The sequence below is a fragment of the Pseudomonas sp. BF-B-30 genome (genome assembly GCF_019956305.1).
In the GTDB taxonomy this organism is placed as follows: Bacteria; Pseudomonadota; Gammaproteobacteria; order Pseudomonadales; family Pseudomonadaceae; genus Aquipseudomonas; species Aquipseudomonas jessenii.
The window spans coordinates 1-50,745 of sequence record NZ_JAHBDG010000040.1 but is presented as its reverse complement, the minus strand read 5'-3'; the positions used below and the strand labels follow the sequence as shown (position 1 = coordinate 50,745).

46 protein-coding genes are annotated in these 50,745 nt (G+C 59.0%); 21 read left to right on the top strand and 25 right to left on the bottom strand.

Translation table 11 applies throughout. The features are described 5' to 3' along the window. The 3 genes from KGB29_RS20095 to KGB29_RS20085 all read left to right on the top strand — a co-directional run. Nucleotides 1-753 (top strand): tripartite tricarboxylate transporter substrate binding protein (locus tag KGB29_RS20095; RefSeq protein WP_223544026.1); only part of this gene is annotated, 753 nt, incomplete at its 5' end. 1 nt (nt 754) lies between these two features. Continuing rightward, nucleotides 755-1,237 carry a tripartite tricarboxylate transporter TctB family protein gene (locus KGB29_RS20090; RefSeq protein WP_150815328.1) on the top strand — a complete coding sequence of 161 codons (483 nt, stop codon included), beginning with the start codon at nt 755-757 and terminating at the stop codon, nt 1,235-1,237. 15 nt (nt 1,238-1,252) lie between these two features. Next, the gene (locus KGB29_RS20085; RefSeq protein ID WP_150815329.1) at nt 1,253-2,761 is read left to right on the top strand and encodes a tripartite tricarboxylate transporter permease; all 1,509 of its coding nucleotides are present in this window, start codon (nt 1,253-1,255) and stop codon (nt 2,759-2,761) included. Between the two features lie 101 nt (nt 2,762-2,862). Here KGB29_RS20085 and KGB29_RS20080 read toward each other — a convergent pair whose 3' ends face one another. Next, nucleotides 2,863-3,750 (bottom strand): LysR substrate-binding domain-containing protein, encoded by an 888-nt coding sequence (locus KGB29_RS20080; protein WP_150815330.1) that lies wholly within the window; start codon nt 3,748-3,750, stop codon nt 2,863-2,865. A gap of 163 nt (nt 3,751-3,913) precedes the next feature. Between KGB29_RS20080 and KGB29_RS20075 the strand changes: the two genes are divergently transcribed. Beyond that, the gene (locus tag KGB29_RS20075; RefSeq protein WP_150815331.1) at nt 3,914-5,215 is read left to right on the top strand and encodes an NAD(P)/FAD-dependent oxidoreductase; all 1,302 of its coding nucleotides are present in this window, start codon (nt 3,914-3,916) and stop codon (nt 5,213-5,215) included. Nucleotides 5,216-5,269: 54 nt separating this feature from the next. Next, nucleotides 5,270-6,358: a polyamine ABC transporter substrate-binding protein gene (locus KGB29_RS20070; RefSeq protein ID WP_150815332.1), complete on the top strand. Its 1,089-nt coding sequence runs from the start codon at nt 5,270-5,272 to the stop codon at nt 6,356-6,358. Between the two features lie 164 nt (nt 6,359-6,522). Here KGB29_RS20070 and KGB29_RS20065 read toward each other — a convergent pair whose 3' ends face one another. Beyond that, nucleotides 6,523-7,041, bottom strand: coding sequence for a carboxymuconolactone decarboxylase family protein (locus tag KGB29_RS20065; protein ID WP_150815333.1), 519 nt, complete (start codon nt 7,039-7,041; stop codon nt 6,523-6,525). Nucleotides 7,042-7,175: 134 nt separating this feature from the next. Between KGB29_RS20065 and KGB29_RS20060 the strand changes: the two genes are divergently transcribed. After that, nucleotides 7,176-7,991 carry an AraC family transcriptional regulator gene (locus KGB29_RS20060; protein WP_090454826.1) on the top strand — a complete coding sequence of 272 codons (816 nt, stop codon included), beginning with the start codon at nt 7,176-7,178 and terminating at the stop codon, nt 7,989-7,991. Nucleotides 7,992-8,260: 269 nt separating this feature from the next. Here the strand turns inward: KGB29_RS20060 and KGB29_RS20055 are convergent, their stop codons facing one another. Next, entirely contained in the window at nt 8,261-8,692 is a 432-nt protein-coding gene (locus tag KGB29_RS20055) for a nuclear transport factor 2 family protein (protein WP_150815243.1), read from the bottom strand. Between the two features lie 157 nt (nt 8,693-8,849). Between KGB29_RS20055 and KGB29_RS20050 the strand changes: the two genes are divergently transcribed. Next, the gene (locus tag KGB29_RS20050; RefSeq protein ID WP_150815242.1) at nt 8,850-9,500 is read left to right on the top strand and encodes a DUF2238 domain-containing protein; all 651 of its coding nucleotides are present in this window, start codon (nt 8,850-8,852) and stop codon (nt 9,498-9,500) included. 190 nt (nt 9,501-9,690) lie between these two features. On the opposite strand, the gene ilvD is transcribed toward KGB29_RS20050, so the two are convergent. After that, a complete protein-coding gene (gene ilvD / locus KGB29_RS20045) occupies nt 9,691-11,373 on the bottom strand; it encodes a dihydroxy-acid dehydratase (RefSeq protein WP_218544062.1) in 1,683 nt (560 codons plus the stop codon). Between the two features lie 391 nt (nt 11,374-11,764). Between ilvD and mqo the strand changes: the two genes are divergently transcribed. Continuing rightward, nucleotides 11,765-13,411, top strand: coding sequence for a malate dehydrogenase (quinone) (gene mqo / locus KGB29_RS20040; protein WP_150815240.1), 1,647 nt, complete (start codon nt 11,765-11,767; stop codon nt 13,409-13,411). Nucleotides 13,412-13,518: 107 nt separating this feature from the next. Here the strand turns inward: mqo and KGB29_RS20035 are convergent, their stop codons facing one another. Continuing rightward, entirely contained in the window at nt 13,519-14,292 is a 774-nt protein-coding gene (locus tag KGB29_RS20035) for an abortive infection system antitoxin AbiGi family protein (RefSeq protein WP_150815239.1), read from the bottom strand. Nucleotides 14,293-14,781: 489 nt separating this feature from the next. On the opposite strand from KGB29_RS20035, the gene KGB29_RS20030 reads away from it, so the two are divergent. The 3 genes from KGB29_RS20030 (at nt 14,782) to KGB29_RS20020 (ending at nt 17,690) form a co-directional block, all read left to right on the top strand. Beyond that, nucleotides 14,782-15,090, top strand: coding sequence for a DUF6124 family protein (locus tag KGB29_RS20030; protein WP_150815238.1), 309 nt, complete (start codon nt 14,782-14,784; stop codon nt 15,088-15,090). Between the two features lie 676 nt (nt 15,091-15,766). Next, the gene (locus KGB29_RS20025) at nt 15,767-17,026 is read left to right on the top strand and encodes a molybdopterin-dependent oxidoreductase (RefSeq protein WP_150815235.1); all 1,260 of its coding nucleotides are present in this window, start codon (nt 15,767-15,769) and stop codon (nt 17,024-17,026) included. Between the two features lie 10 nt (nt 17,027-17,036). Then, nucleotides 17,037-17,690, top strand: coding sequence for a c-type cytochrome (locus KGB29_RS20020; RefSeq protein ID WP_150815234.1), 654 nt, complete (start codon nt 17,037-17,039; stop codon nt 17,688-17,690). A 75-nt stretch (nt 17,691-17,765) separates the two neighbouring features. Here the strand turns inward: KGB29_RS20020 and KGB29_RS20015 are convergent, their stop codons facing one another. Further along, nucleotides 17,766-18,572: a glycosyltransferase family 2 protein gene (locus KGB29_RS20015; protein WP_150815233.1), complete on the bottom strand. Its 807-nt coding sequence runs from the start codon at nt 18,570-18,572 to the stop codon at nt 17,766-17,768. A gap of 95 nt (nt 18,573-18,667) precedes the next feature. Then, entirely contained in the window at nt 18,668-19,294 is a 627-nt protein-coding gene (locus tag KGB29_RS20010) for a dihydrofolate reductase family protein (RefSeq protein ID WP_150815232.1), read from the bottom strand. A 267-nt stretch (nt 19,295-19,561) separates the two neighbouring features. On the opposite strand from KGB29_RS20010, the gene KGB29_RS20005 reads away from it, so the two are divergent. From KGB29_RS20005 to KGB29_RS19990, 4 genes are all read left to right on the top strand, one after another. After that, on the top strand, nt 19,562-20,134 hold the full coding sequence (locus tag KGB29_RS20005) for a DUF2214 family protein (protein WP_150815231.1): 573 nt from the start codon (nt 19,562-19,564) through the stop codon (nt 20,132-20,134). Nucleotides 20,135-20,339: 205 nt separating this feature from the next. Further along, nucleotides 20,340-21,182 carry a DUF6502 family protein gene (locus KGB29_RS20000; protein ID WP_150815230.1) on the top strand — a complete coding sequence of 281 codons (843 nt, stop codon included), beginning with the start codon at nt 20,340-20,342 and terminating at the stop codon, nt 21,180-21,182. After that, a complete protein-coding gene (locus tag KGB29_RS19995) occupies nt 21,179-22,771 on the top strand; it encodes a DUF5666 domain-containing protein (protein WP_223544014.1) in 1,593 nt (530 codons plus the stop codon). The genes KGB29_RS20000 and KGB29_RS19995 overlap by 4 nt, the downstream gene beginning before the upstream one ends. A 102-nt stretch (nt 22,772-22,873) precedes the next feature. Then, nucleotides 22,874-23,623 (top strand): hypothetical protein, encoded by a 750-nt coding sequence (locus KGB29_RS19990; protein ID WP_150815228.1) that lies wholly within the window; start codon nt 22,874-22,876, stop codon nt 23,621-23,623. A 93-nt stretch (nt 23,624-23,716) separates the two neighbouring features. On the opposite strand, the gene KGB29_RS19985 is transcribed toward KGB29_RS19990, so the two are convergent. The 3 genes from KGB29_RS19985 to KGB29_RS19975 form a co-directional block, all read right to left on the bottom strand. Next, the gene (locus tag KGB29_RS19985) at nt 23,717-24,520 is read right to left on the bottom strand and encodes a 2OG-Fe(II) oxygenase (RefSeq protein WP_057715371.1); all 804 of its coding nucleotides are present in this window, start codon (nt 24,518-24,520) and stop codon (nt 23,717-23,719) included. An 83-nt stretch (nt 24,521-24,603) separates the two neighbouring features. After that, the gene (locus KGB29_RS19980) at nt 24,604-25,413 is read right to left on the bottom strand and encodes a glycosyltransferase (RefSeq protein ID WP_150815227.1); all 810 of its coding nucleotides are present in this window, start codon (nt 25,411-25,413) and stop codon (nt 24,604-24,606) included. Nucleotides 25,414-25,745: 332 nt separating this feature from the next. Beyond that, the gene (locus KGB29_RS19975; protein ID WP_057715369.1) at nt 25,746-26,231 is read right to left on the bottom strand and encodes an adenosine-specific kinase; all 486 of its coding nucleotides are present in this window, start codon (nt 26,229-26,231) and stop codon (nt 25,746-25,748) included. A gap of 360 nt (nt 26,232-26,591) precedes the next feature. Between KGB29_RS19975 and KGB29_RS19970 the strand changes: the two genes are divergently transcribed. After that, entirely contained in the window at nt 26,592-27,509 is a 918-nt protein-coding gene (locus KGB29_RS19970; RefSeq protein WP_223616477.1) for a hypothetical protein, read from the top strand. Between the two features lie 298 nt (nt 27,510-27,807). Here KGB29_RS19970 and KGB29_RS19965 read toward each other — a convergent pair whose 3' ends face one another. The 5 genes from KGB29_RS19965 to KGB29_RS19945 all read right to left on the bottom strand — a co-directional run bounded on the left by KGB29_RS19965 (nt 27,808) and on the right by KGB29_RS19945 (nt 34,489). Continuing rightward, nucleotides 27,808-28,158, bottom strand: coding sequence for a copper-binding protein (locus KGB29_RS19965; RefSeq protein ID WP_150814857.1), 351 nt, complete (start codon nt 28,156-28,158; stop codon nt 27,808-27,810). Continuing rightward, a complete protein-coding gene (locus tag KGB29_RS19960) occupies nt 28,155-31,313 on the bottom strand; it encodes an efflux RND transporter permease subunit (protein ID WP_150814856.1) in 3,159 nt (1,052 codons plus the stop codon). The genes KGB29_RS19965 and KGB29_RS19960 overlap by 4 nt, the downstream gene beginning before the upstream one ends. Continuing rightward, nucleotides 31,310-32,794 carry an efflux RND transporter periplasmic adaptor subunit gene (locus tag KGB29_RS19955; RefSeq protein ID WP_150814855.1) on the bottom strand — a complete coding sequence of 495 codons (1,485 nt, stop codon included), beginning with the start codon at nt 32,792-32,794 and terminating at the stop codon, nt 31,310-31,312. Before KGB29_RS19955 ends, KGB29_RS19960 begins: the two co-directional genes overlap by 4 nt. Then, nucleotides 32,791-34,047: a TolC family protein gene (locus KGB29_RS19950; RefSeq protein ID WP_150814854.1), complete on the bottom strand. Its 1,257-nt coding sequence runs from the start codon at nt 34,045-34,047 to the stop codon at nt 32,791-32,793. Before KGB29_RS19950 ends, KGB29_RS19955 begins: the two co-directional genes overlap by 4 nt. A gap of 100 nt (nt 34,048-34,147) precedes the next feature. Next, nucleotides 34,148-34,489 carry a hypothetical protein gene (locus KGB29_RS19945; RefSeq protein ID WP_150814853.1) on the bottom strand — a complete coding sequence of 114 codons (342 nt, stop codon included), beginning with the start codon at nt 34,487-34,489 and terminating at the stop codon, nt 34,148-34,150. 299 nt (nt 34,490-34,788) lie between these two features. Here KGB29_RS19945 and kynB point away from each other — a divergent pair, with 299 nt between their 5' ends. Then, nucleotides 34,789-35,442, top strand: coding sequence for an arylformamidase (kynB, locus tag KGB29_RS19940; RefSeq protein WP_150814852.1), 654 nt, complete (start codon nt 34,789-34,791; stop codon nt 35,440-35,442). A gap of 83 nt (nt 35,443-35,525) precedes the next feature. Here the strand turns inward: kynB and antC are convergent, their stop codons facing one another. Genes antC through antA form a run of 3 tightly spaced genes read right to left on the bottom strand, consistent with a single transcriptional unit; the run spans nt 35,526 to nt 38,449 of the window. Beyond that, on the bottom strand, nt 35,526-36,548 hold the full coding sequence (gene antC / locus KGB29_RS19935) for an anthranilate 1,2-dioxygenase electron transfer component AntC (protein WP_150814851.1): 1,023 nt from the start codon (nt 36,546-36,548) through the stop codon (nt 35,526-35,528). A gap of 18 nt (nt 36,549-36,566) precedes the next feature. Next, complete coding sequence (gene antB, locus KGB29_RS19930; RefSeq protein ID WP_150814850.1) at nt 36,567-37,058, bottom strand: anthranilate 1,2-dioxygenase small subunit; 492 nt, start codon at nt 37,056-37,058, stop codon at nt 36,567-36,569. Next, the gene (gene antA / locus KGB29_RS19925) at nt 37,058-38,449 is read right to left on the bottom strand and encodes an anthranilate 1,2-dioxygenase large subunit (protein ID WP_150814849.1); all 1,392 of its coding nucleotides are present in this window, start codon (nt 38,447-38,449) and stop codon (nt 37,058-37,060) included. Before antA ends, antB begins: the two co-directional genes overlap by 1 nt. 379 nt (nt 38,450-38,828) lie before the next feature. Here antA and KGB29_RS19920 point away from each other — a divergent pair, with 379 nt between their 5' ends. Further along, a complete protein-coding gene (locus KGB29_RS19920; RefSeq protein ID WP_150814848.1) occupies nt 38,829-39,842 on the top strand; it encodes an AraC family transcriptional regulator in 1,014 nt (337 codons plus the stop codon). 15 nt (nt 39,843-39,857) lie between these two features. Here the strand turns inward: KGB29_RS19920 and KGB29_RS19915 are convergent, their stop codons facing one another. After that, nucleotides 39,858-40,331 carry an Lrp/AsnC family transcriptional regulator gene (locus tag KGB29_RS19915; protein WP_007971266.1) on the bottom strand — a complete coding sequence of 158 codons (474 nt, stop codon included), beginning with the start codon at nt 40,329-40,331 and terminating at the stop codon, nt 39,858-39,860. A gap of 390 nt (nt 40,332-40,721) precedes the next feature. On the opposite strand from KGB29_RS19915, the gene kynU reads away from it, so the two are divergent. The 3 genes from kynU (at nt 40,722) to KGB29_RS19900 (ending at nt 44,880) form a co-directional block, all read left to right on the top strand. Next, entirely contained in the window at nt 40,722-41,972 is a 1,251-nt protein-coding gene (kynU, locus tag KGB29_RS19910; RefSeq protein ID WP_150814847.1) for a kynureninase, read from the top strand. Between the two features lie 99 nt (nt 41,973-42,071). Then, nucleotides 42,072-43,385: an OprD family porin gene (locus KGB29_RS19905; RefSeq protein WP_150814846.1), complete on the top strand. Its 1,314-nt coding sequence runs from the start codon at nt 42,072-42,074 to the stop codon at nt 43,383-43,385. Nucleotides 43,386-43,470: 85 nt separating this feature from the next. Continuing rightward, entirely contained in the window at nt 43,471-44,880 is a 1,410-nt protein-coding gene (locus KGB29_RS19900) for an amino acid permease (RefSeq protein ID WP_150814845.1), read from the top strand. Between the two features lie 57 nt (nt 44,881-44,937). Here the strand turns inward: KGB29_RS19900 and KGB29_RS19895 are convergent, their stop codons facing one another. The 6 genes from KGB29_RS19895 to KGB29_RS19870 all read right to left on the bottom strand — a co-directional run bounded on the left by KGB29_RS19895 (nt 44,938) and on the right by KGB29_RS19870 (nt 50,147). Then, nucleotides 44,938-45,846, bottom strand: coding sequence for a MurR/RpiR family transcriptional regulator (locus KGB29_RS19895; protein WP_150814844.1), 909 nt, complete (start codon nt 45,844-45,846; stop codon nt 44,938-44,940). 127 nt (nt 45,847-45,973) lie between these two features. After that, nucleotides 45,974-46,738: an ABC transporter ATP-binding protein gene (locus KGB29_RS19890; protein WP_057715360.1), complete on the bottom strand. Its 765-nt coding sequence runs from the start codon at nt 46,736-46,738 to the stop codon at nt 45,974-45,976. Between the two features lie 18 nt (nt 46,739-46,756). After that, on the bottom strand, nt 46,757-47,869 hold the full coding sequence (locus tag KGB29_RS19885; protein ID WP_150814843.1) for a succinylglutamate desuccinylase/aspartoacylase family protein: 1,113 nt from the start codon (nt 47,867-47,869) through the stop codon (nt 46,757-46,759). Between the two features lie 9 nt (nt 47,870-47,878). Then, a complete protein-coding gene (locus KGB29_RS19880; protein WP_090454843.1) occupies nt 47,879-48,577 on the bottom strand; it encodes an ABC transporter permease in 699 nt (232 codons plus the stop codon). Nucleotides 48,578-48,589: 12 nt separating this feature from the next. Next, nucleotides 48,590-49,279: an ABC transporter permease gene (locus KGB29_RS19875; protein ID WP_150814842.1), complete on the bottom strand. Its 690-nt coding sequence runs from the start codon at nt 49,277-49,279 to the stop codon at nt 48,590-48,592. A 91-nt stretch (nt 49,280-49,370) separates the two neighbouring features. Then, nucleotides 49,371-50,147: an ABC transporter substrate-binding protein gene (locus KGB29_RS19870; protein WP_150814841.1), complete on the bottom strand. Its 777-nt coding sequence runs from the start codon at nt 50,145-50,147 to the stop codon at nt 49,371-49,373. Between the last annotated feature and the right edge of the window lie 598 nt (nt 50,148-50,745).

Here is a 50,745-nt window from a genome sequence, read left to right as displayed (position 1 = left end):
GGCGGGACCCTGGGGCTGGCGCAATTTGCCAACAGCACCAAGGGTGACCCGAACGCATTGCTGGTGGTCGGCGCGATCATGGTCGCGGGGATCGAACAGAACAAACCGCAGATCAGCCTTAAGGATGTGACGCCCATTGCCCGGCTGTTCACCGAGTACAACGTGATTGCCGTGCGCAAGGATTCGCCCTACAAGACCCTCGATGACCTGATCAAGGACTTCAAGGCAAAGCCCACCGGCGTCACCTTTGGCGGTGGTTCCAAGGGGTCGATCGACCACATCGGCATCGCCGAGCTGGCTGGCAAACTGGATGTCCCGGTCAACAAGGTCAATTACATCGCCACCGGCGGCGGGGGTGAAATCGTGGCCCAGACCCTGGGCGGCCAGATCAAGGTGCTCACCGGGGGCTACGCCGAACTGGGTCAATACATCAAGAACGGCCAGATCCGGGTGCTGGCCATCGGTGCGCCCGAGCGTGTCCCGGGGATCGATGCGCCGACCCTCAAGGAAAGCGGCTACGACGTGATCATCGGCAATTGGCGCGGTGTCTACGGCGCTGCGAACCTCACAGCCGAGCAGCGTAAAGAAGTGACCGACGCGGTCGTGACCGCCAGCAAAAGCAAAGTCTGGCAAGACAACATTGAAACCAATGCCTGGACCGAGAGCGTGTTGACCGGTGATGACTTCGGCAAATTCGTCGACGAAGAGCACGTGCGTCTGCGGGCGATGCTGGTCAAGGTCGGGCTGCTTTGAGATGGCCGGGTCACGCGCAATCGTACCGACGCAATTGGCGATCGGCCTTGGACTGATCGCCCTTAGCGCCTTGCTGGCCGTGGGGGCCAACCGCTTTCCAGCCGAGATGGGCTTCGTGATTCTGCCGGCTTACGTCTACCCCTGGATCGTCGCCGGCTTTCTCGGTGTGGTGGGCCTGTTGCTGAGTTATCAGGCGCTCACCGGCGGTTTTCGCGAACTGGACAGCGGCAATGGTGCGATCCCTGGCGGTAAATTCGGAGCCGCCTGGGTTACTGGAGGGTTGGTGGGGGTGGCCCTGCTGATCAACCTGATCGGTTTCGTGCTGGCCGCCGGGTTGCTGTTCGCCTGTTCGGCGCGGGGGTTTGGCAGCCGTCATCCCGTGCGGGACCTGGCCATCGGCATTGCCTTGACCTTGCCGATCTATTGGCTGTTCAACGCCGGGCTGGGGGTTTCCCTGCCGTCGCTGATCAACATTTGGCTTTGAAAGGAGATCGACACCGTGGACATTCTTTCAAGCCTGGCGATGGGGTTTTCCTCGGCACTGACGCCGATCAATCTGATGTGGGGGTTCATCGGCTGCCTGCTCGGCACCGCCATCGGCGTATTGCCGGGGATCGGTCCGGCGCTGACGGTGGCCCTGCTGTTGCCGATCACCGCCAAGGTCGACCCCACCGGCGCCTTGATCATGTTCGCCGGTATCTATTACGGCGCACAGTTCGGTGGCTCGACCACCTCGATCCTGCTCAACACACCCGGTGAATCGTCCTCCATGGTCACGGCCCTGGAAGGCAACCTGATGGCGCGCAACGGCCGGGCGGGACCTGCGCTGGCAACGGCGGCGATAGGCTCGTTCGTCGCCGGCACCATCGCCACGATTTTGCTGACACTGTTTGCACCCGTCGTGGCCAGGCTGGCCCTGAATTTTGGGCCGACCGAATATTTCGCGATCCTGGTGCTGTCGTTCACCACCGTGTCGGCAGTGCTCGGCGCTTCGATGCTGCGCGGGTTCGCTTCGCTCGGCGTCGGGCTGACCATCGGTTTGATCGGGCTGGACTCGACCTCGGGCATTGCCCGCTACACCCTCGGCGTGCCCGAACTGGTGGACGGCATCGAAGTGGTGCTGGTGGCGGTCGGTTTGTTCGCGGTGGGCGAGGCGTTGTACAGCCTGCTCTATCAAGGGGAATCAAACGAAGGACGGCATCGCCTGACTTCGATGTGGATGACCCGCGCGGACTGGAAACGCTCGGTGCCCGCGTGGCTTCGGGGCACGCTGATCGGTTTCCCGTTTGGTTCGATTCCGGCCGGTGGCGCCGAGATTCCAACCTTTTTGTCCTATTCCGCCGAGCGCAAGCTCAGCAAGTACCCCAAGGAGTTTTCCGCCAACAAGGGCGAGGGCGCCATCGAAGGCGTCGCCGGCCCGGAAGCGGCCAACAACGCCAGCGCGACCGGGTCTTTGGTGCCGTTGCTGACCCTGGGCATCCCGACGTCCGCTACCGCGGCGATCCTGCTGGCGGCGTTTCAGAACTACAACCTGCAACCGGGGCCGATGCTATTCGAAACCTCCGCCGACCTGGTCTGGACATTGGTGGCGTCGCTGTATATCGGCAACGTCATCCTGCTGGTGTTGAACCTGCCGCTGGTGGGGCTGTGGGTCAAACTGCTGCAAATCCCCCGGCCATACCTGAATGCCGGCATCCTGGTATTCGCTACCATCGGCGTGTACGGCATGCGCCACTCATCCTTCGACCTGCTACTGATGTTGGCGATTGGCTGGGGCGGGGTGTTGATGCGGCGTTTCGACTTCCCCGTCGCCCCCGTGATCGTCGGCATGCTGCTGGGGCCGATGGCCGAGAAACAACTGCGTAACGCCTTGTCCATCAGCCAGGGCGACTGGACGGTGTTCGTCACGCAACCGATCTCGGCATTCTTCCTCGCCCTGACGCTGCTGGTGCTGATGGTGCCCTATGTGTTGCATAAACGCGGCATCAAGTTGCATGAGGATGATTGAGCAACCCCTGTGGGAGCGGGCTTGCCCGCGAAGGCGGTGTGTCAGTTGAGATTGATTTTGAATGTGAAGGCCTCTTCGCGAGCAGGCTCGCTCCTACAGGGTCATGCAGTGGCTTGCGCGGTGAACCACTGCATCACCGCCCCACAGGCGGGATGCGCGTTGGCCGAGGGTTGCAGGCACAGCGAGTAGATCCCCCGGGTCTTCAACGGCTCCCCGAACGGAATCACCAGTTCGCCCCGTTGAATCGACTCACCCGCCAGGGTCATGTCGGTCATCGCCACGCCCAGGCCCCGGGCGGCGGCATCGAGTGCCAGTTCGTCGAGGTTGAAAGGGATGTGCCGGTAGTCATGCAGCGACATGCCACCATGGGCTGACAGCCAGACCTTCCAGTCATGTTGATCAGAGGAGCGGTGCAGCAACGCGAAACCCGACAGATCTTCTTGCGAAGCCAACGGCCGGTCGTTGGTGCCGAGCCCTGGCGCGCACACGGGCACCAATGCCTCTTCGAACAGGGTCAGGCAATCGGGCGCTGTGGACGGCTCAGGCAGATAGAGAATGTAGGCGTCACTGTCGCTGGCCGGCTCAACCACTTCGGTGGCTACGGTTTCGATTGCCAGGGATACGTCCGGGTGATGCCGGTAGAAATCGCTCAGTTTGGGCAGCAGCCAGCGCACCGCCAGTGACACGTGCATGCGAATGCGGAACGGGCGTTTTTGCGGCGCGAGCCGGTCTTCGAGGGTGCGCAACTGTTCAAGGATGCTGCGGGCGCTGGCCAGTACCTGTTCGCCCTCGGCGGTCAGTTGAAGGCTGCGGCTGCTCCTGACAAACAGCGGCAGGCCAAAGTGGCTCTCCAGTTGCTGAATCTGTCGGCTCACCGCGCTCTGGGTCAGGCAGAGCTTTTGCGCCGCTTGGGTGAAGCTGCCTGACCCGGCAACCTCGAGCAAAGCCTGCAAGCCCTGCAGCGAAGGCACGTGGCGAATCTTGTCCATGCGTTTTCAGAATGCCTCGATGATTTAATAACGTTGGTTGCCTGCGTTTTGAGCCTTTAGATTCTAGTCATCGCCACCGTCCTCGAAAACAGCTTATGCAAATTCTGCATGCAGTGCTGTTTTGGATCGAGACGGTTCGCAGAACAAGAACCTGAGGTGACACATGGAAAATATCTGTGGCTGGATTGCGCAAGCGGGGAGTTCCCCCTTGCGCGAGCCGCTCAAAGGCGCGCAGCAAGCCGATTGGCTGGTGATCGGTGCTGGCATCACTGGCCTCAGTGCGGCGCACGCTCTGGCGCAAATGCACCCCCAGGCACGTATCGTGGTTGTTGACCGCCAGCGTGCCGCGCAAGGCGCTTCGGCGCGCAACTCCGGTTTTGTGGTGGCTCATGAGCATCCCGCTGCCGGGGAGCTACTGGGGAGCGACGGGTTCGCCGGGTATCAAGCGGATACGGCAATCGGCCGCGCAGCCGCCGACGAAGTCCGCAAGCAGATTAGCCGCCATGGCATCGAATGCGACTTCAGGGAGTCGGGTTATTTCTTCGCCGTCAGCGACCCACGCAAGCTGACTCACGTCGAAGCCAAGCTGCAGACCCTGCGTGCCGTTGGCGCCAGCGCGCAATTTCTGCAAGGCGAGTCATTGATCGAAAAACTCGGCAGCCGGCACTACCGCGCCGCGATCTGGTGCGGCAACGGCAATGCACTGCTGCAACCGGCGAAGTACGTTCGGGGCCTGCTCGATGCCTTGCCGCCGACAGTGACGGTCTACGAGAACACCGATATCGCAGGTCTTGAGCGCCTGGGCGACGGCCGGATTCGCGCCCGGGGCCAAAACGGCAGTGTCGAAGCCAAACAGGTTTTGGTCTGCCTGAACGCCTTTATCCCTCGCGCGGGCATCGATGACAGCGGCACCTTCGCAATGGAGCTCAGCGCCAGCCTTACGCGGCCGCTCAGCGATCAAGAGTTTCAAGCCCTTGGTGCGCCGGCGTCTTGGGGCGTGCTGTCGACCCGCCCGTTGGGCGCCACGGTGCGCCTGACCCCGGATCGCCGGGTGATGATCCGCAACACCGCGGAATACCGCTCGCGGGATCTTTCATTGAGCGAATTGTCGATCCGCCGCCAGCACCATGTGCTGGGGTTGCAACGACGTTTCCCGATGCTCGGCGAGCAGGACATCGAATACACCTGGACCGGTCATCTCAGCGCTTCGCGTTCCGGGCAGCCGTATTTCGGCAAAGTCGAGGAGGGCGTTTTCGCCGTGGCCGGGTGCAATGGTTCCGGCGTGGCACGGGGCACGCTGTGGGGCCGCTTGCTGGCGGAACTGGCCTCGGGTCGTGATTCGCTGTTGCTGCACTCGGTCATTCAACGGGCGCAGCCAGGCTGGCTACCGCCCAAGCCGTTGCTCGATATCGGTGCCATGCTGCGTATGCGCGTGGAAGCGGTCCGGGCCAGAAGCGAAATCTGAAAACACCCGTTTCACAACAAGAACAAAAGCACTTCCCATCGAAGGTGATTCAACATGCGCGTCAATACGCTTTCCCTTGTGGCCCTGATCTCGACCTTTTCCGCCGTGACTCATGCCGACGAAACCGTCAATATTTCCAACTGGAACGGCTACATCGCCGACGACACCCTGGTCAACTTCAACAAGGAAACCGGGATCAAGGCGACCTACGACATCCACGACAGCAACGAAGTGCTGGAGTCGAAGCTGATGACCGGCAACACCGGGTATGACGTGGTCAGCCCGTCGAACCACTTCCTGTCGCGCCTGATCAAGGCCGGCGCCATCCAGAAACTCGACCGGAGCCAGTTGCCCAACTGGAAAAACCTCGATCCGGCGTTGATGAAAAAACTTGAGGTCAACGATCCGGGCAACCAGTACGGCTACCCCTACATGTGGGGCACGGCGGGCATCGGTTACAACGTCGAGAAGATCAAGGCGATCTTCGGCAATACCGACGTCACCCGGTCCTGGAGCCTGTTTTTCGACGAGAACAACATCAAGAAGCTCAGCGAATGTGGGGTGGCGATCATCGACAACCCGACGCAGATCCTGCCGATCACGCTTAACTATCTGGGCCTGCCGCCCCACAGCCATGAGCCTGCCGACTACAAGAAAGCCGAGCAGGCGCTGCTGAAGATCCGGCCTTACGTCCAGTATTTCCATGCGTCCAAGTACATCAGCGACCTGGCCAACGGTAACGTCTGCGCGGTGATCGGTTTCAACGGCGATATCGTGCAGGCCGCCGCCAGTGCCAGGGAGGCGAAAAACGGGATCGATATTGCCTACTCGATCCCGGACGAGGGTTCCACCTTGTGGCTGGACATGGTCGTCATGCCCAAGAACGCGCCCCATGAGCGCAACGGCTACGCCTACATGAACTACCTGCTGCAGCCGAAGGTGATTGCCAACATCAGCAACAGCATCCATTACGCCAACCCCAACAGTGCGGCGGATGCCTTCGTTGACCCGGCGGTGAAGCAGGACCTGGCGATCTACCCGCCGAAAAGCGTGATGGACAAGCTGTTCACCGTCGAGGACTTGCCCGCGGCCATCGCACGGTTGAGCACGAGGCTGTGGACCAAGCTGAAAACCAATACCTGATCGTGACGTCATGCGCATCTCTGTCGCTTGAATAAAGTCAGTGTGGGAGCGGGCTTGCTCGCGAAAGCGGCGTATCAGACACCAATGCTGTCGACTGACACACCGCCTTCGCGAGCAAGCCCGCTCCCACAGGTTTTTTCAGACAGGATTTACGCTAGATGGGCTCAGGCATCGATGGCCGGGAAGTCTATGTCGGTCAGCACTGCGTTGTTCAGGTAGTTGGTCAATGTCTGCGAAGCTACATGGGCGATCACTTCGATGATCTTGCCGTCGTCGATACCGGCGGCACGCGCAGCGGCGATCTGTTCGACGGTCAGGTGGCCACGGCTTTCGGTGATCTGGCGGGCGAGGGTGGCTATGGCGTTTAGTTCACCGTGTCGTGCGCTGAGGATGTCCTGCTTCGACAGCCCGGCCTTGCCGGCGAACAGCGTGTGAGCGGCCAGGCAGTAGTCGCAGCCGTTGACCTGCGAAGTAGCCAGGGACACCGCTTCTTTTTCCGTGGCGCTCAGGGACGTCTTGCCCAGTGCGGCCGAGTTTTGCAGGTACGAGGCCAACACCGCCGGGGCGTGGGCCAATACTTTGAAGACGTTGGGCAAAAAGCCGATTTTCTTCTGCACGCCTTCCAGCAGCGGGCGGGTGGCGTCGGTGGCGTGTTCCAGGCTGATCGGGGTAATGCGGGTCATGGTGATACTCCGTGGTGTGAAGCGCGGAATGCGCTGGGTACGGAGCTGATGTTAGGGAGAACGCCTGGCTTGTTGGGTGCAAATAGTCGAGGATATGCGACAGATCGTCCAGAACTGCCTTCGGGAGCCTTGTCATGGATCGCTTGTCTACGTTGCTCACACACTTTGGCGTCAATGCCGGCACGTTCCATAGCGGCACGTTTTGCGGTACCACCGCCTTCGACGGACAACAGGTCAGCGGTCATTTGCACCTGCTTCAGGCGGGTGAGTTGCTGCTCAGGTTGGGGGATCAGCCGGATCTGCAACTGACCGAACCGACCCTGATATTTTTCCCCCGACCCTATCGGCATCGCCTGTTCGCTTCAGAAGCGTCCGGCACGCAACTGGTCTGCGCGACCCTGGATTTCGACGGCGGCGCGGGCAATGCCCTGGCGGCGGCACTGCCTGATTACCTGGTGCTTAAGCTCGATGAAATCCCGGCACTGGCCGGGACTCTGGAATGGCTGTTCAACGAGGCGTTTGACGGCACATGCGGACGTGAAGCCGTCATGGACCGGTTGTTTGAACTGCTGGTGATTCTGTTGCTGCGACACATTCTGAGTACGGGTGGCCAGCAACCGGGCATGATGGCCGGCCTCGCCGATGCGCGCCTGGCGCGGCCCCTGAGCCTGATGCATGAAACCCCGGCCAAGGCCTGGAGCGTGGCCGAACTCTCGGTCGCCGCCAACATGTCGCGGGCCAGTTTCGCCGAACATTTTCGTCGGGTGGTCGGGCAAACGCCGGTGGATTACCTGGTGAGCTGGCGCATCAGCCTGGCGCAGAAACGCTTGCGCGAGGGCCGGCCGATTGCGCTGATTGCCGAGGAAGTCGGTTACGAAAGCCCCTCGGCGCTGGCCCGGGCGTTTCGTCGCAAGACCGGGCTCAGCCCGCGGGAATGGAGGGGCAACTGACCACCGTCTATCCCTTTTGTGGGAGCGGGCTTGCCCGCGAAGAGGCCGGCACATCCAACAGGGAGGTTGACTGACATTGCGCCTTCGCGAGCAAGCCCGCTCCCACAGTTCTGATCTTCAGTGAATGCCAATTCTGTGGCCGGCCAACATTCCTGTGGGAGCGGGCTTGCCCGCGAAGAGGTCGGCACATCCAACAGGGAGGTTGACTGACACTGCGCCTTCGCGAGCAAGCTCGCTCCCACAGGTTATGGGGTGGTTTTAGCTGTGCATCAGAACTTGTACGCCTGCCGTCCTACCAGCAGCCATTTGCCGTTCTGCTTTTGCCAGATCTGGAAGTTTTCGATTTCGGTGGGCACCACTTCGGTGCCTTTGAGCGCTTGCGCCGAGAAGTGGTGACGGACCAGCGCGACATCGCCCGAGACGGTAATGGTCTGGTTTTGCATCTCAAGGGTCTTGAAGGCGCTTTTGCCGGTTTCGATGTCGGCGATGAAGGCCTGCTTGTCCTGGATCTTGCCGCTGGAATGCCCGTAGGTCAGGTTCTCGGCGGTCAAGGCGTTCAGCTCCGGGATGTCTTTTTGCAGCATGGCCTGGGTCAGGTGGTCGACCGCCTGGGCCACGTCTTTGTCCGCGGCGGCCGGGGTGGCGGCGACGTAGCCGGTGAACAGGCACAGAAAACCGATCAGCACTTTTGCTTTTTTCATGGGTGTTTCCTTGTTGTTGTAGGGATAGCGCGATGACTGTTCGAACATTCGTCAGTCATCGTACAACGTAGCATGCGATGGAGGAAAAAAGCGAACTTGCCCGGTGACCGTACCTCGAAGTTAAAAGGGCGATGCCCTGACTTCGAGGTATTGCGCCATGCAGCCTGACCCGCGTTTACGGCACGACCTGACGTTGCTCATGGTGTTTCTGGTGATTGTCGTGGTGTCGGGTTTTGCTCCCCGCAGCCGGGTGGACTGGGCGCTGGAAAACCTGCTGGTGCTGTTGCTGGTGGGGACGTTGGTAGCGGTTTCTCGCCGGTTTCGCTTGTCTGCGGTGTCCATCACGCTGGTGTTTGCGTTTCTGTGCGTGCATGAACTGGGCGCCCACTACACCTATTCCCTGGTGCCTTACGAACAATGGTCTTCGGCGTGGTTGGGCTTCAGTTTCGACCGGGCGACAGGTGCTCATCGCAATCACTACGACCGCCTGGTACATCTGAGCTATGGGCTGCTGCTGGTTTATCCGGTGCGCGAAGTGCTGTGGCGCCTGACGCCGCTGCGCGGGTTCTGGCTGTTTTTCGTGACCCTGAACATCATGCTGTCGACATCCGCCTTGTACGAACTGGTGGAATGGATCGGCGGTGCTTTCCTGGGCAAAGACACGGCGAAGGCCTTCGTCGGTGCGCAAAACGATCCCTGGGATTCGCAAAAGGACATGGCCATCGCGGTCGCCGGTGCGTTTGTCAGCCTGTTGCTGGTGTCGTTGCGCGGCATGGCGCAAAAGCAACCGGTGACGACTGCAAGGTGATCGGGTGGACGGCTTCGGCGGGGCAGTTGTTGCGGTCGGTTGATCGGTTCAGGTTTTGAGGTAGAGGTTGCCTGACAGGACGCCTTCGCGAGCAAGCCCGCTCCCACAGGTGATCTTCGGCAAATGGAGATCCTCTGTGGGAGCGGGCTTGCTCGCGAAGGCGGCAGACCATACAACGCAAAACTACGGGCTACAGGTATTTGTCCGTCACAGCCCCCTCCGAAGCACTGGACACCGTCTTCGCATACTTGGCCAACACCCCGCGTGTGTACTTGGATGGCGGCCGCACCCAGCGGCTCTTGCGCTCGGCCAGCACAGCCTCGGAGACGTCCACGGTAATCAGCCGGGTTTCAGCATCGATGATGATCCTGTCGCCATTCTCGACCAGCGCAATCGGCCCGCCCTCAAAGGCCTCCGGCGTGATATGCCCGACCACAAACCCGTGGGAACCGCCGGAAAAACGCCCGTCGGTGATCAGCGCCACCTCCTTGCCCAGGCCCTTGCCCATGACCGCCGACGTCGGCGAGAGCATTTCGCGCATGCCCGGACCGCCCTTTGGCCCTTCGTAACGGATCACGATCACTTCGCCGGGTTGGACTTCGCCATTGAGAATGCCGGCCAGCGCACCTTCTTCGCCGTGATAGACCCGGGCCGTGCCTTCGAAGCGCAGGCCTTCCTTGCCGGTGATCTTGGCCACGGCGCCGGTGGGCGAGAGGTTGCCGCGCAGAATGACCAGGTGGGAGTCCTTTTTGATCGGCTGGTCGAAAGGCCGGATCACGTCCTGGCCGGCCGGGTAGTCGGGCACGCTGGCCAGGTTTTCCGCCAGGGTCTGGCCGGTGACGGTCAGCACATCGCCGTGCAGCATGCCGGCATCGAGCATACGCTTCATCAGCGGTTGAATGCCGCCGATGGCCACCAGCTCGCTCATCATGTATTTACCGCTGGGGCGCAGGTCGGCGACCACCGGGGAAACCTTGCCCAGCTCGACGAAGTCATCCAGGGTCAGTTCGACATCCACCGCATTGGCCATGGCCAGCAGATGCAGCACGGCGTTGGTCGAGCCGGCGAGGGCGATCACCACGCGGATGGCGTTCTCGAAGGCTTTGCGGGTCATGATGTCGCGAGGTTTGAGGTCGAGTTTGAGCAACTCCATGACCTGCTGGCCGGCCCGGAAACTGTCCGACGCCTTGTCGGTGCCGATGGCGTCCTGGGAGCTGGACCCAGGCAGGCTCATGCCCAATGCTTCAATGGCCGAGGCCATGGTGTTGGCGGTGTACATGCCGCCACAGGAACCGGGACCGGGAATCGCCACTTCCTCGATCTGCTTGACCTGAATCTCGCTGATGTCGCCCCGCGCGTGTTGGCCCACGGCCTCGAACACGGAAATGATGTCGGTGTGGCCAGCCCCCGGCTGGATGGTGCCGCCGTAGACAAAGATCGACGGGCGATTCAGCCGCGCCATGCCGATCAGGCACCCCGGCATGTTCTTGTCGCAACCGCCGATGGTCACCAGGCCGTCGAAGCCTTCGCAACCGGTGACCACTTCAATGGAGTCGGCGATCACCTCGCGGGACACCAGCGAATACTTCATGCCTTCGGTGCCGTTGGCGATGCCGTCGGAAATGGTGATGGTGTTGAAGATCACGCCCTTGGCACCGGCGGCATTCGCGCCTTTTTCGGCTTCGAGCGCCAGCTTGTCGATGTGCATGTTGCAGGGCGTGACCATGGCCCAGGTCGAGGCGATGCCTACCTGCGGCTTGGTGAAGTCTGCATCGGTAAAGCCCACGGCCCGCAGCATGGCGCGTGCCGGTGCGGCCTCTACGCCGTCGATTACCTGAGAGGAGTACTTGCGCAGATCGTCTTTGTCGCTCATGACTGCTCCTATCGCTGATGGCTGTTGCTCACACACTCGTTGAGAAAAACAGGATGAGTATAGAAGGCCGGGCGCCCGGGCCCGGGCTAACCGGTCGGGAACAGACGCGCGGGTAAGCCTTGTCGTGATATTCTTCGCGACAACTTGGTTTGATCTATTCAGTTTTCCTGTCCTTGAGACGGGCGAGCAGAATCACTGTCGCTCAAGTAGCTGAAGCCAATAAAGATAAAAAGTCAGTTCAGAAGGGACATTAAAGTGGGGTCGATGCGGTTCGTCGGCCTTGTGTGCCCACCCTGCAATCCTTGAGTGCCGCACCCGTGACTGCCGTGAAACACGGGGTTGTGCGCATGAGGACGGAAGGGCGGATGGCGTTTTATCATAGGTGCTACAGATGTTTAAGAAAGTGAACACAGCCCTGCTGGGGCTGGCCTTGTCGTTGGGGATGACGACAGCCCAGGCCGAAGAAGCCAAGAAAGTCGACGTACTGCTGATCGGCGGCGGCATCATGAGCGCGACCCTGGGTGTGTGGCTCAATGAGCTGGAACCCGGCACTTCGATGGAAATGATCGAGCGCCTCGACGGCGTCGCCCAGGAAAGCTCCAACGGCTGGAACAACGCCGGTACCGGTCACTCCGCCCTGGCCGAGCTGAACTACACCCCTGAAGACGAGAACGGCAAGGTTTCGATCCCGAAGGCCGTTGAAATCAACGAAGCGTTCCAGATCTCCCGTCAGTTCTGGGCCTGGCAGGTTCAGCAAGGCGTGCTGAAGAACCCGCGTTCGTTCATCAACTCCACACCGCACATGAGCTTCGTGTGGGGCGATGACAACATCAAGTTCCTGAAAAAACGCTACGAAGCCCTGCAAGCGAGCCCGCTGTTCGCCGGCATGCAGTACTCCGAAGACCCGGCTGTGATCAAAAAGTGGGTGCCGCTGATGATGGAAGGGCGTGACCCGAGCCAGAAGATCGCGGCCACCTGGAGCCCGCTGGGTACCGACGTGAACTTCGGCGAAATCACCCGCCAGTTCGTTGCGCACCTGCAAACCACGCCGAAGTTCGACTTGAAGCTGTCCAGCGAAGTACAGGACATCACCCGGAACGAAGACGGCAGCTGGCGTGTCAGCTACAAAAACCTGAAAGACGGCAGCAAGACCGAAACCGACGCCAAGTTCGTGTTCATCGGCGCCGGCGGCGGTGCCCTGCACCTGCTGCAGAAGTCCGGCATTCCTGAAGCCAAGGAATACGCAGGCTTCCCGGTAGGCGGCTCGTTCCTGGTGACCGAGAACCCGACCATCGCCGAGCAACATCTGGCCAAGGCCTACGGCAAAGCCTCCGTTGGTGCACCGCCGATGTCGGTTCCGCACCTGGACACCCGCGTGCTGGACGGCAAGCGCGTGATCCTGTTTGGCCCGTTCGCGACCTTCAGCACCAAGTTCCTGAAAGAAGGTTCGTACCTGGACCTGCTGACCACCACGACCACCCACAACGTGTGGCCAATGACCAAGGTCGGCATCAAGGAATACCCGCTGGTCGAGTACCTGGCAGGCCAGTTGATGCTGTCTGACGAAGACCGCCTCAACGCCCTGAAGGAATACTTCCCGAACGCCAAGGCTGAAGACTGGCGCCTGTGGCAGGCCGGCCAGCGCGTGCAGATCATCAAGCGTGACGAAGCCGCCGGTGGCGTGCTGAAACTGGGCACCGAAATCGTCGCTTCGCAAGACGGCAGCATCGCCGGCCTGCTGGGCGCCTCCCCAGGCGCTTCGACCGCCGCGCCGATCATGCTGACCGTGCTGCAGAAAGTGTTCAAGGACAAGGTCGCGACCCCTGAGTGGCAGGCAAAACTGCACCAGATCGTACCGAGCTACGGCACCCAGCTGAACGCCAGCCCTGAGAAGGTTGCTGAAGAATGGGCCTACACTGCCAAGGTGCTGGAACTGACTCCGCCACCAGCGGTGATTGCGCCGGCTGTGAAGCCAGTGACTGTCGATACGGATGCGAAAGCGCCGAAGGCTAATGCTGCGAGTGATATGGCTCTCTAATTAGACTGCCGGATCAAAAAAGCCCACTGAACCGGCGACGGTCAGTGGGTTTTTTTTGACAGACTGATGGTAATGCTGAGCTTGTATGATTCGGTGGTATTGTTAAATCAAAAGTCTGTTTTGATTTGCTCTGATGTAAGTATGCGAGTTGTTAGCTTTTCTACAGTGTGCATGCTGAAATTTGCTCCTTTCGAAGCGCGAAGATGATTTACGAATTCGGTGATTTCGCTTTCGTCTTTTATGATTATATATTTTATATCGTCAGGCTCGAATTTAAGCCGTAAGTCAGCAACGCTTTTTGCGGCTTCTTCTTTTGCGCCGGGTTCCGCAAAATCATACTTGTTATAGTACATTTTGCATGTGTGATCTATGTCAGGAACATATCGCCATTCTCGTTCATCTGAAAATCTATACTTCTTTGCTGTCTCGCCATTTCTCTCAAGCATTCCTTCGTAGTTTTTTGTATATCTGGCAATATCGACTAATTGTTTGTGTGCTCTTTCGGTTGCTTCATCTTTATCTTCATTTTCGTCTTCACCCTCGTCCTCGTCCTCATTTTTGCTAAAGTGTGTAATTGCCTGTTCGTAGCTATGTGCAAGATGGGAATATTGTTCTACATATAGTACAGGGTTTAGTCGGTTGCGAACCGCCCACTCTCGTGTGAGACCAATGCCGTAGAATCCATAACTAGATATATGGTCTTTTATCTGCGATAGGGGGATGTCGCAAAAGCTAACCATCGGAACATGAATGGTAGAGGTTTTTTTATTCCACTTTATTTGTTCTTTGCAGTATTTTACACGAAAACTATTTTCTAGGATTCCTTCGAGGGCTTTACGAGTACTTGTTAAGTGAATTAATGAGTTTGAACTAAGAGGCATATCATTGGCTCGTGATCTTGTTTGGCTTGCAAAAAAAATATAAAAAGCTGAACTTGATTTGTGCGTTATTCATGGCTTTGTGCGGGTAATGTACATCGTCAAAAAACAAAATGCCATCACGGCTTCTCTCTTTGGCATTTATGAGTTAGTGGTTTTTGCATTTAAGTAGAAAGCGGGCCTCATTAGGACAGCGGACTTACATCCATCTCCTTGGGTTTTTTGATGCTTTACCGGGCTTGCGCTTCGGAAGTCCTGTCGTTAACCTTCCCCCCGTCGCTGCCAATTCAGCGAACGGGTGTGGTAGCCCGGTTTCTTCATAGACCCAGAACGCCTCAGGGCGTTTTTTTGTGCTGGCTGCTTTGTGGCGGCTGTGCATGGGAGGCTTCGGCCTGCCGGGTTTCTATGACCGGTCTACCACCCTGTGTACAGCCGTCTCCCTATCTTGCGTGGTAGCGAATGGGGAGATGCTCACTTCATAGGAGCTTCACAATGATAAAACCAACTCCGAATCCCCCTGATACGGCCGCGCAGATAGACGTCGATTCCGAGTCCTCATCTTGTAAGCCTAAATTGGCCGAGCGCCGCCCCAACCCCATCTTCACCATCGCCCCCAACGTCAACAACGAAACCCTCCTGGTTCACGCCTGTGAAACCCTTGCGTCGGCCAGTGTCATGGCCAGTGAACTGGCGTTTATCCTCTCCGGCCCAAAATGCAATTTGGCGCTGGGCATTCAACAGATGATTGCCTTGGCAGAGCTATCGGTGAACCGCGTGCTGGATCAGGTCGATCCGCAGTAGCAGGCTAGGGCCGATTTTAGGTAGATGTGAGAAAGCCCGCTGAACCGGTGACGGTTGGCGGGCTTTTTTTGTAGCGATTTTTCCGTTTATCGCGAACCCAACTGATTTTGCGGATGTATGAAGTCCCTTTGTAGGAGCGAGCCTGCTCGCGAAAAACGCCAGGACAACGCGGGCACTCAGGCAGCGCGCGTTATCGTTGACTTCCATCGCGGGCAAGCTCGCTCCTACAAGCTGGCGTTTATGCAATTTGGACAGACCATTGCCTTGGCGGCAGCAGGCGAGTGCAGTTTTTAGACTGATGTGAAAAAGCCCACTGAACCGGCGACGGTCAGTGGGTTTTTTTGTGGGCGATGGCACAGGCAACGCTTTGAGCTCGGAGCGTCTACGCCGGCCGTAACGGGGGTTCCTGTCATCAATTGTCAAGTCACTGACGCTCAATGAGAAGCAGGCACTTTGGCCCTGACGATACTGGTTTGTTTTCCGACCTCGGTAAGGCGAAACCGTAAGCCTGATACCTCTCCGCCCTGGCGGGAATTTGTAGGAGCGAGCTGGCTCGCGATGGACTCAAGTGCGCTGCGTTTAGTCAGTAAGCACGCGTTTTCGTTAACGACCATCGCGAGCAAGCTCGCTCCCACAGTCAGTTGCATCTCAATAAAACAATCATAGAGAGCGCAGAATGAAGTTCAGTTTTGTAGACAGCAGCCAGCCGAGCCGCCGGCGGGTTTTACGCGATGCTTTCACTTTGGCTTTGGTGGCGTCGCCGCTGGCAAGCCTGGCCAGGGCAGCCCATGAATCCGCAGCGGCCAGCGAATCCGTCGAAGACGTGACCTTTGCCGCAGGCCCACGACCGCTGGTGCAATACCCGCAAAAACGCCCGTTGACCCTGGTGACCACTCGGCCGCCGCATCTGGAAACGCCGTTCCCGGTCTTCAACGAAGGACCGATCACGCCCAATGACGCCTTTTTCGTGCGCTACCACCTGGCCAATTTCCCGACCAGCATCGATCCGGACAGCTACAGCCTGACGATCAAGGGCTCGGTCGAGACGCCGCTGTCGCTTTCCCTTGCCGAGCTCAAGGCCCTTGCCGCACCGGTAGAAGTGGTGGCCGTCAATCAGTGTTCGGGTAACAGCCGTGGCTTCTCGATGCCTCGAGTGTTCGGCGCGCAGTTGGGCAATGGCTCCATGGGCAATGCGCGCTGGGTGGGCGTGCCGCTCAAGGCTGTGCTGGAAAAGGCCGGTGTGAAAGCCGAGGCCCGGCAAGTGACCTTCCGTGGGCTCGATAAACCGGTGTTGCCAAGCACGCCGGAGTTCATCAAGGCGCTGGACATCAGCCATGCCATGGACGGCGAGCCCATGATCGCGTGGTCGATGAATGGCACCGACCTGCCATTTCTCAACGGATACCCGATTCGTCTGGTGGTGCCAGGCTACTTCGGCACCTACTGGGTCAAGCACCTGAGTGAGATCGAAGTCGTCGACCACACCTACGACGGTTTCTTCATGGCCAAGGGTTACCGGGTTCCGGATAACGATTGCTTCTGCATTGCCCCAGGCACCACGGCGGCGAAAACCCAGCCGATTTCCAGATTGCCGGTCCGCAGTTTCATCACCAGCGTTAAACACGGCGATGTATTGCCGCTGAACAAAAGCGTGGTGCTCAAGGGCATCGCGTTCGACGGTGGCGTTGGGGTCAACAAGGTGGAGGTGTCGATCGACGGCGGAAAAACCTGGCGTGAATCCACGCTCGGGCAGGACCTTGGCCGTTACTCCTTCCGTGAGTGGACACTGCCGATCACCTTTACCGGCAAGGGCGCCACACCGTTGATGGTGCGGGCCAGCAACAGTGCTGGCGAGACGCAACCGCTGCAGGCTGACTGGAACCCAGCGGGCTACCGCCGCCACGTCGTCGAAACCACCCATGTGACCGTCGCCTGAGGAGAGCCGCATGAAACTTGTGAAATGCATGACCGCCTTGCTCTGCGCGGCTCAGGTTTGTCTGGCGACCCTGGCTGGTGCCGCGCCGCTGTCCATCACGCTGCCGCCTGAAACCGCTGCGTTCAAGCCCAGCACGATGCCTGGCTACGCTTTGGCGCAGCAGAAGTGTTCCGTCTGCCATTCGGCCGACTACATCAACTTCCAGCCGCCAGGCCTGAGCATGGCGCAGTGGACCGCCGAAGCGGGCAAGATGCAGCACGTGTACGGAGCCCCGATCAGCGACCGGGATGTGAGTGTTATCGGCGCTTACCTGGCGGTGACCTACGGCAGTGCGAAGGCCAATGATGCCGATGTTCTGGCGGCCTCGAACGCCCCGGTGGCCCAGCTCCCGCCGGTGGCTGGGGCTGGGGCAAATGTCGACGCCAAGGCTTTGCTGCAGAACAACGCCTGTCTGTCCTGCCACGCGATCGATCACAAAGTGGTAGGCCCGGCCTACCGCGACGTGGCGGCCAAATATGCCAAGGACCCGCAGGCAATGGACAGGCTTATGTCCAGCATCCAGCACGGTGGCAGCGGGAAGTGGGGGGATGTGCCCATGCCGCCTTTCGCGCAGTTGAGCCCGGACGACCTGAAAAGCCTGGCGACCTTTATCCTGCAACAGTGAGCCAGTATTAGCCTGATGCGAAAAGCCCGCTGAACCGGCGACGGTCAGCGGGCTTTCTTGTGGGCGCTGGTTTATTCAAGACATCGAGGAGTGGGTTGCACTGAAGCGCTTGAGAATATCCTGGTACATTTTCGTCCGTCGATGACCTTGGCCATATCCGCCCGCAGCAGCGACGGTGCCAGACTGGACGTGGTCCAGGTACTTGAAGATTTTGCCGGGCGAAAGGAACACGACTTTGTAGCCAAGCCTGATCACGCGGTCTTGCAGCTCATAACCGGGCACACGGTCATCAATCTGAAAATGCAAACCCTGCTGCTTCATCAGCCTGCCATTCCATAGCGTGCAAAAGCTTTTCAAGTGGGTTTCCCGGTAGGGTTTCGGCTCCTTCGAGCGCAGGCCGAGCGATTGCTTCAGGCGTCGGTAGTGGTGCTTGATCAGGCGTGAAGTGAAGCGCCAAACGGTCCTTGGCAGTCCGCGGTTGAGTTGCTCCGTGCAACCGACCGCGATGACGTTTTGATCCTTGGTGCAGTGGTCCATCATCATCGCAAAGACGTTTGCATCGAAGACGAACGTGTCGGTGTGCATCAGGAACAGGTAGTCGGTATTGACCCTGGCCAGCGCCATGTCCAGCGCTTTGCCATGGGCGATGTGCCCCGGTTCTTTGGTGGGGGCATCGCGTTCGATCAGGTTGATCCAGTCGAGCGAGCGCAAATACTCGACGCTGGCGTCCGCCGAACCGTTATCGACCACCCAGACCGCAATGCCTGATTTTTGGACATGCTCCTGCAACAGTTCCAGGCAGATCCTGGTGAGCTCCGGGGTTTTGTAATTAACCAGAACGATGCTGAATGGTGGCTTGGCGTTTGTATCGACACTACCCATCTTCGAAATGCTCGACGACTCAAAAGAGTCGAAGACTAAAGGGGCAACCTTAGTTCAAGCTTAATTTCACCTGGGCGACACGACGCTGGCTATCGCTACCTGACGCCTTCGAATGAACCTGTACGCACTTCGCCACTGCGGATGTAGCGGGCGATCAGTACACCCCCGGGTGAGCTGATCGAATTCACCAGGGTGAAGGCAGACGCTTGTGCGTTGTCGTCGAACAGGCGCTTGCCGCGCCCCAGCAGGATGGGATGAATCATCAGCCGCAGCTCGTCCACCAGGCCGGCGGCAAGCAGTTGGCGCACCAGATCGCCGCTGCCTTGGGTCAGTAGCTGAGGACCGTCCTGGTGTTTAAGCGCGTTGATCGCGTCGACCAGGTTGCCCTTCAGCGCATGACTGTTGTGCCAGGCCAGCGAGTCGGCGTGATGAGTGGCCACATGCTTGGGAACGGCGTTGAACAGGTCAGCGATGGTGTGATGGGTTGAATCGGCCTGAATGTTCGGCCAATAGGCGGCGAAGATGTCGTAGGTGCGACGCCCCAGCAGCAACTCGAATGGCTGTGAAAACAGGTCCATTACGGCCTGGCCGGTGGTTTTGTCGGCGTAGGGCACGATCCAGCCACCGAAGCGGAATCCGCTACTGCAATCCTCCTCAGGCCCGCCGGGCGCTTGCATGACGCCGTCCAGACTCACGAACGCGGCAACGGTCAGTGTGCGCATGCTCTTCTCCTGATTCATTCCGGTTTAAGCGTTTAGACAGGGAAGTCTGCAATTCCTTGAGACCGTTCCCTGAAAGGTAGTCGAACCAGACGCTGTGAAATCGACAACAAAGTGCGCGGCCCATATACGACGAAAGTCTTATGGTGGTCTGTGCAGGTGCGTGTTAGCGAGGATTTGTCTTGAAGATGCAATTGCAAATTTGTATCATTCGGTTTCAATTCAGCGAAGCAGGGAACGCAGCGCCAAAACAATAATAAGGTCAAGGCAATGCTCAAAATGCTTCTCGTGTACGGTCATCTGCTCGCTACGTGTATTGCCCTGGGGAGGGTGTTGCAGGCGGATCACAAGCTTTGGAGTTGGCGCAAGGAAATACTGGACCAGGCGAGGCTTGAATACCTCGATGAAACTCAGAAGATCGTCAGCCTTGCACTGCTGGCCCTTTGGGCAAGTGGACTGTTGCTGGTGCTTCAGGGTTACCTCAATGAAGGCGACGCGTATCTGCTCAATCAGAAACTATGGGCCAAGGTGACGGTCGTCGCGCTGCTGAGCCTCAACGGTGCACTCTTGCATCGAGTCGGCTTCCCGCTGCTGCAGAAGGCTCCATTCGTCGCGCTGCGCAGTGCAGGCCGCACGCGGCTCGCCTTGTTGGGTGCGCTTTCCATGAGCGGTTGGCTATTCGCCGCTTTCCTGGGCGTGGCTCGAGCCTGGAATCACGTGTTGCCTTACCTGCATGTGATGGGCGCATTCGTCGCATTCTCGTTTCTGGCCTGTTGCGTGGCACTGGCAGTTGCCGGCAGGGCGGGCAGTGTCGGTGCGCAAAAAAACTCGGTACCGGGGTAGCGATCCATTCCTGTAAATTCGCGCCAGCTTCATTGCGCGGGAAAAGTTCCCGCGCATGAAATTCAGGCGAAGCTGTAAGTCTGACGAATTGCTCCCAAGCTGCTCCCGGATAGCAACGGGTATTGCGTTGGCACGGCTCTCGGTAAATTCATGGGATTATTTCCCACGCGGCTATACTGGGGTTATCTACCCAGGAATTCGCTGAATGCAATCGTCAACGCTGCCCACCTCGCTCCTCAAAGCCTTGCGGCATGTCATGCAGCCGCTGGTGCGCCTGATGCTGCGCAAAGGCGTCACCTACCTGGTGTTTGCCGACCTGCTCAAGGAGGTTTTCGTCGAAGTGGCGGACCGTGAGTTCCGCCTGGGCGAGAAGGCACCGACCGACAGCCGCATCAGCCTGCTCACCGGTGTGCACCGCAAGGATGTACGGCGCTTGCGCAATACCGCTGATCCGGCTGCTTCCACGCTTCCGGAAAACATCACGTTCGGTGCGCAATTGGTCAACGCCTGGGCCAGCGCGCCCTTCTGCAACGACGCCGGCCAGCCACTGCCGTTGCCTCGATTGGCCAGTGTCGGCGGCGACCGCTCCTTTGACGCCTTGGTGGCGAAGGTCAGTACCGATATCAGGGCACGGGTGGTGTTGGACGAGTGGTTGCGCCTGGGGGTCGTGCGCCTTGACGAACAAGAGCGCGTGCACCTTGAAGCCCAGGCCTTCGTGCCACAAAAGGGCTTCGATGAGAAAGCGGCTTACCTGGGGCACAATCTGCACGATCATGCCTGCGCTGCGGTTCACAACCTGAGCAGCGAAGCCCCGGCCTTTTTTGAACGCAGCGTCCACTATGACGCACTGGCCCCGATGAGCGTCGAGGCGTTACGCGAGGCCGTGGCCAGCGAGGGAATGCAGGCCCTGTTGAGCTTCAACCGACTCGCCGCCGAACTGGAGTCCCGGGACCTGCCCAGCCTTCAACCGCGCCAGCGCATCACAGTCGGCTTGTACTTCTACACTGAAGCTTCCGATCCCAATTCGCCAACAGCCCCTGAACCATGACCGTCAAATTGCGCCTGATTCGTGCAATCGCCCTCGTTCTGGGCCTCGGGCTTGCAAGTGTGTTGCAAGCCGCCCCAGCCTGTGTCAGCCAGAATGATGCGGGCACCAGCGAAGTGCCGGTCATCCAGGCACCTGGTGGCACCGGCGGCACGGGCGCAACACCTGGCGGCATGGGCGGTACCGGCATCGACACCGACAACGGCGGGATCGGTGGTACCGGCGCACCACTGAAAAAGAGCCCTGGCGGCATTGGCGGCACCGGTGCCGTTGCAGGCGGAGTGGGTGGCACGGGCATCAGCAACGATAACGGAGGAATCGGTGGTACCGGCATTGTCGGCACCATCACCGGGTTCGCCTCGATCTGCGTCAATGGCGTGGAAGTGCACTTCAACAAAAACGTTCCTGTCAGCGAGAACGGCATCGCCAGCTCCAGTGCCCGCCTGGCGGTAGGCCAAGTGGTTGCCGTGGAAGCGTTCAGTTCCCGGCGTGGTCTGGAGGCCGGGCGCATTTCTATCCTGCACGCCTACGAAGGCCCTTTGACAGCCCTGCCGCGCGACTCCATGCCGATGCGCGTCATGGGGCAACCGGTACGCCTGGCCAACGGTGCCCAGGTCGCTGCCGGCCTGCGTCCGGGGGATCCCGTGCGGGTCAGCGGGCTACGCGATGCTCGTGGCGAAGTGGTGGCCAGCCGCATCGACCGGGCGCCCGGCCTCAAGGAGGCCAGTGCCATCGGCCCGGTGGATCGCAGTGGCTATCTCCAGGGGCTCAAGCTCAGCAATCACCCGGGCCCGGCGCAGGAAATGCTGGTGCGCGGCCATTGGTCCGGCCGCGAGCTGGACGTGAACCAAAGCCGCCCCGATCCGAGCCTGCCTTTCATTGGCCGGGCACACAATGCGGTGATCGAGGGTCTGGTACAGGGTCGGCAGGACCGCCATTTGGTGGTGGGCGGCATTAATGTGACGCTGGCGCACGACACCGTGTTTGTCGGTGTGCAGGCTTCGGAGCTGGCGCTGGATCGACGGGTGCGGATCAACGGCGTGTTCACCGGCGCGCGGGAGGTGCAGGCAACGCGTATTGAATTGCCCCGCGATCGCTCCGATTCGCCAGCGAGCAACCGGCACGGACGACACGGCACCAACGAGCAAGACACCGACGACTCAAGTGGCTCGGGCAACTCGATCGACTCAAGCGGCTCCGGCAACTTTGACAGCTCGGGGAGTTCAGGGAGCTCGGGCGGTGACAGGAGCGGCCGCTCCGAGAGCGAAGGCCGCGTTGTCGACGATACTCGCCACGGGGGGAGTGACAGTCATGGCGGTGGCGACAAGATTGAACGCGTGGGCGTGGACGTGGACAAGTCCGGCAAGTCAGAGCGAGTCGAGAGGGTCGAGCAATCCGGCAAAGTCGAGAAAGTGGAGAGGGTGGAGAAGGTAGAGAAGGTGGAGAAAGTCGAACGTCCGGAGAAAGTCGAGAAAGTTGATCGGCCAGAAAAGGTTGAGAAGATAGACAAAGTTGATCGGCCAGAAAAAGTTGAGAAGGTCGAAAAAGTCGAGCCGGTTGAAAAAGTCGATCGCTCTGGCAAGTCGGGTTAAGCAGTGCAGTCATGATGCACTTTCGTCATAAGTAACTAGGCTGGGTAAGTCACGCAACAAAACATGCGTGTGAACTTCGATGACGTCAGACACGAGGTGAACATGGACCCCAAGCGCATCCTGCTCGTCGGTTGGCTTGCCAGCCTGGCCTTGCCGACCTTGGCCGATACCTTTACGACCTCGATCGGAACCGACTACTCCCGGGGCGACTATGGCACCGGTACGACTTCCGAAACATGGTACGTCCCGCTGGTGGGCAGATACGAAACCGGCCCCATGACCTACAAGCTCACCGTGCCCTGGCTACGCATCACCAATCCTTCGGTCGGCCCTGACGGCGAACCGCTGCCCGGCGGTTGCGGCAAGGTGGAAAGCGGTCTGGGCGACACCGTTGCCGGTGCCGGCTATGCCGTGCTGGACGGAAGCGTTGGCGGGCTGTTCGTGGACCTGATCGGCAAGGTCAAGTTGCCCACCGCCGACGAAGACGAGTGCCTGGGCACCGGCAAAACCGACTATTCCGCCCAGGTCGATGTCGCCAAAGCCTTCGGTCCTGTGACCGGGTTCGCGACCCTGGGCTGGAAAAAGTTCGGCGACCCGTCGGGCTCCGACTTCGACAACCCGATATTCGCCGGCCTGGGCTTTGCCATGCCCGTGTTCGTGCGCACCACGGCGGGCGTGTCCTACGACTGGCGGCAGAAGGTCGTTTCCACGGGTGACGAAATCAAGGAGCTGACGCTCTTCCTCACGCACAAGCTCAATCAGGAATGGAAGTTTCAGTTGTATGCCGTCAAGGGCTTTTCCGACGCCAGCCCGGACGGCGAGGCCGGGCTGTTGCTCAGCCATGCTTTCTGATTCCTGGCCATTGCCTGTCAGATTACTTCCAGCGTTGATGCCGTTTCACCGTCTCGACTCAGGCCCTTGCCTCACTCCCGGGCGTTTTGCAGTTCAGTTTTTCTTCTTGATCAGTTTATTGATGTAGTACTTCAGGCTCAAACGATCCTTGGGCCTTGGTTTGTAGTGGGTTTTGTTTCTTTGTGCCGGATCGATCGCCATGGTTCCCGCAGTGTAGTAGTAAAGCGCGATAGACCTGCGGGTGATGTGTTCCGGAGTCGTTAAAGGCTCCGGGTGCCCATGATTACTGTCCTTGTCTGTGTTGAAAATGACACAGCGATTGTAAATGGGCAGGACTTTTTTAAGGCAGGTCTTCATGCCGACATCCCACAGTTCCAGGTTGCCGCCGTATTCCTCTTGCCAGTCTTCATTCAGATAAATGATGATGTTCAGTCTGCGTTCAACATTAAGTTTTTTGTTGAGCCGGAAGTCCGAGTGCACCCCCAGGAAACCACCGCTTTTCGTTTCGTGCAGGCCGCCACCGGTAAAGTAGGGGTCGGGTATCAAACCTTCGATGCCTGTGAGCTTTTCAAGAAACTGCAACATGGGGGCCGAGTTAAAGGCGTTGAAAACAGTCTTCAAATAGGGGTCGCATTCGTTGGGACTGATTTGACGTTTGCGTTGACCTTTATAGCCGCGCTCGTAGAGCATTTCGTTGTTGGTTGGCTCGACCGGGAAATGCGAGCAGATGCTCGCAATCAGGTCTTCGTGCAAGAAGTTGTCGATGACTATGTGCGGAAATGGCGTAGCCTGAACATAGCTATCGGTCAATGAGGCACCAAAGGCGCTGGCGGCATTCTGGTCGAAATCAAGCTCCGGGGACAGGGTGATAGGTAGTGCCTGAGTGATGGGTGCCATTACCGCTCCAATGACCTGATATAAAAACCTGTGGGTGACTTCATGCAGCGTTGAATGCACTGCTTGTTGCGTCTATTCGCAACTCAATTTGTTCTGTCGTCCTTGTTCAGACGCTTAAGGATGTTGTTGTACATTTTGGTTCGTCTATGATTTTTAGCATAGCCGCCAACCGCTGCAACAGTGCCGGACTGAATGTGATCCAGATAGCTGAAAATTTTACGCGGTGAAAGCATTTCAACGGCATAACCCAGTTCGGTCATGCGGTCCTGAAGCGTATAGCCTGGCACGCGATCATCCATCGAAAAGTGCATGTTGTGCTGTTTTACAAGTTTGCAGTTCCACAATGTGCAGAAACTTTTCAAGTAGACTTCTTTGTACGGCTTTGGTTCTCTGGAGCGCAATCCCATGGAGATTTTCAGGCGTCTGAAGTGATGCTTGAATAGTCGTGAGCTATAGCGCCAGACAGTTCTGGCGGTGCCGCGGTTAATTTGCTCGACACAACCGACGGCCACGACTTTTGGGTTTTTCAAACATTTATTCAGCATCATCGGAAAAACATTCTTGTCGAAAACAAATGTATCGGTGTGCATCAGGAATAAATAATCGGTGTCAATACGCTCGAGAACCAGGTCAAGTGCCTTGCCATGGGCAATATGGCCCGCTTCTGGTTCAGAAACAGAGCGTTCAATCAAATTGATCCAGTCAAGCGTTCGTAAGTACTCAGTGCTCTCATCGGCGGAATAGTTGTCAACCACCCATACCGGGACGCTGTTGCTGCCAAAATGCTGGTGTAATAAGTCCAGGCATATCTTGGTGATTTCAGGTGTTTTGTAATTTACTATAACTATGCTGAAGGTTTTGGAGTTTTCAGTCAGTAAATCAGGGTTGTTCATCGTTCAGGTGCTCAATGTTATTCTATTTAATTGTATGAGTTAACTTGTATACAATTTTTTCTTGTTTGCCGCGCAAAATCTTGCATGGCCATAGAGCACAATTTTTTAAGTCGCTTTGTCATGCATAATAACCACGGGCTGCTCAGACCCGATGGAGAGCGGTAGAAGCGGACTTCATCGTATAAGGATCTGCTCTGCAGGTAAACATTTTGACTTGATTCGTTACATCAGGAGGCTGGCCGGGCCAGCATCCCGGGACGGTGTGAACTGCTTTTACGCAAGGCATTCAGGCAATTTGTTACGACATGTGGTGTGCCAGCACGTTCTGCAATTCACTGCTTGTAGCCAATCTGCCGCAACAGGTTCTTGCGCCACAGGATGTCTTCATCGCCTTCGATGTCATTGGCACAAAAGCCATCCACTACGCCAAGGATCGCTCGCCCTTGCTGCGTCTCAGCGAGAATCACTTCGGTTGGATTGGCTGTTGCACAAAAAATACGGCATACCTCCGGAACCATTTTGATGGTGTTCAACACGTTCAGCGGATAGAAACCGTCGCCCAGGAAAATGATGAAACTATGGCCGGCGGCGATGGCTTTCGCATTTTTCTGTGCAAGTTCAATCATTGAGCTATCGGTGCCAGACCATCGCACCAGGCATTGACCAGAGGCTTCACAAAAGGCCACGCCAAACTGGATACCTGGCACGGTATTGACCAGCGCTTCGTGGATGTCCTCGACGGACTTGATGAAGTGCGTCTGGCCCAGAATGAAGTTCGTCGCATCCGGCTTTTCGATTTTCAACGTGATGAGTTGCATCTCAAACGCCTCCTTTCACGATGTTGCCAGGAGAGCCTGGCCACAAACCAAAGCATAGCTACTCATTGGTTGTTGCTGCGTCCTCTGTCTGTTTTTGGCCAATTGCTCAACGCGTGCCTTGGACCTGATATGTGGTCGTTGACACTTGGGCTGAGGGTACTAATCTAAGGTGTGTGGGAATATTTCCCACGCAAAGATACCAGCTGGCTTTGAGGGATCGTACGGATACCGCAGTGGCTCGTTATTGCTGCAGATTGATGGCCGTGCCGGTTGGCGGGCCGCTCCAATGGGCGGCCGGGAACTCACTGGACATTGCGTTCGATACGGAGGTGAAAACGCAACTCCAATCGGAGGTGCATCATGCTGCTCAAGAAATGTTTGTTGGCTCTGGCAATAGGCGGGGTCCTGTCGGCATCGACTGTCCTTGTGCCCGATTACATCAGTAGTTTCTCCAGCGTGTATGCCAAAGATGGCGGCAGCGGCGGTGGTGGTAGCGGCGGAGGCGGTGGCGGTCACGGCGGTGGCGGCGGTTCCGGAGGCGGTGGTCACGGTGGTGGCGGCGGTTCCGGAGGCGGCCATGGTGGCGGCAGCGGCGGTGGCTCCGGCAGTGGAGGCTCCGGAGGCGGTGGTCACGGTGGTGACGGCGGTGGCGGTCATGGAGGAGAGGGTGGCGGTCATGGTGGTGACGGCCACGACGGTGACGGTCGTGGAGGCCCGGGGCGCGGCGACGCTGACCATGGTGGTATAGCCGGGAACAAAGGCCCGGGCAATGCGCGTGACAACGACAACGCCAAAGACAACGACAACGACAACGACAACGCCAAAGACAATGATAACGATGCCGCAGATGCTGCCAGGGACGCGGCCAGGGCTGATGCCAATGCAGCCCGGGATGCGGCAAAAGCGACTGCGGATGCCGCCCGTGACGCCGCCAGAGCTGAGGCGGATGCAGCCCGGGATGCCGCAAGAGCTGCTGGCGTATCGCGCGCAGAAGCGGATGCAGCCAGAGACGCTGCCCGGGCCGCTGCGGATGCAGCCAGGGACGCTGCCAAGGCCGAGGCAGATGCAGCCAGAGATGCTGCTCGGGCTACCGCGGATGCCGCGAGGGACGCAGCCAAAGCCGAGGCGAACGCAGCCAGAGAGGCTGCCAAAGCTGAGGCGAGGGCGGCCAGAGAGGATGTAGCGGACGCCCCGGATGCACCGGATGCACCGGATGCTCCAGACGCACCAGACGCACCAGACGCGCCGGATTTCGACACGGTTGAGGTGCAGAACTAGGCCCGCACGTTCGGCAATGAACACGGCAGGCATACCCGTCGATGACGTCCGGGGAGTTTGAAGGACGTATCGGCAATGAGTCGCAAGCCCTGAAGAATCTCGGGGCTTGCGACTTTTTTTCGAAATCTGTTGCAGGTCCGAAACACTGACGAGGATGACGCAAGAGGAGACGGAACTGGACGGGTAAGCAATTGCCAGCCGTTCAAAATCCCCCGAACCCTCCGTTTTTCCTGAACCAGCCGATTTAACGGGTTAGTCCGGCACGACAATATGTGCCGGACACTTCCACCACCGGAATTTACTTGTTAATCGACACGATCGAGGCGCTGTTACCCTCTAGCCGGAAGGAAAACGATACCCGGTCTCCAGGCGCCAACCCTGACAACTGATCTTGCGTCACGGAAAAGGCCATCGTCATCGGTGGCCATTGCAGGGCGGGAACGGCGCCGTGGGAGATGGTCACCGTATGCTTCGTAGTATCGATAGCCTTGATCGTGCCTTCGGCATTGGATACCGGAGCCTGTTTTGTTTCCTGCTTCATTTGCATGCCTTCCATGCCGTCCATTTTCATGCCTGGCATGTCCTGCGCGTGGGCAGAAAGTGAAAGCGCGAATAGGGTGCTTGCGACTGCTGTCAGGGTGAGTTTCATATGACTTTTCCTTGATGTGTGGTGGGTACAGGCAGGAGGTGCCGGCGGCGCATCAATCGAAAGGCTGCCGGAATGACAAACAGGGACAGCAAGGGGGCCGTGACCATGCCGCCGACCATGGGCGCGGCGATTCGGCTCATCACCTCACTACCGGTTCCGCTGCCCAACAGAATGGGCAGCAGACCGGCAATGATGACGGCAACGGTCATGGCCTTGGGTCGAACGCGCTGCACAGCGCCTTCACGAATCGCCGCCACCAGCCCGCATTCAGTGCTGTCACCGAGGTCTTCACGTTCGGCCCAGGCGTTTTTCAGGTAGAGCAACATAATCACGCCGAACTCGGCAGAAACGCCGGCCAAGGCGATGAAGCCGACCCCCGTGGCGACCGACAGGTTGAAGCCCAACAGATAGAGAAACCATGCCCCCCCAGTCAGTGCGAATGGCAGAGTGGCCATGATCAGCAGGGCCTCATCGAATCGGGCAAAAGTCAGGTAGAGCAACACGAAGATGATCAGCAGCGTGGCAGGCACCACCAGTTTGAGTCGTGCGTTGGCCCTTTCGAGAAACTCGAACTGTCCCGAGTAACTGAGGCTCATGCCTGGCTGCAACCTGACCTGTTCATTGACGACCCGACGAAGATCGGCAACCACCGAGGCAATATCCCTGCCTCGAACATCGATGTACACCCAGCCTGAAGGCCGTGCGTTCTCACTCTTGAGCATCGGTGGGCCGTCACTGACCTTGACCTTCGCCACTGTGCCAAGGGTGATCTGACTACCCTGCGGGGTGTAGATCGGCAGTCGTTCCAGGGCGCCGAGCGAGTCGCGCCACTCCCGTGGGTAACGTACGTTGATCGGGAAACGTGCCAGACCTTCAATGGTCTCCCCGACATTTTCACCACCGATGGCACCGGCCACGATGGACTGCACATCGGCGATGTTCAGCCCGTAACGAGCAGCAACCTTGCGGTCGATATCCACATCGATGTAGCGGCCGCCAGTCAGCCGCTCGGCCAGGGCCGAACTGACACCGGGCACGTCCTTGGCCACTCGCTCGACCGCCTGGGTGACCGCATCGATTTCCACCAGATTGGTGCCGGCAACCTTCACACCGATCGGGCTCTTTATACCCGTCGCCAGCATGTCGATACGGTTACGAATCGGCGGTATCCAGATGTTGGTCAAACCGGGAACGCGCACCACGCGATCCAGTTCATCCACCAGCTTTTCCTGAGTCATGCCTGCACGCCATTGCTCATGTGGCTTGAACTGGATGGTGGTTTCGAACATTTCCAGCGGTGCCGGGTCGGTGGCGGTTTCGGCACGACCGGCTTTACCGAAGACGTGTTCGACCTCTGGTACGGTCTTGATCAACCGGTCGGTCTGTTGCAGCAGTTGCGCCGCTTTCTGCGCCGACAATCCCGGCAGGGCAGAAGGCATGTAGAGCAGGTCGCCCTCGTCCAACGGGGGGAGAAACTCGCCACCCAGACGAGACATTGGCCATAGCGCACTGACAAAAACCAACAGCGCGACCAGTAGCGTGATCTTTGGGCGGTGCAAGACCGCGTCCAGTGCCGGCTGATAGATACGAATCAACCACCGGTTCAACGGGTTCTGTTGCTCACTGGGAATTCGCCCCCGAATCCAGTAGCCCATCAGCACCGGCACCAGGGTCACTGACAATCCCGCCGCTGCGGCCATGGCATAGGTCTTGGTGAAAGCCAAAGGGCCGAACAGCCGTCCTTCCTGAGCTTGCAGCGTGAACACCGGAATAAATGACAGGGTGATGATCAGCAAACAGAAGAAAAGCGCCGGGCCTACCTCCACCGCTGCTTCGGTCATTACATGCCAATGACGCTCGCCCTTCAATTCCTCCCCTGGATTGGCTACGTGCCAGGCCTCAATCTTTTTGTGGGCGTTCTCGATCATCACCACGGCGGCATCGACCATGGCGCCGATGGCGATGGCAATCCCGCCCAAGGACATGATGTTGGCGTTGATGCCTTGGTAGTGCATGACGACGAAGGCAGCAAGCACCCCCACCGGCAGCGAAATGATCGCCACCAGCGATGAGCGCAAGTGCCAGAGAAAGATCCCGCAGACCAACGCGACGACGATGAACTCTTCGATGAGCTTGTGGCTGAGATTTTCCACAGCGCGGTCGATCAGCTTGCTGCGGTCGTAGGTGGTGACGATTTCCACCCCGGCCGGCAGACTGCTTTTCAGTTCGTCGAGTTTGCTCTTGACCGCTGCAATGGTCTCGCGAGCGTTCTTGCCGCTGCGCAAAATCACCACGCCGCCGACGGTCTCGCCTTCGCCGTCGAGTTCGGTGATGCCACGGCGCATTTCCGGTCCCGACTGAATCGTGGCGACATCGCCAAGGGTCACCGGAACGCCGCCCGAGCCCAGCTTGAGCGGGATTGCCCGAAAGTCATTGAGCGTTTTCAAGTAGCCGGACGCGCGCACAATGAACTCGGTCTCGGCCATCTCCAGCACCGCGCCACCGGTTTCCTGATTGGCCTTGCCGATAGCGTCGGTCACCTCAGCCTGAGTGATACCGAAGCTTGCCAGTTTCAGCGGGTCCAGCTGCACCTGGTACTGTTTGACCATGCCACCCACCGTGGCCACTTCCGCAACGTTCGGCAGCGTCTTGAGTTCGAACTTGAGGAACCAGTCCTGAAGCGCGCGCAGTTGCGCCAGGTCGTGTCCACCACTGCGATCCACCAGTGCGTACTGGTAGATCCAGCCCACTCCCGTCGCATCCGGCCCCAACGCCGGCTTGGCGCTGGCCGGCAACCGGCTTTGTACCTGGCTCAGGTACTCCAACACCCGCGAGCGAGCCCAGTACAAGTCAGTGCCGTCTTCGAACAGCACGTAAACGAAGCTGTCGCCGAAGAAGGAGTAACCACGCACGGTTCTGGCGCCCGGCACCGAGAGCATGGTGGTGGCCAACGGATAGGTCACCTGATTCTCGACAATCTGCGGCGCTTGTCCTGCATAAGGGGTGCGGATGATCACCTGCACATCCGAGAGATCTGGCAGTGCATCAATGGGGGGGCTCTGCACCGTCCAGATACCCCAAGCCGCGACGAACAACGTCGCCAGTAGCACCAGGAACCGGTTGGCCACTGACCAACGAATGAGGGCAGCGATCATGGCTGGCTCCCCGATTTGGCCAGGCGCTCGACACGCAAGCCATCGTCGGTCTGGCTCACCGCGACCCGAACCTTGTCACCCGCCTTGAGGCCCTGCATCAGCGCCGCACTGGCGAGAGGGAAAGTCATCGTCATGCCAGGCATGCCCAGCGTCTTGAAAGGACCGTGGGCGAGCGTAACTTCTTTGTCGTTGATCTCAACGATCTGCCCATCCGCCTCATGCAAACTGGCGGCTGCTCCACTGGCGGGTGACTCTTGCTCGGAGGTAGCAACAATGCCCTTGAGACTGGCCTCGGAATCGAGGAGGAACTGGCCAGACGTAACCACCTTCCGGCCTTCTTCCAGACCTTTTAAAATCTCCGTCTTGCCATCGCTTTCCTGCCCGGGTTGCACCTCCACCGGGCGGTAGCGGCCGGCGTCTTCGGCGAGCATTACCAGGGCACGTCGGCCAGTGCGGATAACCGCCTCACTAGGCACCCACAACACACTGTGCCCGGTCGAGTGTTTGAGGCGGACCTGCGCTGTCAAACCTGGTCTCAGGCGCCCGTCGGGATTGGGTAACTCGACACGTACGCGAAGGGTGCGGCTGTCCGGGTTGGTCTCGGGCAAAATCGCGCTGACCTTGCCATTGAACATTGTCTCCGGGAAGGCGGGCAGTCGCGCTTCGACTGCCTGCCCCACGGTGATGGCTGCGGCATCCGATTCCGGAACGGCCACGGCGAGCCAGACACGGCTCAAGCCATTGACGCGTGCCAGAGTCTCGCCAGCCGTCACGGTCATACCCGCACGTACGTTCAACTCTTGCAGCACACCGCTGATGGGGCTGGTGATGGTCAGGTTCGGCTGGACTTTGCCACTGCGCTCTACCTGGCTGATCAGCGCCGCCGGCATCCCTGTGAGCCGCAGTCGCTGGCGGGCCGCAGCCAACAGGTCGGCATCACCGTTGCGCTTGAGGGCAAGGAACTCTGTCTGGGCGGCCGCCCACTCCGGCACCAGGATATCCGCCAGTGCCGCATTGGCTTTGAGCAGGTCGCCTGGAGCATGGGCATAGACTCGCTCCACGAAGCCGGCTGTACGTGCCTGTATCACCGCCACATCACGTTCGTTGAATGCCAGGACACCTGTCACATCGAGGCTGGAGTCAAAGACTCCACGGGTGACGGTCGCAAAACGCAGACCAAGATTCTGGGTCAGACCCGGATCGATGCTCACGGTCGCACGATCCTCGTCACCGCTGGCGTACCGGGGAACCAGTTGCATGTCCATGAAGGGGGACTTGCCCGGTTTATCGAACTTTTGCTGCGGGTACATGGGGTCGTACCAATACAGTGCCTTGCGTTCGTCCGGCGAATTGATTTTCTGCTCCCGGGCGGTAACAGGTACCTCGCTCATGCGCGGGTGAGCGAACCAGTAGCCACCGGCAACACCCAATGCCAGCGAGATGCCAACCAGCAATGCTCCGTTCCATTTTTCAAGGATCATTGGCCGGACTCCCCATAAGCAAAATACAGACGCGCATTGGTCAGTGCTCGCTGCTCCTCCACGTCGATCTGTTTGAGTCGGGCTTCGATGAGTTCGCGTCGGGCGGCGACAACGGCGTTTAAATCGCCTGTGCCGGCACGGTAGCTGGTCATGCTGAGTTCGACCTTTTCCCTGGCCAGCGGCAGCAGGCTTTCCTGGTTGCGGCTTACCGCACGATTGAGGCGCTCATAGTCAGCCAGTTCGTTTTCCAGTTGCTGAGTGTGCTCCCGTGACAGGGCTTCGCGCTCAGCCTCAAGCTGGCTGAGTTCAGCCTGTTTGGCTGCGATTTTTGGGTTTTGCCGGGAGTCAGGAAACAGTGGCAAGTCCCAGGACAATTGCACGCTGACCATGTCGCCGAATTGGCGATCGCGATGTTGATAGTCAAGCTCCCAACTCCAGTCTGACTTTTTCTCCGACTCGGCTTCACGAACCTTGGCTTGCGCTTCGCGGGTCATCGGCGCAAACGCTGCCAACTCGGGGTGGTGTTGCAGTTTATGGGCGTAGCTCGAGGCATCGACAGGCCACTGCGGCAAGCGGCCCACAGGCTTGTCGTTGGCAGCGGAGCCAATCCAGCGTTTGAGGGCCGCTCGGGCCTGCGCTCTCTGGAGCACCAGATCGTCCTGCTGCTCCGCCAGTCGAGCCGCTTCTTGCTTGGGCGTCACCGCATCGGCGGGTTGAGCGCGACCACCGGCAATCCGGGCCCGGACGGTATCGGTCAGCAGGCGGTTTTCTTTGTAGAAGTCCTGGAACAGCGCATCTTTGCGCTCGACTGAGTAGCTGTTGATCCAGGCCAATGCCGTGGACTGGCGTACGTTCAGTCGTGCAACCCGACGCTCGGCGGCAGCGCGATCAACGGCGGCGTTGGCGACCTCGATGCGAGCTTTGCGTTTGTCACCGTTGGGCATCTCTTGCCTGACCCCGACCATTTGCATGGTCATGAAGTCGTCGTTGATGCTCCAGCGATCCGGGCCGCCAATGGGGTAGTTCTGCACACCTGCCAGCAACTTGGGGTCAGGTAATTCACCCGCTGGAATAGCCGCACTGCTGGCAGCCTGAATCTTTGCATCTTGTGCAGCCAGCGACGGCGCATTGTTTTCGGCCAGCCGCAGCGCTTCATCGAGGGTCAGTGCGGCAGCGAAGCTCGGCAATGCCAGTACGCTTGCCGCCAGACCGGCCACGAGGGACCAGCCTGTGCAATAGCACTTGGAGTTCATGTTTACGATTCCTGTGATCATCCACTGCACGCGTCAAAAAGACATGCGCACAGCCAGTCCATCCCGCTAATACGGAATGAGGCTCAATGTTGGACAGGAATCAAACGCGAGGCGGTCGCCATACCCCGGACGGGGTTTGTACGGGCATGGAATCACTGAAGAAGGAAACCACTACGGGGTTGAACACGGTTACAGGAGGCTTGAGGATCGAGACTTGCAGCATACCGCCTGTCTTGCATTCCTGGCCCGGCTTGCAGGGCTTGCCATGCTCTGTCGGGCTTTTCATGTCGTTGCAGCAGTCCATTCCCATGTCATCCATCATCGCCATGCCCATCGTCTTCATCGGGCACGGTTCTGTGGGCGCCTGGACACCCGCCATCCCGCTGAGGGGAAGCACCAGGCTAATCACGAAAATGAGGCAAAACCGCAGGTAGCGTTTCATGGGCTGGAGTGTAGAGGCTGAAATGGACTCTTACAATTGGATGAATGTTCTCACAGCCTGCCGAAGGCGTTGATTCAGGCGATATCACCGTGCCGGAATTAAGCCAGCATTATCGCTGACAGAGGATTTACGCAGCCTGTGCAATAACCCACAAGCGACATGTGTTGAAATTTCCTGCCGCCATCCCGCCCATCCTTGGTGGATTGTGCGAAAGCCCGCCGGGCCGCCTGGGTTTTTTGCACGAATCTTCACGGCTGTCGCTCGTATCATTTCACCCGGAAACCACGGTGAGCATTGCGATGACAAAAAACACAACGTTGTGGGACATCAGTCCATCCTTGAGTAGCGAAACACCGACCTGGCCGGGTGATACGCCTTTTCGGGAGGAGCGCGTCTGGACCTACGGTCCCGAGTGTCCGGTGAATGTCGGACGCATCACCTTGTCGCCCCATACCGGCGCCCATGTCGATGCGCCGCTGCATTACAGCGCCGACGGCGCGGCGATTGGCGAGGTCGGTCTGGATGTCTATATCGGGCCTTGCCGCGTTTTGCATTGTCTGGACAGCGGCGAGCTGGTGCAGCCCGGGCAACTGGAAGGGCGTTTGCACGATGTGCCCGAGCGGGTACTGCTGCGAACCTATCGACAGGCACCGCTGACGACCTGGGATTCGAACTTCACGGCGGTTGCCAAGGAAACCATCGACCTGTTGGCGAGCCTTGGCGTGCGCTTGATCGGCATCGATACGCCGTCACTGGACCCGCAGCAATCCAAAACCATGGATTCCCATGGCGCCGTGGCCCACCATCACATGGCGATTCTTGAAGGCATCGTGCTGGATGAGGTCCCGGAAGGGGATTATGAGTTGATCGCCTTGCCGTTGCGGTTTGCTCATATGGACGCCAGTCCGGTCAGGGCAATTTTGCGGCCGCTGAGTACGTCACAACGCGTGTAACCCATTCAACAGATCCGAAGGTGACGCCGGAACCGGGCACCCGCCTGGCGCCCGGTTCCGGCGTCCCCTTCGGGTGAGCGGTATCAGGCATTACTCTCGGTGAATTTTTCGTAGTACAGGTGCACGCTGTCCAGTACCTGTGCCTGCAACCAGGTCTTGATCGACTCCACCATCGGCGGTGGCCCGCAGACGTACATGTCGACCTGGCCATCGCGCAGTTCGGCGATGTCGAAGTGTTCGGCGATGTAGCCGCGCTTGCCAGTCCAGTGCGGCGACGGTTCGCTGACCACCTCGGTGTAGCGAAACCCCGGGATGCGTTGTTCATACGCCTGGATGCGCGCCTGTTCGCACAGGTCTGCCGCATCGCGCACGCCGTAGTACAAGTGCACGGGCTGCTCGCAGCCGCGCTCGGCCAGTTCGTCGAGCATGCCCAGCAATGCCGAAAGACCGGTGCCGCCGGCCACCAGGATCAACGGCCTGGCGACGTGTCGCAGATAAAACGCCCCCAGTGGTGCCTCCAGGACGATTTCGTCGCCCACCTGGCAGCGTTCGCGGATGTAGTTGCTCATCACCCCATCGGGAAGCAGGCGAATCAGAAACTGCAGCTCATTGCTGGCGCTCGGCCGATTGGCGAACGAGTAGGAGCGCTTGTTCTCGGTCCCAGGGATCGACAGACGGGCGTACTGCCCGGGCAGGTAATCCAGCGACTGGCCCGCATTGCCCAGGTTCAGATGCAGGATCGCCGTGCTGGCCGACACTTGTTTGACATCGGTAACCCTTGCCCTCAGTTGATCGGGGCCGGCGGCGTTGCACAGGCTGGATGCGAAGTCGAAATAGAACGCGGCGTCGGATTTTACCCGTGTCTGGCAGGTGAGCATCTTGCGTTGTTGCAGGTCCTGGCTGGAGAGGGCTTCCTCATCCACATAGTCCTGGCTGTAATCGCCTGACTCGCAACGCCCCTGGCAGGTTCCGCAGACGCCTTCACGGCAATCCAGGGGAATGTTGATGCCATTGCGCAGGGCGGCGTCGAGCAGAATTTCGTTGGGTTGCACGGGAAAGAACAGCGTTTTGCCGTCGGCAAAGCTGAACGCGACCTTATGGTTCATGCCCCGGTCTCCTTGGGTTCAGAGGTGGTAGAAATCGAGTACCGAGTTGATGGTGTCGTTGAGCAGCAACACATGCTTGCGGGTGATCAGCCAGCTATCGGCGTGGGGCTTGAGGTGATAGGTCGCACGACCGAAAAACTGTTCGGATGTCGCCAGGCGGTAGTACAGCGTGTGCCAGTTCAGGCGCACCTCCAACTCGCCGTTTTCCAGCTCGCTGATTCGCACGTTATTGATCTGATGCAAGGTGCGCGGCATTGGCGTCGAGGACGCGGACTTGCCGGTGCGCAGACGGAACACGCGGTCCTCCAGCCCTGAACGGTTGGGGTAATAGATCAGCGACATTTCGCGCTTGGGGTCGCGGGTGTAGACATGTTCGGAGTCCCATTGCGGCAAGTGGAACTCGCTGTGTTCGGCGAACAGTTGGATGTAGGTATCCCAGTCCTGGGCGTCGCACAGTTCGGATTTGCGATAGAAAAACTGTTCGACCTGGTACTGCAATTGCGCATTCATCATTGCACCTCACGGAGTTTCAGGGATTTGGCGTCCAGACCATCGAGCAGGAATTTCTGCCAGTTGCTGTGCTGGTTGACGTACAGCCCTTCGTGGGTGAATTCGGTGCCGGTCATGGCCGGGGCAATGCCGATCGATTCGCTGTTGGGGGTGGCGCCGCTGGCCCAGCGGTGACTGCCGCGGGAGATGTCGCTCCAGCGCTCCAGTCGCGCCTGGAAACCACGCTGGGCTTCACGGAACTCCACCAGGTCATCCGGTGTGCCCAGGCCCGAGACATTGAAGAAGTCCTCGAACTGGCGAATGCGGTTTTCACGGTCGGCGTCCGACTCGTTCTTGACCCCCAGGCACTGGCTGATAATTTCAGTCTTGTTCCACGCCACCGGGCGGATGATGCGCAATTGCGAGCTGATCTGATCGAGGAAAAACAGGCTCGGATAGATGTTCAGGTTGCGCAGGCGATGCATCATCCACTCGGCCTTTTGCTGGCCGTGTTCTTCGATCAGTCGCGGCATGATGGTCGAGTATCCGGAGCGTACCGACGGGTTTGGCATGTCGCTGAACAGCAGGCTGTGGCCGTTATCGAACGCGAACCAGCCGTCATCGGTATTGGCGTCGCCGGCGCCTAGCTTGCTGTAGTCGAGGGTGCCGCTGGCGGCGGTGCCGTTCTCGCTGTTGACCTGCTGGCGATGCTGCACCGTGGCCACGTAGTTGTAGTGAACGGTGCTGACGTGATAGCCGTCGAGGCCGTTTTCGTTTTGCAGTTTCCAGTTGCCGTCGTAGGTGTACGCCGACTTGCCGGGCAGTACCTCCAGCTCACCGGTGGGCGACTGGGCGACCATCATGTCGAAGAACACCTTGGCATCGCCGAGGAAGTCTTCCAGGCTGTTGTCGGCCTGCACATCGAGGCTGATGAAAACGAATCCCTTGTAGCTCTGGATGCGCGCCTTTTTCAGGCCGCGAGTGGCTTTGTCGAAGCCTTCCGGGTACTCGCCCGGTGCCTTGACCTTGACCAGGCGGCCATCGCTTTTGTAGCACCACGCATGGAAGGGGCAGGTGAAGGTCGACTGGTTGCCCTTGCCGACGCGGGTCAGCGTCGTGCCGCGATGCTGGCAGGCATTGATCAGTGCATTGAGCTGGCCGTCACCGTCGCGGGTGATGATCATCGGCTGGCGGCCGGCGCGCAGGGTCACGAAGTCGTGGTTGTTGGCCAGCTCGCTTTCGTGGCAGGCGTAGATCCAGTTCTTCTCGAAGATCAGTTCCATTTCCAGATCGAACAGCTGCGGCTCGGTGAACATGTCCCGGGCGATGCGGAATACGCCTTCTGCCGGACGGAAGTCCAGACAGCTTTCGATAAACGTTTTCCATTGCTCGACGTTTCTTTCGCCACTCATGAGGTGTACCTGTTTTTATTGGGGCTAATCGGTGCGTCATTAGAGGGAGTGGGGCGTGCCTGGGTCTATCCGCTTTATGGGCGAAGGCAGTCCGTAAAGTTTGGCGGTAACACTCAAGGGGCGGGCTGGGCAGCGAATACCCAGCGGTATGCACAAGGCGATAAACGGCTGCTGCGGTTTGCGGTAATCAGGTACTGTTCGAGCGGGCGTTCGAGACCCTTTGATGGCATTTCCAGGCTGCAGTCGCCAGGCGTTATCCACTTAATTGGCGATTGCTATCCACCCGGTCAGCGCCGTCTTTTTGTGGCTTGGAACTTGCCTTGGCAAACCCTATACGCGCCATCAGAGCGCGCTGAAAAAAAACCTTGAGTGCACCGTGATGAGCAACAAAGTCGATCCGCAGTTTCGCGACATTCGTGTCGACAGCGATGACCTGGAGGCCGCCAGAAGCTGGATGTCCGGTATCTGCGGACCCCATCGGCTGGTGAGCGCGAATCCCGAGCGGATCCGCTTTCATCACAACGCCAACATGTTCAAGTCGATGGCCACCACCCTGGGCACTATCGAATACGGTACCGATGTCACCATCGATATCGAGGACGCCGAGCACTTCAGCAGCTACAGCCTGAGCTTGCCGTTGGTGGGTGAACAGGAGCTGAGCAAGGATGGCAGTGTGGTCAGGTCCGACCGCGATCAAGGGGTCATCATTTCCCCCAATGAAAACCAGTTGCTGGCGATTTCCGGTGACTGTCGCAAGGTCCAGGTGGTGATTACCCGAGTGGCGATGAGCGAGGCTCTGGAGGGGATGCTGCAACGGCCTCTGGATGCGCCGCTGCGTTTCGAGCCGATGATGGATGCGATCGATGGGCCATCAGCGTCCTGGTGGCGCATGGCGCGTTATTTCATCGACGAGATGGAGCGCAGCAGTGAACTCTTCGAGCAGGTGGCCTTCACCCGGGACATTGAAAGCTCGCTGATCAAAGGCTTGATCCTCGCCCAGCCAAACAACTATTCGCAAGAACTGCGGGACGCACTGGGGGTGAAGTTGCCGCACTACCTGGTCAGGGCCCGGCAATACATCCACGACAACGCGCGGGAAGCGCTGCATCTTGAGGACATCGAAGCCGCTGCCGGCGTTTCGCGCTTCAAGTTGTTCGACGCATTCAAGAAGTACTTCGCCCTTTCGCCGATGGCCTACCTGAAAAAGTATCGCTTGAATGCCGTCCGCCAGGAGATCCTCGAGCACGGCACGGCACGCAGTATTTCCGGGATCGCCATGGGCTGGGGGTTCATGCACCTGGGGCGTTTTTCCACCGAGTACCGCAAGCTGTTCGACGAAACCCCGAGCATGACCTTGCAGCGCAACGAAGCCCGGCGCCAGCAGGGACTTTGACGGGCTGCCCCGGCCTTACTTGCGTACCACCAGATCGAGCAACTGCTCGCGCTCCTTGATTTTTTGCAGGACGATCTCCGAACGTATGTCGGTGACGCCGGCGGTGCGGTTGAGGTGATTGACGATGAAATCCGAGAAGTGCTTGAGGTTGCGGGCCTGGACCCGCAACACATAGTTGCTCGCCCCGGTAATGACGTACGCGGTGACCACCTCCGGCCACTGCTGAACCTTCTTGATGAAGGTCTCGTGCCAGTCCTCGACGTCCTGTCGCAACGACACATGAACGATGGCTTCCAGCTCAATGCCCAGCCGCTCGGCATTCAGCACCGCGCGATAGCCGGTGATGATTCCTTCGCTTTCCAGCAGGCGTAAACGTCGCAGGCAAGCCGAGGGTGACAAGGCGACTTTCTCCGCCAATTCCTGATTGCTGATACGGCCATCCTGTTGCAATTGATGCAGGATTCTCAGGTCTGTCGAGTCAAGATTCATGGTTTGAATAAATCCGCGTTTATTGGGGTTTGATTCGAATATTCTGCGAAATAACTACTACGTTGGCGGTTACTTTGCACGAAAATTCTTCAAAGGTTCGTTCATTATCTCTCCATCGAAAGGCAGGCGAATTGCCTGGTGTCGGTCGGTTAAGCGATTGAACACTGCAATCCTTGTGGGAGCGAGCTTGCTCCGGGCGGCGATCCGACGATTGCGACGGGTTAGTCAACATTGATGTTGAACATCAGGCCCCCATCGCGAGCAAGCTCGCTCCCACAAATTTTGAGTGTTAACTGATCAGTATCAGATGAATTGCCTTTATTCAGGGCGCCTGAACCGGCTGATGCAACCTGCCCGGATGGCGTCGCATAACAAAAAACAGGACACCCGATGACGACAAGAAACAGTTGCCTGGCGCTTGATGCCCAGGACGCGCTGGCGCCCCTGCGCCAGCAATTTGCGCTCCCCGAAGGGATTATCTATCTCGATGGCAATTCCCTGGGTGCGCGGCCGGTCGCTGCATTGGCGCGGGCGCAAGCGGTGGTTGCCGAGGAATGGGGCAATGGCTTGATCCGCAGCTGGAACAGCGCAGGCTGGCGCGAGCTGTCCGAGCGATTGGGCAATCGCCTGGCCGGTTTGATCGGCACGGGGGAGGGTGAAGTCGTGGTGACCGATACCACCTCGATCAACCTGTTCAAGGTGCTGAGCGCTGCCTTGCGCGTACAGGCTACAAGGTCGCCGCAGCGGCGAGTGATCGTCAGCGAATCGAGTAACTTCCCCACCGACCTGTACATCGCCGAAGGCCTGGCGCAGATGCTGCAACAGGGTTACACCCTGCGCCTGATCGACAGTCCCGAACAGTTGCCGCAAGCCATTGACCAGGACACGGCAGTGGTCATGCTCACCCACGTCAATTACAAGACCGGCTACATGCACGACATGCAGGCGTTGACCGCGCTGACCCACGAATGTGGCGCGTTGGCCATCTGGGACCTGGCCCATTCCGCCGGCGCGGTGCCGGTCGACCTGCACCAGGCGGGTGCCGATTACGCCATCGGCTGCACCTACAAATACCTCAATGGCGGGCCGGGTTCCCAGGCCTTTGTCTGGGTTTCGCCGCAGTTGTGCGATCTGGTGCCGCAACCCTTGTCCGGCTGGTTCGGCCATTCGCGGCAGTTCGCCATGGAGTCGCATTACGAACCGAGCAGCGGCATCGCGCGTTACCTGTGCGGCACCCAACCGATTACCTCATTGGCGATGGTCGAGTGTGGCCTGGATGTGTTCGCCCAGACCGACATGGCCAGCTTGCGCCGCAAATCCCTGGCCCTGACGGACTTGTTCATCGAATTGGTCGAGCAGCGTTGCGCGGCGCACGAGCTGAAGTTGATCACGCCCCGTGAGCACGCCAAACGTGGCAGCCACGTCAGCTTCGAACACCCCGAAGGTTATGCGGTAATCCAGGCCCTGATCGAGCGGGGCGTGATAGGTGACTACCGCGAGCCGCGCATCATGCGTTTCGGTTTCACCCCGCTGTACACGACCTTCACCGAAGTCTGGGATGCGGTACAGATCCTCGGCGAGATCCTCGACCGGAACACCTGGTCGCAAGCGCAATTCCAGGTTCGCCACAGCGTGACCTGAACCCCCGATGTCCGTGTCCTGCTGCGGGATTTTCCACGCGGCAGGGTTTCGCTCGTCCAATAACCAGTTCTGCAATCACAATAATAAGGAGCACGCAGAATGAAACTGTCCCTCTGGCCTGCCTTGCCGCTCGCCATCTCCAGTTGCCTTGGCCAAATGGCCTGTGCTGCCTCTGACAACGGATTTGTCGAAGACAGTAGCCTGACCCTGACCAACCGTAACTTCTATTTCTACCGCAATAACCTCAACAACCCGGGCGGGCAGAACTATCGGGACGAGTGGGCCCACGGGATCATGCTCGATTACCGCTCCGGCTACACCCAGGGAACGGTGGGGTTCGGCGTCGATGCCTATGCGCAGTTGGGCCTCAAGCTCGACAGTGGCAAGGGACGCACGGGCACGGGTTTGTTGCCGGTCGACTCCGATGGCCGCCCTGAGGATGAGTACTCCGAAGCGGGCGGTGCGGTGAAGGCGCGGATTTCGCAGACCGAGCTCAAGTACGGCAACCTGACACCGCTCAACCCGGTGTTCGGCACTGGCAATGCGCGATTGTTTACCAGTGTTGCCACCGGCTTTCAGCTGACCAGCAATGAACTCAAGGCGTTGCAACTGGACATCGGTCACTTCACAGCCGGTAACGACAGCAATTCGACCAATGCCGATGGCGCGCTCAAAGCGCTGTACGCCGGCGTGGAAACCCGCAGCGTCGATTATCTGGGCGGCAGTTACGCCCTGAGCGATCAACTGAGTGTCAGCCTCTACGGTTCGCAGTTCACCGACATCTGGCGCCAGTACTACGGCAACGCCAACTACACCTATGCCCTTGGTGAAGGCCAGTCGCTGAACCTGGATTTCAATCTCTATCGCACCAACGACAGCGGCCAGAGCCTGGCCGGCAAGATCGACAACACCACCTGGTCGCTGTCCACCGCGTACAGGTTCGGTGCCCATCGAGTGACCCTGGCGTACCAGCGGGTCGATGGCGATGAACCGTTCGATTACCTGGGGTTCGATCGGCAACCGGGCACCTCGATTTTCCTCGCCAACTCGATTCAGGTCCTCGATTTCAACGCCCCCAACGAACGCTCCTGGCAACTGCGTTACGACCTGGACATGGCACCTTTCGGCGTGCCGGGCCTGAGCTTCATGTCGCGTTACGTCAATGGCGACCACATCGATGACAGCCATTATGACGGCGGCCCCAATGGCGCCTACGGACGTTACGGCGATGACGGCAAGCGCTGGGAGCGCGACATCGAGGCGCGCTACGTCGTGCAGTCGGGCAAGGCCCGGGATCTTTCAATCCGCGTGCGTCAGGCCAGTGTGCGTTCCACCGCGCAAGTCGCCCGCGCCGACACCACGGACAACAACGAAGTCCGGGTGATCATCGAGTATCCACTGAGTATTTTCTGATCCGTGTCCTGCTGTGTGTGGCTGATCCCCACCGTTAAACCCACGACGTGCTCTTCAAGAAAGACAAAATCCAGAGGACATAAAAATGACCGATAACTCCGGTTTCGAAACGATATCCAACCGTGAACACGGCCTGCGGCGTCAGCTGACGTCGGGGCAGATGAGCATGATCGCCATTGGCGGTGCAATCGGCACCGGGCTGTTCATGGGCAGCGCCTATGCCATCGGTTATGCCGGGCCGAGCGTATTGCTCAGCTATGCCATTGGCGCAATCATCACGTTGCTGCTGATGGGCTGCCTGGCGGAAATGACCGTGGCCCATTCGACCTCGGGTTCGTTCGGCGCCTACGCCGAATTTTATGTCAGCCCGCTGGCCGGGTTCCTGGTGCGTTATGCCTACTGGGCGGCGATTGTGCTCGCGGTGGGCACGGAAGTGACGGCGGTGGCGATGTACATGAAGTACTGGTTTGCCAACGTGCCGGAGTGGATATGGATCGTCTCGTTCTCCAGCGTGCTGATCGTGCTCAATGCCATCAGCGTGAAGACTTTCGGCACCTTCGAGTACTGGTTCTCGACCATCAAGATCGGCGCGATTGTCGGCTTCATCATCCTGGCGGTGTATGTGGTGTTCGGTTCCGGCAATCCGGAATACGGCATGCACAATTACAGCGCTCACGGCGGCTTCTTTCCCAATGGTCTGCAAGGGATGTGGATAGCGGTGATCGTGTCGATCTTCAGCTACCTGAGCGTGGAGATGATCGCGGTGGCTGCCGGTGAGGCAAAAGACCCGGAGCAAGCGGTGAAGAAAGCCTTTCGCGGGACTATCGTGCGCCTGGTGGTGTTCTACCTGCTGACCCTGGCGTTGATGCTGGCGATCGTGCCTTGGGTCCAGGCTGGCCATGCCCAGAGTCCGTTCGTCACCGTGATGCAAGCCATCGGCATTCCCGGCGCCACGGGCGTGATGAATTTCGTGATCCTGATTGCGGCGTTGTCAGCCATGAACAGCCAGTTGTACATCACCACGCGCATGATGTTCAGCCTGTCCCGTGCTGGCTACGCGCCAAAATCCATGGGGGTGTTGAGCAAGACCGGGATCCCGCTGAACGCGCTGTTGCTCTCCAGTTCAGGTATCGCCCTGGCGACCTTGCTCAACATCCTGTACCCGGAAAGTTCGTTCACCCTGATGATGGCGATCTCGATGTTCGGCGCGATCTTTACCTGGTTCATGATCTTCCTGACGCACTTCTGTTTCCGTCGTTTTCACGAACGCAATGGCAACCGCAAACTGTCGTTCCGCATGCGCCTGTTTCCCTACAGCACATTGCTCGGGCTGGTACTGATGGGGGCCGTGATGATCACGACATACTTCACTGAAGCCTTCAAGATGACCCTGGTATTCGGTGTGCCGTTCCTACTGGTGCTGTCGATTGTCTACGGTGTTTTCTTCAGGAAAACCAGGACCGTTGCGGTGCTGAGTGCGCAGCCCAAGCCATAGCCTGAAGGGCGTGCCGGGGCGGCAATCAGCAAGAAGCGGGCGTTGGATTTCCATCGCTCACTTTTTCGCTGGTTTACCGCTGGCAGGGATGTGCAGGTAGGACATCACGCTTTCAGTCAGTTCGGTTGCCAGTTTGACCGCTTCTTTATTGCGTGCCATCACGCCGGCGACCAAGCCTTCGATCAAGGCCAGTACGGCGATGTTGGAACTGGTCAGCACCGGGTGATCGCAAGGCGCAAACAGCGTGTGCTCGGCAATGCCGGTGAGCGGCGAGGCGGGTGAGTCGGTAATTGCCAGCACTGATGCGCCACGTTCATTGGCGAAGCGTGCCAGTTGCAGGGTGTCGAGGGAGTAGCGTGGCAGGGAGATCGCCAGCAGCACGTCCTGGTCGGTGATGGCGGCCAGACGGTAAGCGGCGTTTTCGTTACCGCCCTCCATGCTGATGGCAGTGGCGTCCGCACAAAAGGGCATCAGGGTCGAGGCGGCGAGACCGGCGAAGTAGACACTGTTGCCAAAGCCCAGGATGTAGATTTTGCGCGCTTTGGTCAGGCGAGTGACGAAGGCTTCAAAGGTGTCGGCGTGGTTGTTGCCCGCAGCGGTGGCCAGGTTACTGCTGGCGCTCTGGAGTTGCTCATGCAGACCAAACGCGCCGCCCGGGCGATGGGCAAGTTCGTTGCGCAGTTTGTCGACCGGCGACACCATTTGCTGCAACGTTGCGACCAGTTCGGCCTTCATGCCGCTGTAGCCACCGAGGTCCAGTGCTTTGGCCAGGCGGTTGACGGCGGCGGGTGAGGTCAACGTTTCGTGAGCCATCTCCTCGATGGTCAGCGTCGCGGCTTTGAGCGGGTGACGCAGGATAAAGTCCGCGACCTTGCGCAATGACGGCGGCAGTTCGGAAACGATTTCCGTCAGTTTGCGCATGACCGGCGCGGCATAGACAGTGGTGTCTTTCGATGGGGTGGGCATATCCGGCTCAACATTTCCTGAAGGTGAGAGAAGGGCTGTGCCTGATGCCCTGACAAGGTTGGCTGGAGTGTATCCGAAGCCAACCTTGTCAGGGCAGCGCCGAGCAGTCGATGGCTAGGCGGCGGTCTTACTTCAAGCTCCCGGCCAGAAACTGCCGGAGGCGTTCGGACTGCGGGTTGACCAGCACTTCGCGCGGGTCGCCGCGCTCTTCGACAACGCCCTTGTGCAGGAACACCAGTTGGTTCGAAACCTCGCGGGCAAAGCCCATTTCGTGAGTCACCACCACCATGGTGCGGCCTTCCTGCGCCAGATCCTGCATGACTTTAAGCACTTCGCCGACCAGTTCGGGGTCGAGCGCCGAAGTCGGCTCATCAAACAGCATCACTTGCGGTTCCATCGCCAGTGCGCGGGCAATGGCCACGCGCTGCTGCTCGCCACCGGACATATGCGCCGGCCAGGCGTTCATGCGGTGCGCTACACCAACTTTGTTCAGGTAGTGCTCGGCCTTTTCCCGTGCCTCTTTCTTGCCCAGGCCCAGCACATGCACCGGGGCTTCCATGACGTTTTCCAGAGCGCTCATGTGTGACCAGAGGTTGAAGTGTTGAAATACCATCGATAGCTGCGAACGCATGCGTTGCAACTGCCTGGGTTCGGCCGCCTTCAGCCCGCCAAGTTTGTTGGCCACCAGCTTGAGCGGTTCGCCATTGAGCACGATATTGCCCGCATTGGGTTGCTCCAGCAGGTTGATGCAGCGCAGGAACGTACTTTTGCCAGAGCCGCTGGAGCCGATGATGCTGATCACGTCACCGGCCTGTGCTTGCAGGGATACGCCGTTGAGCACCTGGTGCGCGCCGTAACTTTTATGCAGGTCCTGAACTTCAAGTTTGTACATGGTTTGAACTCTCTGGAATCAGTCGCTGAGCAAGCGACCCTGGCGAATGGGGGTAGAACCGGCAACTTTGGCCAGCCACAATCCAGGCTGGGCAAAGCGCAGCCGTTCGCGGGCATAAAGAATGCCGTCGGTGCTGGCGCTCACCACGCTATGGCGGTCGGTCAGCGGGTCGATGACCTCGAACAGCGGATCGCCGACCTTGACCTGCGCGCCCAGCGGTTGCAGAAAACTCACCACACCGGGATGGGGCGCACAGGCGTACTGCGCGCCGGCGAATGGCACGGCCTGGCAATGGCTCGGCGGTGCCGCTGGCCAGTCACCGCTGATCAGGCCTTGTTCGGCGAGATACCCGAGAATGGCTTGGGCACTGTCGACGCATTGCTCGCGTTCGGTGTCTGCCATGCCACGCAATTCAATGGTGGTGGCCACGCACGCCAGGGGAATGTTGGCTTGGGGAAACAGCTCGGCCAGGCGTAGCCATGCAATGGCGCAGGCTTCGTCGAAGGCACTGCCGCCCGCATCTTCGGCCAGTAATGTGACCTCGGCACCGAGGCGAGCGGCCAGTGACTGCAGGCTTGGCCAGTTTTGTGGCATCGCATACAACAACATGATCGATTCGAAATCGCAGTGCAGGTCCAGCACCACATCGGCGTCACAGGCATGCTGCAGCAACAGGCGGCGCAGGCCGTCGAGTTCCGAGGTTGGTGCCGGCATGGCGGCGAGGGCATCGCCCATGGCGCGGCGTATGAGTGCGATGTTGGCGTCGGCATCGCTTCCCAATCGGCCTTCCAGCAGCGGTGCTACGGCATCGACCAACTCCGGGAAGTCGCGATTGAAGTTCTTGCCGCTGGAGAACTCGAAGCGCCCCTGATGGGTGGCCTGGAACATCTGGGCGATACCGATCGGATTGGCCATTGGCACCAACTCGATCACCCCGGTCAGGCGGCCTTGTGTTTCCAGTTCCAGAAGACGGCGCTTGAGCTCGACGGCGACGCGCATCCCTGGCAATTCGTCGGCATGCAATGACGCCTGGATGTACGCTTTGCGTGCTCCACTGCCAAAACGAAACAGTGACAGCGTTCGTTCGGTGCCCGAGGCACTCCACGGCAACAGGTATTGAATGTGCTCCATAGCAGCTCCTTAGTGCTTGCGCGGTGCCAGATACGCCAGCCAATGGCGCTCGGCCAGCTTGAACAGGCGCACCAGAATGAAGGTCAGGGCGAGGTAGAAGAGGCCGGCGGTGATAAACGCCTCGAACGGTAGATAGAACCGTGAGCTGACAGTACGCGCGGCCCCGGTGATGTCGACGAGGGTAACGATGGAGGCCAGGCTGGTGGTTTGCAGCATCATCAGCACCTCGTTGCTGTACTGCGGCAATGCCCGGCGCAAGGCCGACGGCATGAGAATGCGGCGATACAGGGTCAGGCGTGACATGCCCATGGCCCTCGCGGCTTCGATCTCGCCATGGGGGGTGGATTTCAAACTGCCGGCCAGCAGCTCTGCGCTATAGGCGCTGGTGTTGATCGCGAAGGCCAGGCAGGCGCAAAAGGTAGCGCTGGAGAGGTAAGGCCAGAGCACGCTTTGGCGCACTGCTTCGAACTGCGCCAGGCCGTAATAGATCAGGAACAATTGCACCAGCATCGGCGTGCCGCGAATCACGTAGGTATAGAGCCAGGCCGGGAAGTTGATCAGCGGTGATCGCGACACCCGCATCAACGCCAGTGGAATCGCCAATACCAGGCCCAGGGCCAGGGAAATAAGCAGGACTTTGAGGGTCAACAAGGCGCCATTGAAGTACAGCGGCAGGTTTTCCCAAATCAGGTTGTAGTCGAGAATCATGGGCGGCTCCCCTCACAATTCGGCGGCTTTGATGCCGACCGAGTAGTGTTTTTCCAGATAGCGCAGCACCAGCAATGACAGGCTGGTGAGCATCAGATACAGCGCCGCCACCGCGAGGAAAAACGTGAATGGCTCGTGTGTGGCATCCGCGGCGTTCTTGGCTTTGAACATCATGTCCTGCAAGCCGATCACCGAGATCAGCGCGGTGGATTTGGTCAGTACCAGCCAATTGTTGGTGAACCCGGGAATGGCGAAACGAATCATCTGCGGTACCAGAATTCGCCAGAACACCTGCGCCCCGCCCATGCCATAGGCCACGCCGGCTTCGGCCTGACCTTTGGGGATTGCCATGAAGGCGCCGCGAAAGGTTTCCGAGAGGTAGGCGCCAAAAATGAAGCCCATGGTGCAGACGCCGGCGATAAAGGGGTTGATGTCGATATAGCGGGTGTAACCGAGCGCCAGGGCAATGCGGTTCACCAGATCCTGGCCGCCGTAGAAGATCAGCAGGATCAGCACCAGGTCTGGAATGCCGCGAATCAGGGTGGTGTAACTTTCCCCGAGCAGGGCCAGCCATTTGAGCGGTGACAGGCGAAAGGCCGCGCCGACCAGGCCCAGGGTAATCGCCAGGGACATGGAAGTCAGGGCCAGGTTTATGGTCAGCCAGGCGCCATCGAGAATGCTCGATCCGTAGCCGTGAAGCATGATGAAGTTCCTCAAGCGAGCGCCGCGAGGCGCGCAAGACAAGCCCGAATCGGCGCCTGCAATAGGCCGGCACCGGGGCTATGGGTAAGGCTTACTTGCCGTAGATATCGAACGCGAAGTACCTGGCCATCACTTGCTGGTACTTGCCGTTGGCGCGAATGGCGTCGATCGCGGCACTCAGGCGCGCAACGTTGGCACTGTCGCCTTTGCGCACGGCGATCCCGGCGCCACGGCCAAAATACTTCGGGTCGTTGATGTCGGGCCCTGTGAGGGTGAAGCCCTGGCCAGCCGGTGTTTTGATGAAGCTCTCATCGGTGTTGACGATGTCGGCGAGGGTGGCGTCCAGACGACCCGAGGCGAGATCGAGAAAGGCTTCATTTTGTGAGGAGTAGCGCACCACGACGACGCCGGCTTTTTCCAGTTGCTCGGTGGCAAAACGATCGTAAGTCGAGGAGCGTTGCACGCCGACTTTCTTGCCCTTGAGGTCCACCAAAGGATCATTGATCACGTTGCCGGCCTTCATCGCGAACTTGCCCGGTGTGTGGTAGTACTTTTTGCTGAAGTCCACGGACTTCATCCGGTCTTCGGTGATTGACATCGACGACAGCACGGCATCGATCTTGCGCACTTTGAGCGACGGGATCATGCCGTCGAACTCCTGAATGACCCACTCGCACTTGACCTTCATTTCTTCGCACAAGGCGTTGCCGATGTCGTAATCGAACCCGCTGACGTTGCCCTCTGGTGTCTTGAAGGAGAAGGGTGGGTAGGCGGCTTCGATACCGATACGCAGGCTGTCTTCGTCGGCATGTGCCAGGAAGCTGAAAGCGCATAGCGCCAGAGCACCTAGAAGTTCTGTCTTGTTCATATTGTTGACTCCTTGGAAGGCATTTGGGGGAAACGGGTGCCCGCCATCCAGGTTGGCGTGGTGGATCAGTCCTGTGATCGGCGAGTCTATAAATGACACAATAAAATTCTATATGCAAATAAACTGAAAATAAACATATCAGTTTTGAGCGCAACGATGCTCCATTGGGCCAGGTAGACGTTTTTGCTCAACCCATGGGTAAGCCCTGATGCTCATTTTTTGAACTCGGGCTGAAAGCACTTATCCAAAAAATATGGGAATGTTTCCCACGCAACGATGCCAACTGGCTTTCAGGGATCGTGCGGATACCGCAGTAGCTCGTTCATGCTGCAGATTGATGGCCGTGCCGGTTGGCCGGCCGCTCCAACGGGCGGCCGGGAACTCACTGGACATTGCGTTCGATACGGAGATGGGTACGCAACTCCATGCGGAGGTGCAGCATGCTGCTCAAGAAATGTTTATTGGCTCTGGCAATCGGCGGAGTCCTGTCGGCTTCGACTGTCCTGGTGCCCGATTACATCGGTAGTTTCTCCAGCGTGTATGCCAAGGATGGCGGCAGCGGTGGAGGCGGTGGAGGTCACGGCGGTGGCGGTGGCGG

Excerpts from the sequence above, each read along its gene's own strand:
- KGB29_RS20090 (WP_150815328.1), top strand. The coding sequence starts at position 755 with ATGGCCGGGTCACGCGCAATCGTACCGACGCAATTGGCGATCGGCCTT.
- KGB29_RS20080 (WP_150815330.1), bottom strand. The coding sequence starts at position 3,750 with ATGGACAAGATTCGCCACGTGCCTTCGCTGCAGGGCTTGCAGGCTTTG.
- KGB29_RS20075 (WP_150815331.1), top strand. The coding sequence starts at position 3,914 with ATGGAAAATATCTGTGGCTGGATTGCGCAAGCGGGGAGTTCCCCCTTG.
- KGB29_RS20070 (WP_150815332.1), top strand. The coding sequence starts at position 5,270 with ATGCGCGTCAATACGCTTTCCCTTGTGGCCCTGATCTCGACCTTTTCC.
- KGB29_RS20065 (WP_150815333.1), bottom strand. The coding sequence starts at position 7,041 with ATGACCCGCATTACCCCGATCAGCCTGGAACACGCCACCGACGCCACC.
- KGB29_RS20060 (WP_090454826.1), top strand. The coding sequence starts at position 7,176 with ATGGATCGCTTGTCTACGTTGCTCACACACTTTGGCGTCAATGCCGGC.
- KGB29_RS20055 (WP_150815243.1), bottom strand. The coding sequence starts at position 8,692 with ATGAAAAAAGCAAAAGTGCTGATCGGTTTTCTGTGCCTGTTCACCGGC.
- KGB29_RS20050 (WP_150815242.1), top strand. The coding sequence starts at position 8,850 with ATGCAGCCTGACCCGCGTTTACGGCACGACCTGACGTTGCTCATGGTG.
- ilvD (WP_218544062.1), bottom strand. The coding sequence starts at position 11,373 with ATGAGCGACAAAGACGATCTGCGCAAGTACTCCTCTCAGGTAATCGAC.
- mqo (WP_150815240.1), top strand. The coding sequence starts at position 11,765 with ATGTTTAAGAAAGTGAACACAGCCCTGCTGGGGCTGGCCTTGTCGTTG.
- KGB29_RS20035 (WP_150815239.1), bottom strand. The coding sequence starts at position 14,292 with ATGCCTCTTAGTTCAAACTCATTAATTCACTTAACAAGTACTCGTAAA.
- KGB29_RS20030 (WP_150815238.1), top strand. The coding sequence starts at position 14,782 with ATGATAAAACCAACTCCGAATCCCCCTGATACGGCCGCGCAGATAGAC.
- KGB29_RS20025 (WP_150815235.1), top strand. The coding sequence starts at position 15,767 with ATGAAGTTCAGTTTTGTAGACAGCAGCCAGCCGAGCCGCCGGCGGGTT.
- KGB29_RS20020 (WP_150815234.1), top strand. The coding sequence starts at position 17,037 with ATGAAACTTGTGAAATGCATGACCGCCTTGCTCTGCGCGGCTCAGGTT.
- KGB29_RS20015 (WP_150815233.1), bottom strand. The coding sequence starts at position 18,572 with ATGGGTAGTGTCGATACAAACGCCAAGCCACCATTCAGCATCGTTCTG.
- KGB29_RS20010 (WP_150815232.1), bottom strand. The coding sequence starts at position 19,294 with ATGCGCACACTGACCGTTGCCGCGTTCGTGAGTCTGGACGGCGTCATG.
- KGB29_RS20005 (WP_150815231.1), top strand. The coding sequence starts at position 19,562 with ATGCTCAAAATGCTTCTCGTGTACGGTCATCTGCTCGCTACGTGTATT.
- KGB29_RS20000 (WP_150815230.1), top strand. The coding sequence starts at position 20,340 with ATGCAATCGTCAACGCTGCCCACCTCGCTCCTCAAAGCCTTGCGGCAT.
- KGB29_RS19995 (WP_223544014.1), top strand. The coding sequence starts at position 21,179 with ATGACCGTCAAATTGCGCCTGATTCGTGCAATCGCCCTCGTTCTGGGC.
- KGB29_RS19990 (WP_150815228.1), top strand. The coding sequence starts at position 22,874 with ATGGACCCCAAGCGCATCCTGCTCGTCGGTTGGCTTGCCAGCCTGGCC.
- KGB29_RS19985 (WP_057715371.1), bottom strand. The coding sequence starts at position 24,520 with ATGGCACCCATCACTCAGGCACTACCTATCACCCTGTCCCCGGAGCTT.
- KGB29_RS19980 (WP_150815227.1), bottom strand. The coding sequence starts at position 25,413 with ATGAACAACCCTGATTTACTGACTGAAAACTCCAAAACCTTCAGCATA.
- KGB29_RS19975 (WP_057715369.1), bottom strand. The coding sequence starts at position 26,231 with ATGCAACTCATCACGTTGAAAATCGAAAAGCCGGATGCGACGAACTTC.
- KGB29_RS19970 (WP_223616477.1), top strand. The coding sequence starts at position 26,592 with ATGCTGCTCAAGAAATGTTTGTTGGCTCTGGCAATAGGCGGGGTCCTG.
- KGB29_RS19965 (WP_150814857.1), bottom strand. The coding sequence starts at position 28,158 with ATGAAACTCACCCTGACAGCAGTCGCAAGCACCCTATTCGCGCTTTCA.
- KGB29_RS19960 (WP_150814856.1), bottom strand. The coding sequence starts at position 31,313 with ATGATCGCTGCCCTCATTCGTTGGTCAGTGGCCAACCGGTTCCTGGTG.
- KGB29_RS19955 (WP_150814855.1), bottom strand. The coding sequence starts at position 32,794 with ATGATCCTTGAAAAATGGAACGGAGCATTGCTGGTTGGCATCTCGCTG.
- KGB29_RS19950 (WP_150814854.1), bottom strand. The coding sequence starts at position 34,047 with ATGAACTCCAAGTGCTATTGCACAGGCTGGTCCCTCGTGGCCGGTCTG.
- KGB29_RS19945 (WP_150814853.1), bottom strand. The coding sequence starts at position 34,489 with ATGAAACGCTACCTGCGGTTTTGCCTCATTTTCGTGATTAGCCTGGTG.
- kynB (WP_150814852.1), top strand. The coding sequence starts at position 34,789 with ATGACAAAAAACACAACGTTGTGGGACATCAGTCCATCCTTGAGTAGC.
- antC (WP_150814851.1), bottom strand. The coding sequence starts at position 36,548 with ATGAACCATAAGGTCGCGTTCAGCTTTGCCGACGGCAAAACGCTGTTC.
- antB (WP_150814850.1), bottom strand. The coding sequence starts at position 37,058 with ATGAATGCGCAATTGCAGTACCAGGTCGAACAGTTTTTCTATCGCAAA.
- antA (WP_150814849.1), bottom strand. The coding sequence starts at position 38,449 with ATGAGTGGCGAAAGAAACGTCGAGCAATGGAAAACGTTTATCGAAAGC.
- KGB29_RS19920 (WP_150814848.1), top strand. The coding sequence starts at position 38,829 with ATGAGCAACAAAGTCGATCCGCAGTTTCGCGACATTCGTGTCGACAGC.
- KGB29_RS19915 (WP_007971266.1), bottom strand. The coding sequence starts at position 40,331 with ATGAATCTTGACTCGACAGACCTGAGAATCCTGCATCAATTGCAACAG.
- kynU (WP_150814847.1), top strand. The coding sequence starts at position 40,722 with ATGACGACAAGAAACAGTTGCCTGGCGCTTGATGCCCAGGACGCGCTG.
- KGB29_RS19905 (WP_150814846.1), top strand. The coding sequence starts at position 42,072 with ATGAAACTGTCCCTCTGGCCTGCCTTGCCGCTCGCCATCTCCAGTTGC.
- KGB29_RS19900 (WP_150814845.1), top strand. The coding sequence starts at position 43,471 with ATGACCGATAACTCCGGTTTCGAAACGATATCCAACCGTGAACACGGC.
- KGB29_RS19895 (WP_150814844.1), bottom strand. The coding sequence starts at position 45,846 with ATGCCCACCCCATCGAAAGACACCACTGTCTATGCCGCGCCGGTCATG.
- KGB29_RS19890 (WP_057715360.1), bottom strand. The coding sequence starts at position 46,738 with ATGTACAAACTTGAAGTTCAGGACCTGCATAAAAGTTACGGCGCGCAC.
- KGB29_RS19885 (WP_150814843.1), bottom strand. The coding sequence starts at position 47,869 with ATGGAGCACATTCAATACCTGTTGCCGTGGAGTGCCTCGGGCACCGAA.
- KGB29_RS19880 (WP_090454843.1), bottom strand. The coding sequence starts at position 48,577 with ATGATTCTCGACTACAACCTGATTTGGGAAAACCTGCCGCTGTACTTC.
- KGB29_RS19875 (WP_150814842.1), bottom strand. The coding sequence starts at position 49,279 with ATGCTTCACGGCTACGGATCGAGCATTCTCGATGGCGCCTGGCTGACC.
- KGB29_RS19870 (WP_150814841.1), bottom strand. The coding sequence starts at position 50,147 with ATGAACAAGACAGAACTTCTAGGTGCTCTGGCGCTATGCGCTTTCAGC.